General features: G+C 66.1%; 43 protein-coding genes and 1 other RNA gene (1 of these 44 only partly in view). 23 read left to right on the top strand and 21 right to left on the bottom strand.

Annotation, left to right across the window (positions count from 1 at the left end; all coding sequences use genetic code 11):
- The 5 genes from ompA to ssrA all read left to right on the top strand — a co-directional run.
- Window positions 1–335, top strand: the 3' portion of a protein-coding gene (ompA, locus tag MHZ91_RS03430; RefSeq protein ID WP_056322232.1) for an outer membrane protein OmpA. 247 nt of this gene lie to the left of the window's left edge; only the last 335 of its 582 coding nucleotides appear in the window; its start codon lies off the left edge, out of view; it ends in the stop codon at window positions 333–335.
- 148 nt (window positions 336–483) lie between these two features.
- On the top strand, window positions 484–1,212 hold the full coding sequence (gene ubiG / locus MHZ91_RS03435) for a bifunctional 2-polyprenyl-6-hydroxyphenol methylase/3-demethylubiquinol 3-O-methyltransferase UbiG (protein ID WP_105237922.1): 729 nt from the start codon (window positions 484–486) through the stop codon (window positions 1,210–1,212).
- Window positions 1,209–1,883: an HAD-IA family hydrolase gene (locus MHZ91_RS03440; protein ID WP_175122840.1), complete on the top strand. Its 675-nt coding sequence runs from the start codon at window positions 1,209–1,211 to the stop codon at window positions 1,881–1,883. Before ubiG ends, MHZ91_RS03440 begins: the two co-directional genes overlap by 4 nt.
- Window positions 1,884–2,319: 436 nt before the next feature.
- Window positions 2,320–3,498, top strand: a complete 1,179-nt coding sequence (locus MHZ91_RS03445; protein ID WP_175122841.1) for an MFS transporter — start codon at window positions 2,320–2,322, stop codon at window positions 3,496–3,498.
- Between the two features lie 90 nt (window positions 3,499–3,588).
- Window positions 3,589–3,977: a transfer-messenger RNA gene (ssrA, locus tag MHZ91_RS03450) on the top strand.
- A gap of 75 nt (window positions 3,978–4,052) precedes the next feature.
- On the opposite strand, the gene MHZ91_RS03455 is transcribed toward ssrA, so the two are convergent.
- The 4 genes from MHZ91_RS03455 to MHZ91_RS03470 all read right to left on the bottom strand — a co-directional run bounded on the left by MHZ91_RS03455 (window position 4,053) and on the right by MHZ91_RS03470 (window position 8,837).
- A complete protein-coding gene (locus tag MHZ91_RS03455) occupies window positions 4,053–4,307 on the bottom strand; it encodes a hypothetical protein (protein WP_175122842.1) in 255 nt (84 codons plus the stop codon).
- A 171-nt stretch (window positions 4,308–4,478) separates the two neighbouring features.
- The gene (locus MHZ91_RS03460) at window positions 4,479–6,932 is read right to left on the bottom strand and encodes a TonB-dependent siderophore receptor (protein ID WP_239212452.1); all 2,454 of its coding nucleotides are present in this window, start codon (window positions 6,930–6,932) and stop codon (window positions 4,479–4,481) included.
- 269 nt (window positions 6,933–7,201) lie between these two features.
- Entirely contained in the window at window positions 7,202–8,212 is a 1,011-nt protein-coding gene (locus MHZ91_RS03465) for a FecR domain-containing protein (RefSeq protein WP_239212453.1), read from the bottom strand.
- A gap of 31 nt (window positions 8,213–8,243) precedes the next feature.
- The gene (locus MHZ91_RS03470; protein ID WP_239212454.1) at window positions 8,244–8,837 is read right to left on the bottom strand and encodes a sigma-70 family RNA polymerase sigma factor; all 594 of its coding nucleotides are present in this window, start codon (window positions 8,835–8,837) and stop codon (window positions 8,244–8,246) included.
- A gap of 347 nt (window positions 8,838–9,184) precedes the next feature.
- Here MHZ91_RS03470 and wecB point away from each other — a divergent pair, with 347 nt between their 5' ends.
- The 11 genes from wecB to MHZ91_RS03525 all read left to right on the top strand — a co-directional run bounded on the left by wecB (window position 9,185) and on the right by MHZ91_RS03525 (window position 24,419).
- Window positions 9,185–10,342: a non-hydrolyzing UDP-N-acetylglucosamine 2-epimerase gene (gene wecB / locus MHZ91_RS03475; protein ID WP_239212460.1), complete on the top strand. Its 1,158-nt coding sequence runs from the start codon at window positions 9,185–9,187 to the stop codon at window positions 10,340–10,342.
- Between the two features lie 35 nt (window positions 10,343–10,377).
- Window positions 10,378–12,591 carry a cellulose biosynthesis cyclic di-GMP-binding regulatory protein BcsB gene (locus tag MHZ91_RS03480; RefSeq protein ID WP_239212469.1) on the top strand — a complete coding sequence of 738 codons (2,214 nt, stop codon included), beginning with the start codon at window positions 10,378–10,380 and terminating at the stop codon, window positions 12,589–12,591.
- Window positions 12,592–12,603: 12 nt separating this feature from the next.
- The gene (locus MHZ91_RS03485) at window positions 12,604–14,298 is read left to right on the top strand and encodes a glycosyl transferase family protein (protein WP_175122847.1); all 1,695 of its coding nucleotides are present in this window, start codon (window positions 12,604–12,606) and stop codon (window positions 14,296–14,298) included.
- Window positions 14,295–17,039, top strand: coding sequence for a hypothetical protein (locus MHZ91_RS03490; protein ID WP_239212471.1), 2,745 nt, complete (start codon window positions 14,295–14,297; stop codon window positions 17,037–17,039). Before MHZ91_RS03485 ends, MHZ91_RS03490 begins: the two co-directional genes overlap by 4 nt.
- A gap of 34 nt (window positions 17,040–17,073) precedes the next feature.
- Window positions 17,074–18,090, top strand: a complete 1,017-nt coding sequence (locus tag MHZ91_RS03495; protein ID WP_239212473.1) for a twin-arginine translocation pathway signal — start codon at window positions 17,074–17,076, stop codon at window positions 18,088–18,090.
- 88 nt (window positions 18,091–18,178) lie between these two features.
- Window positions 18,179–19,234 carry a cell division protein FtsQ gene (locus MHZ91_RS03500; protein WP_239212493.1) on the top strand — a complete coding sequence of 352 codons (1,056 nt, stop codon included), beginning with the start codon at window positions 18,179–18,181 and terminating at the stop codon, window positions 19,232–19,234.
- 9 nt (window positions 19,235–19,243) lie between these two features.
- The gene (locus MHZ91_RS03505) at window positions 19,244–20,824 is read left to right on the top strand and encodes an MBOAT family protein (protein WP_239212475.1); all 1,581 of its coding nucleotides are present in this window, start codon (window positions 19,244–19,246) and stop codon (window positions 20,822–20,824) included.
- A gap of 24 nt (window positions 20,825–20,848) precedes the next feature.
- Window positions 20,849–21,088, top strand: a complete 240-nt coding sequence (locus tag MHZ91_RS03510) for an acyl carrier protein (protein ID WP_239212476.1) — start codon at window positions 20,849–20,851, stop codon at window positions 21,086–21,088.
- 25 nt (window positions 21,089–21,113) lie between these two features.
- Window positions 21,114–22,607, top strand: coding sequence for an AMP-binding protein (locus MHZ91_RS03515; RefSeq protein ID WP_239212477.1), 1,494 nt, complete (start codon window positions 21,114–21,116; stop codon window positions 22,605–22,607).
- On the top strand, window positions 22,604–23,278 hold the full coding sequence (locus tag MHZ91_RS03520; RefSeq protein WP_175122853.1) for an alginate O-acetyltransferase AlgF: 675 nt from the start codon (window positions 22,604–22,606) through the stop codon (window positions 23,276–23,278). Before MHZ91_RS03515 ends, MHZ91_RS03520 begins: the two co-directional genes overlap by 4 nt.
- Before the next feature lie 10 nt (window positions 23,279–23,288).
- Window positions 23,289–24,419 (top strand): acyl-CoA dehydrogenase family protein, encoded by a 1,131-nt coding sequence (locus tag MHZ91_RS03525; protein WP_239212478.1) that lies wholly within the window; start codon window positions 23,289–23,291, stop codon window positions 24,417–24,419.
- A 64-nt stretch (window positions 24,420–24,483) separates the two neighbouring features.
- Here MHZ91_RS03525 and MHZ91_RS03530 read toward each other — a convergent pair whose 3' ends face one another.
- The 5 genes from MHZ91_RS03530 to MHZ91_RS03550 form a co-directional block, all read right to left on the bottom strand.
- Window positions 24,484–25,485 (bottom strand): DUF4434 domain-containing protein, encoded by a 1,002-nt coding sequence (locus MHZ91_RS03530; protein WP_370647778.1) that lies wholly within the window; start codon window positions 25,483–25,485, stop codon window positions 24,484–24,486.
- 3 nt (window positions 25,486–25,488) lie between these two features.
- On the bottom strand, window positions 25,489–25,902 hold the full coding sequence (locus tag MHZ91_RS03535) for a YidB family protein (protein ID WP_175122855.1): 414 nt from the start codon (window positions 25,900–25,902) through the stop codon (window positions 25,489–25,491).
- Between the two features lie 141 nt (window positions 25,903–26,043).
- Window positions 26,044–27,297, bottom strand: a complete 1,254-nt coding sequence (locus tag MHZ91_RS03540) for a lytic murein transglycosylase (protein WP_239212479.1) — start codon at window positions 27,295–27,297, stop codon at window positions 26,044–26,046.
- Window positions 27,294–28,010 (bottom strand): MOSC domain-containing protein, encoded by a 717-nt coding sequence (locus tag MHZ91_RS03545; protein WP_239212480.1) that lies wholly within the window; start codon window positions 28,008–28,010, stop codon window positions 27,294–27,296. The genes MHZ91_RS03540 and MHZ91_RS03545 overlap by 4 nt, the downstream gene beginning before the upstream one ends.
- Before the next feature lie 15 nt (window positions 28,011–28,025).
- Window positions 28,026–28,850: a ferritin-like domain-containing protein gene (locus MHZ91_RS03550; protein WP_239212481.1), complete on the bottom strand. Its 825-nt coding sequence runs from the start codon at window positions 28,848–28,850 to the stop codon at window positions 28,026–28,028.
- 96 nt (window positions 28,851–28,946) lie between these two features.
- On the opposite strand from MHZ91_RS03550, the gene MHZ91_RS03555 reads away from it, so the two are divergent.
- Entirely contained in the window at window positions 28,947–30,080 is a 1,134-nt protein-coding gene (locus MHZ91_RS03555) for a GNAT family N-acetyltransferase (RefSeq protein ID WP_239212482.1), read from the top strand.
- 27 nt (window positions 30,081–30,107) lie between these two features.
- Here MHZ91_RS03555 and MHZ91_RS03560 read toward each other — a convergent pair whose 3' ends face one another.
- Together MHZ91_RS03560 and MHZ91_RS03565 are read right to left on the bottom strand one after the other, a co-directional pair.
- The gene (locus MHZ91_RS03560) at window positions 30,108–30,578 is read right to left on the bottom strand and encodes a DUF1854 domain-containing protein (RefSeq protein WP_175122860.1); all 471 of its coding nucleotides are present in this window, start codon (window positions 30,576–30,578) and stop codon (window positions 30,108–30,110) included.
- 21 nt (window positions 30,579–30,599) lie between these two features.
- The gene (locus MHZ91_RS03565; RefSeq protein ID WP_175122861.1) at window positions 30,600–32,885 is read right to left on the bottom strand and encodes an ABC transporter ATP-binding protein; all 2,286 of its coding nucleotides are present in this window, start codon (window positions 32,883–32,885) and stop codon (window positions 30,600–30,602) included.
- 259 nt (window positions 32,886–33,144) lie between these two features.
- Between MHZ91_RS03565 and cphA (MHZ91_RS03570) the strand changes: the two genes are divergently transcribed.
- From cphA (MHZ91_RS03570) to MHZ91_RS03590, 5 genes are all read left to right on the top strand, one after another.
- Window positions 33,145–35,760, top strand: a complete 2,616-nt coding sequence (gene cphA / locus MHZ91_RS03570) for a cyanophycin synthetase (RefSeq protein ID WP_218345167.1) — start codon at window positions 33,145–33,147, stop codon at window positions 35,758–35,760.
- Between the two features lie 59 nt (window positions 35,761–35,819).
- Window positions 35,820–38,390: a cyanophycin synthetase gene (gene cphA, locus MHZ91_RS03575; protein WP_239212483.1), complete on the top strand. Its 2,571-nt coding sequence runs from the start codon at window positions 35,820–35,822 to the stop codon at window positions 38,388–38,390.
- A gap of 552 nt (window positions 38,391–38,942) precedes the next feature.
- Window positions 38,943–39,143 (top strand): CsbD family protein, encoded by a 201-nt coding sequence (locus tag MHZ91_RS03580; protein WP_006218180.1) that lies wholly within the window; start codon window positions 38,943–38,945, stop codon window positions 39,141–39,143.
- 27 nt (window positions 39,144–39,170) lie between these two features.
- A complete protein-coding gene (locus MHZ91_RS03585; RefSeq protein ID WP_006389411.1) occupies window positions 39,171–39,335 on the top strand; it encodes a DUF1328 domain-containing protein in 165 nt (54 codons plus the stop codon).
- Window positions 39,336–39,409: 74 nt separating this feature from the next.
- Window positions 39,410–39,748 (top strand): BON domain-containing protein, encoded by a 339-nt coding sequence (locus MHZ91_RS03590; protein WP_056567736.1) that lies wholly within the window; start codon window positions 39,410–39,412, stop codon window positions 39,746–39,748.
- 106 nt (window positions 39,749–39,854) lie between these two features.
- Here the strand turns inward: MHZ91_RS03590 and MHZ91_RS03595 are convergent, their stop codons facing one another.
- From MHZ91_RS03595 to MHZ91_RS03640, 10 genes are all read right to left on the bottom strand, one after another.
- Window positions 39,855–40,727, bottom strand: a complete 873-nt coding sequence (locus MHZ91_RS03595) for a PhzF family phenazine biosynthesis protein (protein WP_218345168.1) — start codon at window positions 40,725–40,727, stop codon at window positions 39,855–39,857.
- Window positions 40,728–40,801: 74 nt separating this feature from the next.
- Window positions 40,802–42,226, bottom strand: a complete 1,425-nt coding sequence (locus tag MHZ91_RS03600; protein WP_239212485.1) for a 4Fe-4S binding protein — start codon at window positions 42,224–42,226, stop codon at window positions 40,802–40,804.
- A 41-nt stretch (window positions 42,227–42,267) separates the two neighbouring features.
- Window positions 42,268–43,116 carry an FTR1 family protein gene (locus MHZ91_RS03605; protein ID WP_175122866.1) on the bottom strand — a complete coding sequence of 283 codons (849 nt, stop codon included), beginning with the start codon at window positions 43,114–43,116 and terminating at the stop codon, window positions 42,268–42,270.
- A 14-nt stretch (window positions 43,117–43,130) separates the two neighbouring features.
- Complete coding sequence (locus MHZ91_RS03610) at window positions 43,131–43,454, bottom strand: cupredoxin domain-containing protein (protein WP_175123344.1); 324 nt, start codon at window positions 43,452–43,454, stop codon at window positions 43,131–43,133.
- A 32-nt stretch (window positions 43,455–43,486) separates the two neighbouring features.
- Window positions 43,487–44,023: an iron transporter gene (locus MHZ91_RS03615; RefSeq protein ID WP_056569437.1), complete on the bottom strand. Its 537-nt coding sequence runs from the start codon at window positions 44,021–44,023 to the stop codon at window positions 43,487–43,489.
- Between the two features lie 222 nt (window positions 44,024–44,245).
- Window positions 44,246–44,812 carry a polyhydroxyalkanoate synthesis repressor PhaR gene (gene phaR, locus MHZ91_RS03620; protein WP_175122867.1) on the bottom strand — a complete coding sequence of 189 codons (567 nt, stop codon included), beginning with the start codon at window positions 44,810–44,812 and terminating at the stop codon, window positions 44,246–44,248.
- Between the two features lie 119 nt (window positions 44,813–44,931).
- Window positions 44,932–45,669, bottom strand: coding sequence for a 3-ketoacyl-ACP reductase (locus tag MHZ91_RS03625; RefSeq protein WP_056567753.1), 738 nt, complete (start codon window positions 45,667–45,669; stop codon window positions 44,932–44,934).
- A gap of 80 nt (window positions 45,670–45,749) precedes the next feature.
- The gene (locus MHZ91_RS03630; protein WP_175122868.1) at window positions 45,750–47,384 is read right to left on the bottom strand and encodes an alpha/beta hydrolase; all 1,635 of its coding nucleotides are present in this window, start codon (window positions 47,382–47,384) and stop codon (window positions 45,750–45,752) included.
- A 124-nt stretch (window positions 47,385–47,508) separates the two neighbouring features.
- Window positions 47,509–48,273, bottom strand: a complete 765-nt coding sequence (gene pgeF / locus MHZ91_RS03635) for a peptidoglycan editing factor PgeF (RefSeq protein WP_175137388.1) — start codon at window positions 48,271–48,273, stop codon at window positions 47,509–47,511.
- Window positions 48,261–49,259, bottom strand: coding sequence for an RluA family pseudouridine synthase (locus MHZ91_RS03640; RefSeq protein WP_175137387.1), 999 nt, complete (start codon window positions 49,257–49,259; stop codon window positions 48,261–48,263). Before MHZ91_RS03640 ends, pgeF begins: the two co-directional genes overlap by 13 nt.
- A 107-nt stretch (window positions 49,260–49,366) precedes the next feature.
- Between MHZ91_RS03640 and MHZ91_RS03645 the strand changes: the two genes are divergently transcribed.
- Window positions 49,367–50,155 (top strand): outer membrane protein assembly factor BamD, encoded by a 789-nt coding sequence (locus MHZ91_RS03645; protein WP_175123345.1) that lies wholly within the window; start codon window positions 49,367–49,369, stop codon window positions 50,153–50,155.
- The last annotated feature ends 149 nt before the right edge of the window (window positions 50,156–50,304 follow it).

Below are 50,304 nucleotides of genomic sequence, written 5' to 3' on the forward strand. Positions count from 1 at the left end.
ATGCTGACACGTTCTTCGACTTCGACAAGTCGACCCTGAAGCCCGAAGGTCGCCAACTGCTGCAGCAAGTCGCTCAGCAAGCCAGCACCATCGATCTGGAAACGATCATCGCCGTCGGCCACACCGACTCGATCGGTACCGAACAGTACAACCAGAAGCTGTCCGAGCGCCGCGCCGCTTCGGTCAAGGCTTACCTGGTCAGCCTGGGCATCGACCCCAACCGTATCTACACGGAAGGCAAGGGCGAACTGCAGCCGATCGCTTCCAACAAGACGAAGGAAGGCCGCGCCCAGAACCGTCGCGTTGAGATCGAAATCGTGGGTAGCCGCAAGTAATTGCCGGACTAGCTACAATAAGGGGGCCTCGCATAGCGAGGCCCTTTTTTTCGCCTGCGATGCACCCCTCTGGTGCATCGGCAAGCCCCTTCCTCGCCTAGCGCGCTGGACCCCTCTATATATAGAGCAGCCTTACGCCGGACCGCCCATGAACACGCAAACTCACGACACCGCGCAAGCCTCCGTCAACGCCGATCAGGCCGAAATCGACAAGTTCAGCGCCTTGGCCAGCCGCTGGTGGGACCCCGAAAGCGAGTTCAAGCCGCTGCACGCCATCAATCCGCTGCGGCTGGAGTGGATTCAGGAATGCGCAGGCAGCCTGGCCGGCCGCAAGGTGCTGGATGTAGGTTGCGGCGGCGGCATTCTGTCGGAAGCGATGGCCCGGAGCGGCGCCGATGTAACCGGCATCGACCTGGCCGACAAGTCCCTGAAGATCGCGCGCCTGCATGGCCTGGAATCGGGCGTGAAGGTGGAATACCGCAAGGTGCCCGTCGAGGAGCTGGCTGCCGAGCAGCCGGGCCAGTACGACGTGGTGACCTGCATGGAAATGCTGGAGCACGTGCCGGATCCGGCCTCGATCGTGCGCGCCTGCTCGACGCTGGTGAAACCCGGCGGCTGGGTGTTCTTTTCGACGTTGAACCGCAACGCCAAGTCGTTCGTGTTCGCGATCATCGGCGCGGAGTACGTCCTGCGCCTCCTGCCCCGCGGCACCCACACCTACGACCAGTTCATCAAGCCCAGCGAGCTGTCGGCGGCGGCGCGCGGCGCGGCCTTGGAACCGGTGAGCATGCGCGGCATGGAATACAACCCGATCACCCAGATCTACTCGCTGACTTCCGACACCTCGGTCAACTATCTGATGGCAACCCGTAAATGAGCGCCCTGATCCTGTTCGATTTCGACGGCACCCTGGCCGACACCGCCCCCGACCTGGCAGCCGCCGCGAACCGTCAGCGCACCCGCCGCGGCCTGGAGCCGATGGCATACGAGGCGCTGCGTCCCGTGGCATCTCAGGGCGCGCGCGGACTGTTGCGCGTCGCGCTGAACCTGCAACCGGGCGACGCGGACTATGAGCCCACCCGCCTGCAGTTTCTGGAAGACTACGCCGCCAGCTCGACGGTGCACAGCAAGCTGTTCCCCGGGATCGAAGACCTGCTGGCCGACATCCGCAACCGTGGCATGTCCTGGGGCATCGTCACCAACAAGGTCACCTACCTGACCTTGCCGATCGTCGAATTCCTGGACCTGACGCGCGATAGCGCCGTACTGGTCTGCGGCGACACCACCGCCCACGCCAAGCCGCATCCCCTGCCCTTGCAGCACGCCGCGCGCGAAGCGGGTTTTGAGACCGACCGCTGCGTCTATGTCGGCGATGACCTGCGCGATATCCAGGCCGCCCACGCGGCGGGCATGCCCGCCGTGGCCGCGGCCTATGGCTACGTCGGCGAAGACGACAACGTCATTGCCTGGCAGGCTGAAACCTGCGCGAATTCGCCAGAGGAACTCTGGTCCGCCATCGAGCCGCTGCTGCCCCGCGACTTGCGCTAAATGTCGGGGATGGGTCGTTTGCCCGTCCGCCCCGCCTTGGTCACGCCCCCGCCTTGGTCACGCCCCGCCTTCGGTGATGACGCACCTTCCAGCGCGGCATCCTCGCTGATGACGCCGCAGCGGCCCGCGATTGTTGGGCCGAATTAGTGCAGCAGGCCGAACAATCTATCCGGATGCCGGGGGTTTATCCGGCCGGCGATCTCCCCTAAAGTGTGAACCGTGCATCGCGATCCGGGGTTGTCCGGATCGCTCCGTTTCCGGCTCATGCCGGCGTTGCAGCCTCCCGCAGGCGGCGACGACATCTCCGTGCTGGCGGACCTCCGCGTCCCGCCGCACCGTGCCCGCTACGTTGACGCGGCGCACGCCCGACCTTTTGACCTTGCCTTCAACTCCCTGCCCGCGCGGCGCCATCCGGCCTCGCGTCCAAGGAATGCCTATGCTTTTGCCCATCCTGCTACTTTCCGCCGCCGGCTTCACCATCCTGACCACCGAGTTCCTGATCGTGGGGCTGCTGCCCGGCCTTGCCCGCGATCTGGACGTGACCGTTTCCCAGGCAGGCTTGCTGGTGACGCTGTTTGCCTTCACGGTCGCGGCGACCGGCCCCCTGCTCACCGCCCTGATGGCCAACATGGAACGCAAGCGCCTGTTCATCGGGGTGCTGGTGCTGTTTGGCCTGTCCAACGCGCTGGCCGCCGTGGCGCCCAACATCTGGATCATGGCGATCGCCCGCTTTGTGCCGGCGCTGGCCCTGCCGGTGTTCTGGTCGCTGGCCAGCGCCACCGCCGTCGAACTGGTGGGCCCCGCGCGCGCCGGACGCGCCATTTCGACGGTGGCGTTCGGCATCGTGGCCGCCACGGTGTTCGGCATTCCGATCGGTGTGCTGATCTCGGACGCGTTCGGGTGGCGCGCCGCGTTCTGGGTGCTGTCCGTGGTGGCGTTTGCCAAGGCCCTGCTGCTATTACTGACCTTCCCCAGCACGCGCATCCGCGCCGACAGCGTGCGCCTCGTCACGCAGCTGCGGATCCTGCGCAAACCCATCGTTGTGAGCCATGTGGTGCTGTCGCTGCTGGTTTTCACCGGCATGTTTACGGCCTATACCTATCTTGCCGACATGCTGGAGCGGCTGGGCGGCTTTGACGGCGAGACCGTCGGCTGGACGATGATGGCGTTTGGCGCCGTCGGGCTGGTGGGCAACACGCTGGGCGGACGCCTGGTGGACCGCAGCCCGCTCGGCGCCACGGCGCTGTTCTCGTCGCTGATGGCGGTTGGCTTGGCGTTCGTCGCGCCGGTCATGCAATCGCACGGCCTGCTGGCCGTCGCGCTGGGCATCTGGGGAATCGCGCAGGCCGCACTTTTCATCGTCTGCCACGTACGGCTGATGAAGTCCGCCCCCGAGGCGCCCGCGTTTGCCGCGTCGCTGAACATCTCCGGCGCGAACATCGGCATCGGCCTGGGCGCGGTGGTTGGCGGACATGTGATCGACCACTACGGCCTGGCGACGCTGGGTGGCGCCGCGGCCGTCATCGTGGCGGTTTCCGTCGGGCTGGCCGCACTGATGATGGCGGCGTCCCGGGGCCGGCGGCAATCCAAGGCGGCGTGCGCCAACGCGGCCTGACGCCAAGCTTGTCTCGCCCCCGCCACGCTTGACACCGCTTGGGTTTACAGGATGGCAGGCGCTTGCATTTGCAGTACAATGGAACGTCTTGGGGCCGATCCGGATTCGACGTGGGTCGCGAAACAACTCAGGGCATGCCGAGCACCAGTACGCTCGTTAAACCACTGGAACACTACAAACGCCAACGACGAGCGTTTCGCTCTCGCCGCTTAAGCGGTGAGCCGCTGCACTGATCTGTCCTTGGGTCAGGCGGAGGAAGGCAACTTCCTAGGGGGGTAACCCTCGAACCGCAGCAGCGACATTCACAAGGAATCGGTCTGCGCTGGGGTCACACGGCTCAGATTTAAATTACGTGAATCGCTTTGGTCCGGCCTGTCGGTTGGCTAAGTCCAAAGTTAAAACCAAATAAATCGACTACGCATGTAGAACTGGTTGCGGAGGGCTTGCGGACGGGGGTTCAATTCCCCCCGGCTCCACCAAATTCCGTTCAGCAACGTCAGCTGAAACCAAAAATCCTCAAGGGTGCAGACCCTTGAGGATTTTTTTCGTCTGGGTCACTGCCGGTTCACCCAGTCCTGGGCTCCTTCGATGAACCAGGGGAGATTCAGGCGTTCGCCCTCGCCCGATTGAATCGTCAGGCGCTGGCCGGACGGGTTGGCGTTGTTGTTGGAACCCGCCGGCGAATCCAGCGGCCGGCTGCGGTAGTCCACGTTGTTTCGCGGTTGCTGCGGGGTCTCTGCGCAGGCGGCGAGGGCTGCGATGGCCGCCCCGGCGAGCAGCAGGCGCAGCGCTGCGTGATGAATCTTCATGGTGTTCGGTTCCTGCTGGCGGCACAGGCCGGCGTGCCAGGCGAAACGGCCTTTCCCGTACCTTACTCGCATTAGGGTGGCCGCGTCAGGCAGCTCCGGTCGCCTGGCCGCCCACGTCAGCCTTCCCCCCTCCCACCGAAGCAGGTCGGGCGCGGGCGCGGGCCTCCCAGGTCAGAACTGATACTTCAGCGTCAGCATGGCGTGGCGGGTAGGCGCGTAAATCCCGGTGTAGAAGGTGGTGTCCAGCCCCTGCAGGTATTTCTTGTCGAACACGTTGTTCAGGTTCAGCGTGGCCGAGAGCTGGCGGTTGAAGTCGTAGCGCGCCATCAGGTTGGCGACGGCGTAGGCGGGCTGCTCGCCCTTGAGGGTGACGCCCGGCAGGGACCAGGTGGTGGCGATGTAGTAGATGCGGCTTTGCCAGTTGACGCCGCCGCCCACGGTCAGGCGGTGCCAGTCGCCGGGCAGGCGGTAGGTGGTCCACAGCTTGGCCATGTGGCGCGGGAAGATGGTTCGGATGGTCCCGCCCTCGCCGTCTTTGGTGATGCTGTAGCTGTAGCTGAGCGCGGCTTGCCAGCCGGGGACCAATTCGCCGTTGAACTCGATATCCAGGCCCGACGTTTTGGCGCCGCTGACGGCGCGGTACGCCGGTTCCCGCACGGTGCCGGGCACGAATTGGCCTTCGTCGACTTCGGCAAGGTTGTCCTGGCGGATCTGATAGAGCGCGATGGCGCTGGTGAGACGGCCGCCAAAGTAGTCGCTCTTCAAGCCGATTTCGTAGTTGTCGCCGGTGCGCGGGTCCAGCACGTTGCCGTTGCGGTCGCGGGCGCTTTGCGGCTTGAAGATGCTGGTGTAGCTGGCGTAGACGGAATGCCGGTCGTTCAGGTCATAGACGATGCCGGCGTAGGGCGTGACAACGCCGCTTTCGCTCATTTCCGTGATCTTGTTGTTTCGCGCCAGCGCGGGCGACGTGTAGATCTGCGAGAGCTTGTAGCGATAGTTGCTGACGCGCGCGCCCACGATGACGGCGAGGTTATCCGTGGGTTTCAGGCGCAGGGCGGAATAGACGCCCTGCTGCTTTTGCCAGCCGTCGTAGTCCATGAGCTTCTGGCCTGACGCGGTAGGCCCTGCAGTGTCGTTGCCCCAGGTGTAAATGTTGACGTCACGGCCTTCGATGTCGTCGTCGGCCGGCTCGTGATAGTTATTGAACTCCGCCCAATTCATTCCCACGACGAACTCGTGCTGCCTTCCCCACAATTCGAATGGTCCGGCCGCCTGCACGTCGAAGCCGGTCTGGCGCTGGCGGGCGCTGCCCAGGCCGCCATAGAACTGCACGCCGTCGCCCGTATTGCGCTCGACGAAACCCCAACTGGCGTCGGCCGACGAAAATTCGCGCTTGCCGTGAAGGTAGTTGCCCGAAAACTTGAGCTTCCAGTCGTTGGCGAACTTGTGCTCGAGGTTGAGGAAGGCGTTGTAGACCTTGAGCTCGTCGGTGTTCCAGCGTGCCCCGGCGTTGTCGGACGCTTTGAAATCGGTCTGCTGACCGTCAGCGTAAAAGAGCGGCAGTCCGGTCGACGACTGTCCGCGCGGATCGTTGTTCTGGTAGTCGATGCCCGCCGTGAGCATTGTGTTCGGCGTAAGGTCGGCCTCCAGCACGCCGTAGAAAACCGTCTTGTTTTCCTTGTAGTAGTCGATATGCGTGTTGCCCTGCTCGTGCGCAGCGACGAAGCGGCCGCGCAAGGTGCCGGCGTCGTTGATCGGCCCGCCCACGTCCAGTTCGCCGCGGCCGCGGCCCCAGGTGCCTGCGCCCACGCTGGCATATCCCAGGAATTCGCGCGTGGGCTTCTTGCGGATGAGGTTGACGGTGCCCGAGGGATCGCCCGCCCCCGTCATCAGCCCCGTTGCGCCGCGCAGGACCTCGACGCGGTCATAGATTGCCAGGTCCGTCTGGCTCTGCGGGATGTTCTGCGACACGATGTCGGTCGCGGTCAGGACGCCATCAAACTGATAGTTATCGATGTTGTAGCCGCGCGAAAGAATCGAGAACCGTCCTGTGCCGATGTTCTGCACCGAGATGCCAGGCGTGCGGTCCAGCAGCGCCTCGATGCTGTCGACGCCCTCGTCCTCGATGCGCTGGCGCGTCATGACGCTGATGGTCTGCGGCGTCTCGCGCTGGGTGAGCGGCAGGCCGGTGGCGAAGGACAAGGGGCCGGTCATGGCGTAGCTGTTCGAACCCTCCGTGGCGCCAAAGCCGTCGGCTTGGACGGTGACGGGCGCCAGCGTGGCCACACCGCCAGCGGGCGCCGCGCGGTGCAGCACATAACTGCCGCCCTCTGCCGGCGATGCGGCCAGGCCGGTGCCCGCCAGCAAGGCATTCAACGCGGCGCTCGGGTCCAGGTCGCCCGACACGCCCGGGCTTTGCTTGCCCTGCGCGAGTTCGCCGGCGCCGGCGACCAGCACGCCTGACTCGCTGGCAAAGCGGGCGAGCACCGTGCTCAACGAGCCAGCGGGAATGTCGTAATGCCGCGTCGCGGTCGCGGCGGGTTGTTGAGCTGCCGCGGACTGCGCGGCAGCGTCCGGCGCGTTGACCGCCAGGACCGCCACGCCACCCGCGATCGCCAATTGCACGACACGCGCCGAGCAGGTCAGGCGGGAACTGCCCGCGAGGCGGCGGAATGAGTGGGGCGGCCGCTTAGCGGCAAGGACTGAATGACGGGGCATGACGAACTGGGTTCCGATGAGGTTTATCGACGAGCCGTGCGATTGAATTCGCTCTCATTAGGGGGATCGAACGAGAACCTCAAAAGCGGAACCGGGCGGGAGAAAAATTGTTGCGATGCCGTGCGAATCGCGATGAATCGCGGACGGGCGGGCGGCGGGAAAGGGTGAGGATCGCGTCAGCGGCTGCCGACCGGACCGCCTCGCGGCTGGATGCTGACCCACCACGGCAAGGTCCGCTGGATGCGGATGGGCAGAACGCCTTCCAGCATGGCCAGCGCCCGATCGGGGTCGGTGGCCGGATAGCTGCCGATGACCGGCAGGTTGGCGATCTCGGGCGCCACGCGCAGCACGCCGCCGCGATAGCGCTGCAGCTCGCTGGCGACATCCGCCAGCGGCGTGTTGTTGGTGACCAGGATGCCGCGCGACCAGGCCTCGCGCGCGGGGTCGGCAGATTGCGTGGCGGCCAGCGCTGCATCCGTGAAGCGCGTCTGCTCGCCCGTCTGGATAACGCGCGTGCTGCCCGTGACGGCGGTGCGCGCTTCGACGGCGCCCTTGTAGACCGCCACCAGCGTCTCGTCGCCGTCGAGCCGCACAGTGAATCGCGTGCCGAGGGCGCGCACCCTGCCCTGCGGGGTATCGACGACAAACGGGCGAGCGGGATCGGCCGCGGTCTGTATCAGTATTTCGCCTGCTAAGAGGCGAAGCCGGCGCAGGCCGCCGCTGTAATCCTCGTCGAAGGCGCTGCCGGTGCCGAGCCAGACGACGGAACCGTCAGCCAGTTCGTTCTGCCGGACCTCGCCGGTGGCGCTGCGGTGATCGGCCGCCCAGGCCAGCACCACGCCGGGCAGCGGCGTGAGGCGCCACGCCGCCAGTCCGGACAGGCCCGTGCCGGCCAGCGCCGCCAGGCCGAACAACATCTGACGCCGCCGCGCCATGCGGCTATTGGCCATGCAATAGCCCTTGGCGGCGGCGTCGCGGCCGGGGCTGGACTGGACGGGTTGGAACTGGCTGCTGATGCGCTCGACGTAGCCCCAGGCGGTCCGGTTTTCCTGCGCGCGTTCAAGCCAGGACTGCCAGCGCCGGCGCTCGTCGGGCGTGGCCTCGCCGGAGCGCAGCAGCGCAAACCATTCGGCAGCCTGCTCAAGCGCCTGGTGCGTGGGCTCGACGGCGGATTGCACCGAGGTCATGTTGCGCCTCGAACACGGAAATCCCAGCCTGTCATGCCGAACCGGTCCCCACGGGCGCGGCCGAATTCACATGGATCGGCGGTTCGATGGCCACCGACCGCGCCTCCAGCATCAGGCAGTGCAGCATGGCCTGGGCGACGTACTTGCGAACCATTCGGGTGGACACACCCAGCTCCTGCGCCACTTCCTTGTCGGACATCTCGCACGCGACCGCCATGACGAAAGCATTGGCGGCTTTGACCGGCATGCTGCGCAGCATGCCGTCGATTTCCAGCAGCGCCTGGATGACGATGACCTGATGTTCAGCCGACGGGGCCACGGCCTCGGGCCGCGCGGCCAGCTCTTCCAGCCACATCTGCTCGATCTGGCGGCGCCGCCACAGGTCCACGCACATGCCGTTGGCCATGGCGCGCAAATACGCCCGAGCCTCGGGAGCGCTGTCGAAGCGGCGCGGCTTCTGGATAAGGCGCACGAAAGCGTCGTGCGCCAGGTCGGCCGCGTCACACGAATTGCCCAGGCGTCGGCGCAACCACCCATGAAGCCATCCGTGATGGTGGGTGTACAGGGATTCGATTTGTGAGGACGGCGCGTCGCTGGCCACGGCGGTAGAAGGACCTCGGGCCATCCTGGGACGCCCGGAAATCTAAATAAGAATTACTCGTGATTATCCGCACAACGGCCCCGTTTTGCAACGCGGCATTTCCGTTGGCGCGAATCGGCGCGTTTAAAGCCCGGCGTTCATAACGGAAATTTATTGTTTCGTGCTTTATCTTGGCAGTTGTAACGGCCACAGGTGAATTGACCCCAAATTCCGGATGAAACCTGCATTTCCCTGTGATGCGATCGCGCGAAGCGAGGCTTTACGACGCACCGGATGCCAGGAAAGCTCGACATATTTCGACACATATTACGAATGCTTTCAAGACAAAATAGCCGCACGAAAATGCCACTGGCGCTGGGGGCCACACCGCCATGAAAGTCCTGTCGATTTTCGGCACGCGTCCCGAAGCCATCAAGATGGCTCCGCTGGTTACCGCGTTGCAAAACGAGCCGCAGATCCAGAGCGTGGTCTGCGTAACCGGGCAGCATCGGGAAATGCTGGATCAAGTGCTGGCGCTCTTCGATTTGAAGGCGCAGCACGACCTGGACATCATGGTGCCCAACCAGACGTTGAATGGTCTGTACGCCCGGTTGATCAGCCGCGTGGATGGCGTGCTGGAAGCGGAGAAGCCGGACTGCGTGCTGGTGCATGGCGACACGAGTACCGCGTCGGCGTGTGCGCTGGCCTCGTTCCATCGCCGCGTGCGCATCGGGCACGTCGAGGCCGGGCTGCGCACCGGCAACCTCGCAATGCCGTTTCCCGAGGAAATGAACCGCCGCGTCGTCGACGCAATTGGCGACCTGCTGTTCGCTCCCACCGCGGAGTCGCGCGGCAATCTGTTGCGCGAAAACCTGGCGGGCCGCATCACGGTGACCGGCAACACGGTGATCGACGCCCTGGCGATGACCTGCGCCAAGCTGACCGCCGGCAGCGCGCTGAGCCGCATGCTGCAGACCCGCTACGCATGGCTGGACCCGAACCGCCGGCTGCTGCTGGTGACGGGTCACCGGCGTGAGAGCTTTGGCGAGGGCTTTCGCAACATTTGCGCGGCGCTGGCGGATCTGGCGCGGCGCGCCGACCTGCAGATCGTGTACCCCGTCCACCTGAACCCCCAGGTGCGTGGCGTGGTGATGGCAGAGCTGTCCGGGCTGGCCAACGTGCATTTGATCGACCCGCTGGATTACCTGGATTTCGTGTGGTTCATGCAGCGCGCGCACCTGATCCTGACTGACTCGGGCGGGGTCCAGGAAGAGGCGCCCTATCTGGGCAAGCCGGTGCTGGTGATGCGCGACGTCACCGAGCGGCCCGAAGCGGTGCGGGCTGGCACGGTGGCGCTGGTGGGCACCGATACGCGCCGCATCGTCACCGAAGTGCACCGCCTGCTTGATGACCCCGCGCTGCACAGCGCCTTCTCGCGGCGAATCAATCCGTACGGCGACGGCAAGGCCAGCCAGCGCATTGTCGATGCGCTCTGCGGCCGCGCCGTTTCGGAATTCGCTCCCCACGCTGCCGCCCACTCCTCCCTCTGACTTCTGCCGCGATGCCTATCTTGCCTGGAGCTTTCATGCCCTCCTCCTTACAAGCCACCGATGTCCGTACGTTGTGCCGCGCCCTGCTCGCGGCGGGGCTGCTGGCGCCGCTGGCCGCGCTGGCCAGTCCGGCCGGCGACGCGCTGCGCCGGCTGCAGAGCGACGACATGGTGACGCGCAGCACCACGCTGGAAGACCTGGGCATCAACGAGCCCGTCGTCCTGTCCAACAGCGATGCGCGGCAGGAGTTCTATCTGCCGGTGCCGCGTGGTGTGCCGGTCACGGACGCGCGGCTGGATTTCGACGCGCGCTACACCAAGGGCGAGCCGGGCCGGACCAGCATGGTGCTGTGGCTGGACGGCGTGCCGCAAACGGCGCAGCGCGTCGCCGATGGCGAAGGCTCGGCCAGCCGGACGCTCGCCGTCGAACGCCGCACGCGAGAGTCGGGTTTCTTGCGCTTGGGCGTGGACTGGCAGTCCGACATCGCGCTGCGCCACTGCGAAAGCAACCGCGCCACGGGCAATGCCCTGACGATCTCGCCGCAGACGCGGCTGAGCTACCGCTATGACGCGTCGGCAATCAACAGCCTGGACGACGCCTGGGGCTCGCTGCCGGGCAAGCCCGTGTTGATGGTCGCCAGCCGCAAGCTGGACCAGCAGGCCTTCGACAGCGCCTGGCGCCTGGGCGTGGCAATGGAGCGCAGCGGCAAGCGCGTGGCGGTCCGGGCCTTCCCGGCGGTGGGCGAAGCGGTCGACACGCGCGGTCTGCAGGCCCCGGCCGGACTGGGACAGGTGCCGGCGTTTGCCGCGCTGACCGGCAAGGAAACGCACAAGCTCGCCAACCCCGCCGAGATCGGCGCCCTGCTGGTGATGGGCGCGCCGGCCGTCGCCGGAGACGTGGTGATTGCCGATGCCGCGCTCAGCACTAAATACAACGAAGCGCTGGACGCGCTGCAGGCGCAGCTTGCGTCCGATCCCGATGCAGCGGACGCCTTCAAGGCGTGGCGCCAGCAGCGCATGCCGCTGGCGGGCGCCGGCCTGGCGTCCAAGGAGATCCGCCTGGTGTCGCTGGGCCGCCAGGCGGTGATCGCCGTCGCGGCCGACGCGGGCGCGCAAGGCGCCGGCGTTTTCGACACGGCCTGGCGCCGCATCCTGGCAAGCCGCCAGGTGCAGGTGCAGACCGCCCTCCCCCCGCAGTCCATGCAGGATGGCGGCGTGCGCCTGTCGACGCTGGGCGGCTCGTCGGCGAGCTTTGACGTGGTGGCGCGCGGGGACTGGAACGCGTCGTTTCCGCTGGCCGCCGTGACTACCGACGGCCGCGTGCCGGATGAACTGATCATGGACGTGGCGGCCGCGCCCGGGGCCTCATCCACGCGCCCGGTGGCATCCGTCTTCTGGAACGGCATCCTGTTGGGCGCCAAGCAGTTGGAAGCCGACGGCCGGCCCGAACGGCTGACGGCGCGGGTGCCCGGCTATGCACTGGGCGTGACGAACGCGGTGCGCGTGACCTTCCAGCGCCAGCCCGTGTCGGTGGACTGCAACGAGATTCCGCAGGGCTATCCCGTGAACGTGCTGCCGACCAGCTACGTGAAGCCCGGCAAGGCGCAGCCCGACGGCACGTTCGTGGGACTCTTGCCGCTGATGGCGGGGTCGCCGCAGGTGCTGATTCCGGACAGCTATCTGGCCGACGCGCCCGACAACATCAAGCGCGTCATCGGCATCGCCGCGGCCAGCGGCGTGTCGGCCACGCGTGCGGAGCTGTCGGTGTCGCCCGCCGGCCAGGCCGTCAAGCCGGCCCGCGCGTTCCTGGCGATGGAGTTGCCGGTCGACGGCGCCAAGCCCGCCGTTCAGGTCAATGAACGCAAGCAGCTCAAGGTGGCCGGCAAGGACACGACGTTGCTGGACATCTCGGGGCTGACGCAATTGAGCACCGCGGAAGTCGTCAGCGCGGGCGGCCAGGAGGGCGTGCTGTGGCACACGCTGGGCGAGCAGCCCGGCATGACCGATGCGCCGTTTGTGCTGAATCGCGGCAACATCGCGATCATCGGCGCGGCGGGGCCTGTGGCGTGGATCGACAGCGCCAACCCCGACGCGAGCCACCCGCCGGGCGCGGGGGAAAGCGCCTTCTTCGAATGGCGGCGCTACATCTCGTGGAGCGTGCCGGCCATCAGCATCAGCCTGCTGGTGCTGCTTCTGTTCCTGATCTTCGCCATGCGCGTCGCCCGCAGGAAGCGCAAGGATCCCCATTAAGGCCACGGCGTCATGTCCTCGCTCTACTGGCCCTACCTGATCGCGGATTACTACCGCGGACTGGAGGTTGTGACCGCCGTCGTCGGCGTGATCATCCTCCTGTCCAGCCTGGATGACCTGTTCATCGACGGCTGGTATTGGGTGCGCGAGCTGTGGCGGTCGCTGACCATCAAGCGCCGCTACACGCCGCTGACCGCCGCGCAGCTTCGCGCCAAGGAAGAGCAGCCGCTTGCGATCATGGTGCCGGCCTGGCTGGAGTACGACGTGATCGCGTCCATGCTCGAGACGATGGTGTCGACGCTGGAATACAAGAACTACATGATCTTTGCCGGCACCTACCAGAACGACGAGCGCACGATCAACGAAGTCGAACGGATGCGGCGGCGCTACCGGCAGCTGGTCCGTGTGGAGGTGCCGCATGATGGTCCGACCTGCAAGGCCGATTGCCTGAACTGGATCGTGCAGGCGATCTTCGCGCAGGACGCCAAGCAGCCCGTGCCCTTTGCCGGCGTGATCCTGCATGACAGCGAAGACGTGCTGCATCCGCTGGAGCTGAAGTACTACAACTATCTGCTGCCGCGCATCGACTTCATCCAGCTGCCGGTGACCTCGTTGGAGCGCCATTGGTACGAGCTGGTGGCCGGCACCTACATGGACGAGTTTGCCGAATGGCACACCAAGGACCTGGTGGTGCGCGAGAGCCTGTCGAAGATGGTGCCGTCGGCGGGCGTGGGCACGTGCTTTTCGCGCCGCGCCTTGGTGGAGCTGGCGGCCGAGACGAACAATCAGCCGTTCAACACCGACACGCTGACCGAGGACTACGACATCGGCGCGCGTCTGGCCCAGCGCGGCATGCGCCAGATCTTCGGCAAGTTCCCGGTCGAGTACGTGACGCGGCGCCAATCGTGGTTCGGCCTGGGCAAGGAACAGGTCGCACATCTGCGCATGCCGCTGGGCGTGCGAGAGTACTTTCCCAACACCTTCCGCACCGCGTACCGGCAAAAGGCGCGCTGGACGCTGGGCATCGGATTGCAGGGCTGGCAGCAGGTGGGTTGGACGGGGTCACTCGCGACCAAGTACCTGCTCTTTCGCGATCGCAAGGGACTGGTGACGTCCTTCATCGCCATCCTGGCCTATGTGCTGCTGGCCAATTTCTTCGTCTTCTATCTGGCCGACCTGTTTGGCTGGTGGACGGTGTACTACCCGTCGTACTTCCGGCCCGGCGGCTGGCTGGTGACGCTGATGTGGGCCAACGCCGTCGCCCTGCTGCTGCGCGTGGTGCAGCGCGCGTACTTCGTCGGCCGCATGTACGGCTGGGAGCACGCGCTGCTGTCGATTCCGCGCATGATCGTCGGCAATTTCATCAACGCCATGGCGGCGGCCCGGGCGTGGCGTCTGTTCATCGGCCATCTGATCACGGGCAAGCGGCTGGCGTGGGACAAGACCATGCACGACTTCCCGTCCACGGATCAGTTGGCGCAGCAGCGCCAGCGCCTGGGCGAGCTGCTGCTGTCGTGGCAGGCCATCGACCAGACCACGCTGGAGCAGGCCCTGGAAATCCAGGCGCGCGAGAAAAAGCCGCTGGGCCAGATCCTGACGGAACAGGGCTGGCTGGACGAAGGCACGCTGACCGAAGCCATCCAATTCCAACAGGCCGGACAAGGCGAGCCCCCGGCCGCGCCCGCCACCAAACCTTCACCCCCATGATGTCCTTCCCTCGCTCGCTCGTTCTGTCCGCGGCCCTCGCCTGCGCCTGGGCCGCAGCGCCTGTTGGGGCGCAACCGCAGCCTGGGGCCGAAGCGCCGCTGGAAGGCGCGGCCTGGCAGTTTGCCGACGAGGGCTACAAGAACTACGACGCCGGCAACTACGCGCTGGCGCAGCAGCAGGCGGAATCGGCCATCGTGCTGCGCCCGGACGTGGAGCGCCTGCGCCTCTTGCTGATCTACGCGCTGCAAAGGCAGGGCAAGCTTGCCGAAGCCGACAAGGCCGCAGCCGACGCCATCGCCAGCGGGCTGGACACGCCGGCCCTGCGCCAGGCGCGCGCCAACCTGCGCCCTGCCGCCGCCACCCGGCCTGGCACCCAGCCCGCCGCCTCGCCGGCCGCGCCCCGGACCAGCAGTGCCTACCAGCGCGGCTTTCCCATCGCCACCCGCGCCTATGCCGATTACAACCGCGCGGACTATCCCGCAGCCGAGCGCGGCGCCGAACGCGCGTTCCGGATCGATCCCAAACAGGGCGCATGGGCCATGCTGTGGCTCGATGCGCTGGAAGCGCAGGGCAAGTACGCCGAGGCCGAAGCGGCCGCGGCCAAGGCCGTGTCGCTGGGCGCGCCAAACGGCAACGACCTGGCCGCGCGGCAGCAGACGCTCAAGCGCCGGATGGCAGTCAAGCCGGCCGAGGAAGGCTATCAGGCGCTGATCGCCAACCGCCCCGGCGACGCCGTGCCTCTGGCGCGGCAGGCCGTCGCGCTGGCGCCCGAAAGTCCCAGCCATCGCCTGCTCCTCATCACGGCCCTCATGCTGGACAACCAGCTTGCCGCCGCCGAGGAAGCGGCCTCGGACGCCATGCGGCAGGACGATGAGAACACCGTTGCGCTACTGATGCGCGGCTACCTGCGCCAGCGTCAAGGCATGACGCAGGAGGCGGACGCGGATTTCGATGCAGCGCTCAAGCAGGACTGGCTGGACGACGAACAGCGCCGCAACGTGCGCCTGATCGCGGCCGACGCCGCCCTGGCCGCGGGCGAAAACGCGCGCGCGCTGGCGCTGGTCGAACCGCTGGGCGGCAAGGATGAGGCGGCCGCGCAGCGCATCAAGCGCGCGGGCGCGCGCCCGGCCATCCCCGCCACGCTGACGCTGGCGAACTATCCCGCGCCGGTGCAGGACTGCCGCGACACGCCCTACGGCACCTCGTGCGAACTGCTGCCGTCGGATGCCGCAGGCAGCGGCGGCCCAGCCTCGCTGGCCTATGCCGCCTACGCGCGCGAGGATTACCAGGAAGCCATCAGCCAGGCGCGCAAGGCGGCCGAGCAGGATCCCGCCAATAAGGAGTACCAGCGCCTGCTGACCACCACGCTGGCGGCCGGGAACGCCGCGCAACTGGCCGAGGCCAACACGCGCATGAGCGCCGCGCTGGCCGCGCAGCCCGACGACCCCACGCTGCTGATGCAGCGCGGCTACCTGCACCAGCGCATGCGTCAGCCCAAGCTGGCGCTGCAGGACTTCCAGGCGGCGCGCGCCACCGGCAAGGCGCCGCCGACCGTGATCCTGGATGAAGGCTATGCGCTGGCCGGCGTCGGGGACAAGCGCGGCGCGGTGGATCGCCTGAAGGAGGCGATCGACGAGAACGACGCCGGCAAACTCGAGCTCACGCCGCAGCAGCGCTTTGACACGCGCAACGCCGTCGGCGGGCTGTCGCGCGAATGGGGCGGGTACTTTTCCGCGGGCTACCGCGGGGCACGGCCTGCATCCTCGGGATTGGGCGGCGCGGCCATCACCGTGCCAGGCGACGCCGTGTTCAGCACCGCCGAGATCTTCTGGCGGCCGTCGGACTTCCTGAATTCCTCGACGCGGACCTTTGAACTGTACGGACGCCTGTCGAACACGCTGTACGACAAGGGCGGCCGGACCGCGAGCCAGACGGTGTCCGACCCGTGCGGCGGAACCGTCGACATCGACAGCGCCACCAACCAGGGCATATCCGGCATCCCCACCACGATCGGCTCGCTGGGCATGCGCTTCACGCCGTCCACCGAAGTGGGCGTGACGTTCGGGCTGGAACGCCAGTTCAATCTGGGCAGCGCCACGCGCCGGGGCACGTTCAGTCCGGACCCGGCGGCCCTGCGCTGCGCCCTGAACCGCGACAACCAGACCGCGCATTACCAGACGGACGCCGGCAGCGGCGGCTGGCTCGCGTATGTGACCTACGGCCTGTACGAAGGCACGACGCTGCGCATCGACCGCCCCGACTGGTTCACGATGGAAGGCTATGTGCAGGCCGGCTATTCCTGGCAGGACATGCCGGCCAAGTTCTGGCTGCGCGACAACGCGACGGGCGTCGACGGCGAGAAGTCGTCGGGCCGGCTGAAGCGCGACCAGGCGTTCGGCGCCGGCGAACTACGCGTGGGCCGCAGCTATCGCGTGGACGCCATCAGCGAACGGCTAGTGTTCTTTCCCTATGCGGTCATCGGCGCGGACTGGCTGTGGAACAAGAACCGTGTCACCGGCTTTGACATCGATGGTTCGGATTCCTACCGGCTGCTGGGCGACACCACCTCGTGGTCCATGGGCGCCGGCCCCGGCTTCAACCTGCGCTACTGGTTCCGCGAAGGCCACTACACCGCACCCATGTCCTACCTGGATCTGACGACGCAATACCGCTTCAATATCGGCGGCGGGCAGGCCGATCGGGCCAAGGGCCTGTTCATCAACCTGACCCTGTCGTACTGACGGCACGCCGATCCGCAATACAAGGAGTTCACCCATGCACACCGCAACCCGTCTTCCGAAACGCACCCCGCCGGGCATTTCCGGCCCGCTGGCCCGCGCGCTGGCATCGGCCGCCCTGATGGCGGCGTGCGCCACCGCGGCGCAGGCGCAACAGGCCTCGTCCATCGTGATTCAGGGCAAGGACAACTGGCTCTTTCCTGGCTGGGGCAGCCTGACGCAGGTGGATATGCGCGGCATCGACGCATCCACGCAGTTGGTGCGCGAAACGCGTGACGCGCTGGCGGCCAAGGGCATCCAGCTTGAGGTGCTGGTGCTGCCCGACAAGACGCTTTTCTATCAGGACAAGCTGCCGGACGGCAAAGCGCTCAGCGCCGACGTTAAGAAGCGTTATCAGACCATCCAGGACAAGCTAAAGCAGGCCGGCGTCGCGACCATCGACGACGAGGCCGTGCTGCAGCGGGTCAAGAGCAGCGGCCAGGAGGTCTTCTATCGCACCGACCAGCACTGGACGCAGGCCGCCGCAGACGCCACCGCCGATGCGCTGGCGCAGCGCATCAAGCAGGACGTAAAGACGCTGGCCGGCAAGCCCGGCACCGGCATGGCACTGGGCAGCGTGGTCAACGAGCGCCGCTATGGCGACCTGGCCGAGCTTTTCCTCACGCCGGACCAGCGCAAGCAGGCGGGCCGCGAGACCTTCACGGTGCGGCGCCAATCCGACAGCCAGAGCCTCGTGGACGACACGCCGGCGCCCGTGCACGTCACCGGCCACAGCATGGTGCAGCCCTACTTCGGGTTTCCGCAGAAGCTGTCCAACGCGCTGGACCGTCCGGTTTCCGTCAACTGGAAACCCGGCAACGTGGGTCACTGGGTGATGCTGCTGGAGTATCTGGAATCGCCCGCCTTCAAGCAGAACAAGCCGCAGGTGCTGGTCTGGCAGATGTTCGAACCCACCTACGCGCAGGGACCGGAGGCCCGCGGCCTGTGGGACAACGCGTCCATCATGAGCGCCGACACCTGGCGTTCGCGCATGAAAGCGGCTATCGGGAAGTAGGCACGTGAGTACGCCGGACAAGTCGCACGCCGCCGGAGGCCGGGTCACCGGAAGTCCCGGCGCCGGCCGCCCGGACGCCAACCATCGGCTGACCGCCTGGGTGGTCGCCGTGCTGCTGGCCGTCGGCCTGGGCTGGGGTGGGTGGCGGTTGGTGCAGGCGCGCGTCGGCGCCGTCGCGATGTCGCCGTCAGCGTGGCTGGATGGCTCGGCGGGCGCCGCGCTGAACCAGGCGCTGGCGTTGCCGCGCCAGGCCGACGTCGACACCTGGAATGCCGCGCTGCGCTATCGATTGTTCGGCGACCTGGGCGAGCAGGTCGCGATGGGCTGCCCTGGCTGGCTGTTCTACCGCGACGGATTGCGGCCGCCGCCCGGCGTGCACGTCTTCGACGAACGCCTGCGCCTGATGCGGCATTGGGTGCGCGAACTGCGCGCCAAGCAGGTGCAGGTGCTGGTGGTCGCGGTGCCGGACAAATCGCGCATCGAGTCCGCCCAGCTTTGCGGCCTGCCCGTGTCGCAACCGATGCGCCAGACGCTGGACACCTGGCAGGCGGCGCTGCGCGCGGACGGCGTGCCCTTCGTCGACCTGCGCGACGCGCTGATGGCGGCCCCCGCGCCCCGCTTTTTCCGTACGGACGTGCACATGAATGCGCAAGGTGCGCAGGCGGCAGCCGCGCGCGTGGCCGAAGCGGCGTTGCCGCTTTTGAACGGCAAGGGGACGCAGGCGTTCAAGACGGAACCGGCCTCTGCGCCCCAGCCGCGCATGGGCGACCTGATCGTGCTGGCAGGCCTGGAGCAGGCGCCGGCCGGATGGCGGCCGGATCTGGAGCAGGTGTCGGAGGCGAAGATCGAACCCGTGCGCAGCGGCGGCCTCCTGGACGAGCCGCCCCCGGTAGAGGTGCTGCTGGCGGGCACCTCCAACGGCCGCCGCAGCCAGTTCGGGGAGCGCCTGGGCATGGGCCTGGGCCGAGAGGTCTGGAACATGAGCGTGGACGGCGGACAGTTCTCGGGCGCGCTGACGATGGCGCTGGGACAGCGCGCGCAATGGCCCGCCAGCCTGAAGCTCGTGATCTGGGAGTTCTCGGAAAACGCCCTGTCGCTGCCGCTGACTGCGGACGAACAAGCCCTGCTGGCGCGCATCCCGTAGCGAACCAAGATGCTATTCAACTCCTACCTGTTCCTGTTCATCTTCCTGCCCGTGACGCTGGCGGTGTACTACGCGCTGGGACCGCTGAACGTGCGGCTGGCGGCGCTGTGGCTGTGCCTGACCTCGCTGGTGTTCTATGGCTGGTGGAATCCGCAGTTCGTCGTGCTGCTGGCCGGCTCCATCGCCTTCAACTACCTGGTCAGCCAGTTGATCCTGCACAACGCCGCACGCCCCCGGCTGCAGGGCCTGATCGTGGGACTGGGTGTGGGCGCCGATCTGGCGCTGCTGTTTCACTACAAGTATTTCGTGACGCTGCTGAACTTCCTGAATGACTTGGGCATGACGGCGGCAACCGTGGACGACATCATCCTGCCGCTGGGCATTTCGTTCTTCACGTTCACACAGATCGGTTATCTGCTGGACTGCAAGGCGGGCGTCGTGAAAGAGCGCAGCCTGCTGAGCTACGTGCTGTTCGTGACGTTCTTTCCGCACCTGATCGCCGGCCCGATCCTGCATCACAAGGAAATGATGCCGCAGTTCGCGCAGCCGGAGAATTACCGCTTCAAGGCCGAGAACCTGTCGGTGGGCGCTATCCTGTTCGTGATCGGCCTGGCCAAGAAGGTGCTGCTGGCCGATGGCATCGCGCCGTACGCCGACGCGGGGTTCGCAGCGCCGGGCGAGCTGCAGTTCTTTGGATCGTGGGGCGCCAGCCTTTGCTATGCGCTCCAGCTTTACTTTGATTTCTCGGGCTATTCGGACATGGCGCTGGGCCTGGCGAAGATGTTCGGCATCCGCTTCCCGCTGAATTTCAACTCGCCCTACAAGGCAGGCAACATCATCGAATTCTGGGCGCGCTGGCACATGACGCTGACGCGCTACATCACCGCATATCTGTATTACCCGGTGGCGGTGGCGGTGAACAAGTGGCGCACGAACCGCAACCTGCCGGTGGGCTCGGCCGGGCTGAAGACGCTGGGCGGCTTTGCCGGCAGCATTGCGCTGCCCACGCTGTTCACGATGACGCTGGCGGGCGTGTGGCACGGCGCGGGCTTTCAGTTCGTGGTGTTCGGGCTGCTGCACGCCATGTATTTGTCGGTGAACCATGCCTGGCGCATCTTCGTCGTGGGCCGCAAGCCCGCCGCCGCGCGCAACACGCATGCCGCCACGCGCGCGCTGTGCGTGCTGATCACGTTTGTCGCGGTGCTGGTGGCGCAGGCGTTCTTCCGCGCCCACGGCGTGGGCGACGCGATGCTGCTGGTGCAGGGCATGACGGGAGCGCGCGGCATCGAGCCGCTGGATATGTCCGCGCACGTCGCCGGTCTGGCCTTTGGCGACGCCTGGCGCGTCATCGCCGGCCACCACATGCAGCTCATCTATGCCGTCGTGCTGCTGGGCATCGCGTGGTTCGCGCCCAATTCGCACCAGATCCTGGGCCGCTGGTCGCCCGCCCTGTTCAAGCCGAGCGAGGCCCCGCAGACGTTCATGCGCTGGCGTCCCAACGTCGCGTGGCTGGCGGTCATGCTCGTGCTGCTGGCTTTCTGCCTGGTGAACCTGCACAAGGAAGCCCGGTTTCTCTATTTCCAATTCTGATCCCACGGGGTCGCGGAGCAAGACATGGACATCAACGCTATCGAAGCCAAAGTGGCGCAACTCGTCGAAGACGTCATCCTCACGCAGGTGGATCCCGATACGCTGCTGATCGAATCGGGGCTGGTCGACTCGCTGGCCGCTGTCGACGTGGCGCTGGCGGTCGAGCGCGAATTCGGCTGCAAGATCCCGCCCACCGAAATCGACGTGCATCTGGAATCGGTCCACACGCTGGCGGCATTCATCGCGGAACGCCGCGGCGCCTGACGCGCAGCCACGGGAGGGCAGGACCATGCGCTTCGACTTCACCACATTCGATTTCGCGGACACGCAGACTGACGCCGACGCGATCGCGGTCGTGGACGCGCGCGAGGCCACGTCGTGGCGCGCGCTGCGCGCCGCCACCGAGGCCTGGGTACAGGAAGCGCGGGACGCGGGCGCGCGATCCGATACGCCGCTGGTTGTTTCCGGCCACAAGGAGACGGCGTTTCTGGTGGCGATACTGGGCTGCCTGCGGCTGGGCGTGCCCTTCGTGCCGGTGGATGTCATCAACCCGCCCGAGCGCATTGCACGCATCGGCGAACTGGTGCGCGCGGACCTGCGCTACGACGCGCAGGCCGCGCAATTCGTTTCCACGGGCGGTGAGGCCGTGCCGCTGGAAGAAAAAAGTCTGGCCTACATCATGTTCACGTCGGGCAGCACCGGCGATCCGAAAGGCGTGCAGATCGGCCGCGAAAGCGTCGGCCTCTTTGCCGGATGGATCCGCGACTGCCTCGCGCTGGGCGCGGCGCCGGTCTTCATGGACCAGATGCTGTTCAGCTTCGACTTTTCGCTGTTCAACTGGGTGGGCGCGCTGACGCTGGGCGGCACCTGCGTGCTGTGCCCGCGCGAGACCATCGCGCAGCGTGATGCCTTTGTGCAGTATCTGGCCGGCAGCCGCATCAGCGTCTGGGCCTCCACGCCCTCGTTCGTGCGGCAGCAATTGTTCAACCCCGAGTTCAACCACGCCCACCTGCCCGATCTGCGCGTCTTCGTATTCGGCGCCGAATCGCTGACGCCCGCACTGGCCGAGGAACTGTGGCAGCGCTTTCCGCAGGTGCGCATTGTCAACTCCTACGGCCCGACCGAAGCGACGTGCTCGACCACCTGGGTTGAGATCGACCCGGCGTTGCGCGCGGCGGCGCCCAATCCATTTCCCATTGGCCGCGCCAAGCCCTATGCCGAGGTCTTCATCGAAAACGGCGAGATCAGCATCGCGGGCGACCACGTCATGCGCGGCTACCTGAACCGCCCCGACCTGAACGCCACGCGCATGTTCACGCGCCACGGCAAGCGCGGGTATCGCAGCGGCGACCTGGGCGAGATCGACGCGCAGGGACTCGTCACCTTCCGCGGCCGCATCGACGATCAGATCAAGCTGCATGGGTATCGCATCGAACTGGCGGAGATCGACGCGGCCATCGCCGCCCTGCCTGGCGTGCGTGCCGGCGCCACGGTGGCGCTGCGGCGGCCCGATGGCGCTATCGTCAGGCTGATCGGCTTTGTCGAACCCGCCGCAAACGGCCAGCGTACGCACTCCCCTGCCGTCGGCTTGCAGCCGCTGCCCGCTGATCTGACAGACTGGAAGGTCACGCTGGGCCGGCGTTTGCCGCCGTACATGATTCCGTCAGAACTGGTGGCCTGCCCGCACTTTCCCACCACCAGCACGGACAAGGCGGACCGCAAGCAGCTCGAACGCCTGTATCTTGAAACGCGCCTCAGCAAGAAACCGGAGCCGCAAACATGACTCGCACAACCTTTCGTCTTGCCCTCGCCCTGACGCTGGCGGCCTGCTCCGCCAGCGCCGCCGCCGAAGGCGTGCTGGCGCAACTGTATGCCGCCCGCCCGCCAGCGGGTTCCTCGTTCGTGCGGGTGGTCAATCCGCACGTGAACCCGCTGCAGGCGCAGGTCGCTCAAGGGCCGGTCCAGGAGATCGGACCGGACCGGCAGGCAACCACCTACGCCATCGTGAAGGGCAATCAGCCCTTCGACGTGCGCATCGACGGCAAGCTTGCCGGCACGCTGCAGGTGGCGCCCGATACGTTCAGCACGCTGGTGCCGCGGCGTGACGGCGGCAGGCTGTCGTTCAGCGTCATCGACGACAACGCCGGCGCGCAGGACGCGCTGAAGGCCGAGCTGCGCTTCTACAACCTGGCGACGGATTGCCCCGCCGGGCAGTTGTCCGTCAGTCCGTCCGGCCCGGTCCTGTTCAAGGACGTCGAGCCCGGCGCGTCCGCCGCGCGCGCGATCAATCCGGTCAGCGCGACGCTGGCCGCCGGCTGCGGCACGGCCGCGTCGCAGGCGCTGCCGCTGCCTGCCTTGCAGCCGGGCGACCACTACAGCCTGTTCCTGACCGGGACGCCCGAGGCCCCCGTGCTGCGTGGCCAGACCAGCGGCACGGACGCGTACAAGAAATAGGGAGGCCATCATGCGCCGCGTTTTCCAGGACGACCACGAACTCTTCCGCGACCAAGTCAAGCGCTTCATCGAGAGCGAGATCGCGCCCCGCTATGCCGAATGGGAAGACGCCGGCGTGACCCCGCGCGCGCTGTGGCGGCGGGCCGGCGACGAGGGGCTGCTCAATTGCGCGCTGCCGGATCCGTATGGCGCGGGCGGCGACTTCGGGCATTCGGCCGTGGTGATCGAGGAGCTGGCCCGCGCCAATTACCTGGGCATCGGCTTTTCGATCCACTCCGACATGGTCGCGCCGTATCTGCTGAACGTCGGCACCGACGCGCAGAAACAGCGCTGGCTGCCCGCCATGGCGCGCGGCGAGACCATCGGCGCCATCGCGCTGACCGAGCCGGACGCGGGCAGTGACCTGAAGGCCGTGCGCACACGCGCGCGGCGCGATGGCGAACACTTCGTGCTCAATGGTCAGAAGACCTTCATCACCAACGGCGTGAACGCGGGCCTGGCCATCGTACTGGCCAGCACCGATCCCGATCTGGGTGCGCGCGGGCTGTCGCTGTTCTGCGTCGAGGAAAACCTGCCGGGTTACACAAAGGGCGCGCCCCTGCACAAGATCGGCCAGCACAGCCAGGACACTTGCGAACTGTTTTTCAACGACGTGCGCCTGCCTGCCGACTGCCTGCTGGGTCCGCTGAACAATGCGTTCGAGATCATGACGCGCGAGCTGGCGCGCGAACGCCTGGCGATCGCGCTGCGCGCGGCGGCGTCGCAGGAAGGCATGCTGGAGCAGGCGGCGCAGTACACGCGCGATCGCAAGGTGTTCGGGCGCCGCGTCATCGACTATCAGAACACGCGCTTCAAGCTGGCGAATGCGCGCGCGCAGAGCACCATGCTGCGCGTCTTCCTGGACGATTGCCTGGCGCGCATGATGGAAGGCGAGCTGGATGCAACGACGGCGGCCATCGCCAAGCTCAATGCGACGGAGATGCAGGGCCGCATTCTGGACGATCTGCTGCAGCTTTATGGCGGCTATGGCTACATGGCGGAATACGGCATCGGCCGCGCGTGGGCCGACGCGCGCGCATTGCGCATCTTCGGCGGCACCAACGAGGTCATGCTGGAAATCATCGGCCGCAGCTTCAACTGACGCGGCGCGCCTGACGCCGCGCATTCCAGAGGCGCACGGCAGGGCCGCGCAGCCAAAGCAACCTTCAGATCCGGGCGTCCATCCAGGCCTGCATCAGCGCGCGCGCCTCCGGCGTGTCGTCGATGACCCACGGGTCCAGCGCAAAGGCCACGATGCGCTTGGCGCCGTAGCCGCGCGCCACCTCCCACTGCTCACGCACCCGCTCAAAATCGGCGGACCGCGCCTTGAAGGTCGAGCCATCGGTGGCGCCCGACGGCAGTTCCTCGAACAGTTCCAGGATCAGGTCGAAAGACGCGTGGCGCGCCAGCAGCATGTCGTGCAGCGGTTCCAGCGCCCGCAGGTTCTCCAACCCGGCCACGCCGACGCCGTCCTGGATCATGGGGTGTATGCCCACGTGGTCCAGAACATGGCTCCACAACTTCGCCAATGACCCGTCGCCCGGCAGGCGGCTGTGATACGTCGAGACGCACGGCACCCTGCTGCTGGTCTCTTGCGCCGCGCGCGACAACGCGTCCAGCCATGGCACCAGCAGCGCCTGCCGTTCGGCGGACGCCCAGTTGTACTGTTCCAGTTCGTACGGCAGATACCATCCGCGGAACGCGCGGCGCTGATTCCAGCCGGACTCCCGCATGTACGCGGCGCCGCGTTCGCGCGTCTGGTCCAGAAAGGCGGCCAGCGCGGGCGTGTCGGCGCGGGCCAGCACGTCCCACCAGCGCTGGTCGTACGGCAGGCCCACGTGGATGCCAATGCCCTGGTGCGCGGCTTCGTCGAACAGGGTCGCAAGAAGCGCCCCGGGGGCCATCCAGTCGTCCGGCCGCCCGCCTTCCAGTCCGGTCCATTGCAGGAATATCTCGCGGCAGCCCAGCCGCCGGAAGCTGCGCAGCCGCAGCCGCCAGTCTTCGGGCGTTAGGTCCGCGTGGCTGCGCCAGAGCTGCAGGAAGGTGGCGTTCAGGGAAAACGGCGGCGAACATGCCGCCAGTGGCGCCAGGGCGCTTAACGCCAGCGCCTGAAAGAGGCGCCGGCGCAGGGGGGATTTGAGCTGCGGGGGTATCAGGGGACTGCCCAGCCTTTATCCGCGGTTGCCGAACATGCCGGACAGCGAGCCCAGCAGATCGGCAGGGTTGAATGGCTGGCCGGGCTGCACCGCGCCTTCCGGCGTGGCCTTGTCGACCAGTTGCGGCAGCAGGGCCGACAGCGAATCCAGCACGGAAGTGGTGTCCTGCCCCGTCTTGGCCGCCAGTTCGTTCACGACGCCGGGATCCAGCACGGAACCGAGCTGGTCAGGGCTGACGGGCAGATTCTGCCCCGTGCCCACCCAGGACGCCACCACTTCGCCCAGCCCGCCCTTCTGAAAGCTGGCGATCAGACCGGTCAGACCGCCCGGATATTTGTTCAGTTGCTCGATCAGCGCGGGCAGCAGCGAGGCCGAACCGCCTTGCTGACCACCGCCGGCCATCGAGGCCAAAGTGTCCAATAGACTCATTGCCGCGCTCCTGAAAAAGTCGGGAAATCAGTATAGGCCGATGAAAAGCGCGGTGCGCGGCAATGCTGTTGCCGCCCGCGACGACTTTGCAAAAGTTGTAAATCGCGCGGGCGGCTCATGCTTTTGGATAGGGCTTTCGGTTCATCCCTTCGGCGTGGCCGTCGACGTCCTGAGCGCCTTAAGGGCCTTCTGGCCGGCGCGTCCGTCTGGCGGCAGGCCGAGTTCGCGCTGGGCGGCCTGCAAGGCCTGGCGCGTGCGAGCGCCGATCATGCCGTCGGGCTCGCCCAGCTCATAGCCCCGCGCGATCAGCAGGCGCTGCAGTTCGCGCCTTTCGGCGCGCGACAGCCCGGGATCGTCCGTGGGCCAGGCCTGGGTCAACGGGCCCCCGCCGCGCAGGCGGTCGGACAGATGCGCAATGGCCAGCGCATAACTTTCGGCGGCGTTGTAGGAATACAGGGCATCGAAATTGCGCGTCACCAGAAACGCCGGACCGTTGCGGCCCGCCGGCAGCAGCAGACCGGCCGGCGTATCGCCGCCTGGCAGCGCCTGTCCATCGGCGCGCGTCACGCCCTGTTTCACCCACGACGACATGGGCCGCTTGTTCTTGCGGCCCGCGCCGGACGTGTCCAGCTTCGCGGGCAACCTGACCTCGTAGCCCCACGCCAACGCCGGGTTCCAGCCCGCGCGCTTCAGGAAATTCGCCGTGGACGCCAGCGCGTCCGGCACGCTGTCGACCAGATCGCGCCTGCCATCGCCGTCAAAGTCCACCGCCAGCCGCAGATAGGTCGACGGCATGAACTGCGTCTGGCCAAACGCGCCGGCCCACGAGCCAACCAGGCGCTCTGGTGCGATGTGTTCGTCCTGGATGATCTTAAGGGTGGAGAAGAATTCGCCCCGGAAATACGCCTGGCGCCGGCCATAGCACGACAGCGTCGACAAGGACGTCAGCAGCGGCCGTCCGCCCAGCGTGCGGCCGAAGTTGCTTTCCACGCCCCACACCGCGGCAATCGTGGCCGGGTCCACGCCATAACGCTGCGACGCCCGGTCCAGTTCCGCCTGCCACCGCGCCATGCCGGCCTTTCCATCTGCCACGCGCTCGTCGTCCACCAGGCCCGCCATGTAGTCCCAGATGGGCGTCTTGAACTCCGGCTGCGCGTCCAGCAGGTCGATCACCGCCATGTCGGGTGAGAGGTTTGCTGTGTGCGTATCGAACGTCGCCGCCGACACGCCGGCCTTCAAGGCGGGCGCGCGCAACTGCGACAGGCAGGCGGCAAAGTCGCCGGCGGCCAGCGCCGGCGGCACCGGCACAATCAGCGCGGCGGTCGTGATCGCGGCGGCGGTCAACGAGCGATTTACAGCAGTGTTTGACCGCGAGCGGCGCAACAGGGATTTCATGCTTGGGATTCCTTGGGAGGTGCGATGGCGGCATCGCCTTGCAGGCGCCGCGTCCAGTCTTCGACTTCGCCGGCGCGCGCGCGCTTTTCAAAGAGCGCGCGCCAGTTCGGCGACAGCTCGGGCAGCGCGGCCAGCGCGTGCAGCACGTCCGGGTCCAGCACGCGGCGGTTCAGGATGTCCTGCACCCGCGCCAGCGACCACTGCGGATGCAGCCGCTTTTGCAGCGTCAGCGAGTCGCCGGGCGCCAGCCAGCCGGTTTGCAGCACGCGGTAATACCAGCCCGTCATGCCGCTGGCCTGCACCTGCGCGGCCATGCCCTTGTGCTGGAACCGGTGATCCAGCTTCCAGCACGGCTGGCGCGCCTGCGATACCTGGATCAACGCGGTGCCCGCGCGATAGACGTCGCCCACGCACACGTCGCTTTCGGTCAGGCCGGTGGTGGAAAGGTTTTCGCCGAACGCGCCGGGCGCGCGCAGCACCGCGCGTTCGCCCAGCGTCTGCAGCCAGGCGGGATAGTGGTCGCGCGCGTAGTGGTGCAGCGCCTTCTCCGGCCCGCCGTGAAAGCGCCGGTCCGCCTGCGCGTCGCCGTCCAGTCCTTCCAGACCGAGCCAGCGCCGCTCGGCGACCGGGTGCTTGTCGATGCCGCTGTCGCGCCCCGAATCGCCCAGCGGCCGCACGGCGCCCGTCAGCAGCGCGTCGACTGTGATGTCCATTTTCCCGTCGTCCCTTCAGCCGGCCTGCAGCGCGGCAAGCTCGTCGTCGTCGAATCCGGCGGCGCGCCGCGCCTCCAGGTTGAAAGGGCCGCGCAGGCGCGGCGCCTGATAGCGCGCCGCCAGTTCGGCATAGCAGGCCACCGGCTCCTTGCCCGCCTGCGCGCACTGCTGCTTGTACCAATAGTTGCCGATGGCGACGTGGCCGATCTCGTCGCGCAGGATGATGTCGACGATGGCGGCGCTTTGCGCGTCGCCCGCGCCCGCCAGCTTGTTGCGGATCATCGGCGACGCATCCAGGCCGCGCGCTTCCAGCGTGCGCGGCACGAGGGCCAGGCGCGCCAGCAGGTCGTCCTGCGTGCGCTCGGCCATATCCCACAATCCGTTGTGCGCGGGGAAGTCGCCGTAGGCATAGCCCAACGTGTCCAGGCGCTGACGCAGCAGGTCGAAATGCAGCGCTTCTTCGCGCGCCACGCGCAGCCAGTCGCGGTAGAACGCCTCGGGCATGCCTGCAAACCGCCACATGATGTCCAGCGCAAGGTTCACGGCGTTGAATTCGATGTGGGCCAGCGCGTGCAGGAGCGCTGCCCTGCCTTCCGGCGTGGCCATGGACCGCTGTCTGACCTCGCCCGGCGCGACCAGTTCGGGCCTTGCCGGGCGGCCGGGCAGTCCCGCGACGGGCGCAAGAACGCGCTCGCAATCCAGCCGGGCGTCGTCGGCGATGGCGCGCACGCGCGCCAGCTTGTCGGGCCATGCCGTGGCGGCAAGCGCCGCCAGCGCCTGCTCGCGCATGCCGTGCGCATCGTCATCCTGCCCGCCGGGGGCAGTCTTGCTGCTGTCCATATTGCCGTCGTTCCCGGGCGCCGCGTGGACGCCTCAAATCCCTGTCGTTGCCATGGCTTGCACGCCATGCACTGCCGAAGACTTTATCATTCGCGGATGGATCCCCTGCGCCTTACCTTGGAAACAGATCTGTCCCGCATCGACGCCCGGCAATGGGACGCGCTGGCCGGAGACCAACCCTTTCTTCGGCACGCCTTTCTGCTTGCCCTGCACGACACGGGCTGCGCGTCGCGACAGACGGGTTGGGCGCCGCATTTCATGGCGCTGTGGCGCGACGACGTGCTGGCAGGCGCGGTGCCGCTCTACCTGAAGTCGCATTCGCGCGGCGAGTACGTGTTCGATTACGCGTGGGCCGACGCCTTCCAGCGGCACGGCATGCGCTACTACCCCAAGCTGTTGTCGGCCATTCCGTTCACGCCGGTCACCGGCCCGCGGCTGCTGGCCGCCAACGACGAAGACCGCGCAACGCTGGTGCGCGGCCTGGTGGCGTTTGCCGAAGAGGTCAACGTGTCGTCGTTGCACGTGCTGTTTCCGGCCGACGCCGACGTGCGCGCGCTGCGCGAGGCGGGCTTCATGATCCGCGAGAGCGTGCAGTTCCACTGGACCAACGCGGGCTACGCCGACTTCGACGCATTCCTGGCCACCATGAGCCATGACAAGCGCAAGAAGATCCGCCAGGACCGCAAGAAGGTCGCCGCCGCGGGCCTCACCTTCCGCTGGCTACGCGGCGCCGAGATTGGCGCGGAGGAACTGGAATTCTTCTACGGCTGCTATTGCCGCACTTACTTCGACCACGGCAACCCGCCCTATCTGAGCCGCGAGTTCTTCGAACAGGCATACCGCGACCAGCCCGATGCCTTCGTGCTGATCCTGGCCGAACGCGACGGCGTGCCGGTCGCGTCGGCGCTCAACCTGGCGGGCGGCGACGCGTTATATGGCCGGTATTGGGGCGCGACGGAATACGTACCGGGGCTGCACTTCGAGACCTGCTACATGCAGTCCATCGCCTATTGCATCGCGCATGGCATTGCGCGCTTCGAGGGCGGCGCGCAGGGCGAACACAAGATGGCGCGCGGCCTGCTGCCCACGCCGACGTGGTCAGCGCACTGGGTGGCGCATCCGGGGTTCGCCGAGGCAATCCAGAATTTCCTGGATGAGGAAACCGCCGCGGTGACGGATTATCTGGGGGAACTGGAATCGCACACGCCGTTCAAGGGGCGGGGTGTCTGACACCGGCGTTGTACGATCGCCTTGCCGTCAGAGAAAGCGGTCCAGCAGCTTGCGGCTGTGCTTATCCAGCGACTGGATGTCGCGCACCAGATAGAAGATGCCGTGGTTGTCGGCAATAAGCAGCGTCTGGGCGGACAGGCGGCGGATGTCTTCTTCGCCGCGTAGCGTGAACGACGTTGGACCGCGGTCGGTATCCACCTTCCAGACGCTGGGCGTGGCGTAGGTGGACACGCTGGACAGCTTGCGGATTTCGGGCATGAACTCGCGGCTGGCGAGTTCTTCTTCGATCAGCGCACGCGGCTCGGCGGGGACGTCGGACAGATGTTCGATCCACAGCAGCTCGTGCCCGTCGCTGGTCACCAGCGACAGTCCGCGTCCGGCCTCGCTGATCGGGAAGGCGCGCACCGGGATGACACCTTCATGCGATTCGCCGTCGGCGGACTGGAACTCCAGGCGTCCGAAGGCGTTGCGGCGCAATTGAAAGAACGGCAAGGTCATGGCGAGAGTTCCGTTTCCGCGTCAGGCCACGGCGGCCATGTCTTCGCTGCCCGACGCCTGGGCGTCGGCTTCCGCCTGGCGCGCCTGCGCCTGATACAGGCGATAGTAGGCGCCCTCGCGGGCCATCAGTTCTTCGTGCGGTCCCTGCTCCACGATCTGGCCGCGGTCCAGGACCACCAGCCGGTCGGCCTTGCGCAGCGTGCTCAGGCGGTGCGCAATCGCGATGGTGGTGCGGCCACGAACCAGGTTGTCCAGCGCTTTCTGAATCTCTTTCTCGGTCGTGGTGTCCACCGACGACGTGGCTTCGTCCAGGATCAGGATGCGCGGGTCGATCAGCAAGGCGCGCGCGATCGAGATGCGCTGGCGCTCGCCGCCGGACAGGGCCTGGCCGCGCTCGCCCACCAGCGAGTCATAGCCGTGCGGCAGGCGCAGGATGAACTCGTGCGCATGCGCGGCGCGCGCCGCGGCCACGATCTCGTCGCGCGTGGCGTCCGGGCGGCCGTAGGCGATGTTCTCGGCGATGGTGCCAAAGAACAGGAACGGCTCCTGCAGCACCAGCCCGATATTGCGACGGTAATCGGCCACGCGCACCGAACGGATGTCGGCGCCATCCACCATCACGGCGCCTTCGGATACGTCGTAGAAACGGCAGATCAGGTTGATCAGCGTGCTCTTGCCCGAACCGCTGTGGCCCACGAGCCCGATCATTTCGCCCGGGGCGATCGTCAGATTCAACCCGCGGATGACCTGGCGGTTGCCGTAGCGAAAGCCCACGTCGCGCAGTTCGATGCGGCCGTTGATATGCGGCAGCTTGGCGGGGTTTTGGGGTTCCGGCACGCTGGACACGTGGTCCAGGATGTCGAAGATACGCTTGGCGCCAGCGGCAGCCTTCTGCGTGACCGACACGATGCGGCTCATGGAATCCAGGCGCATGTAGAAGCGCCCGATATACGCCAGGAACGCAGCCAGCACACCCACGGTGATCTGCTTTTGCGACACCTGCCAGATGCCGAAGATCCACACCACCAACAGGCCAACTTCGGTCAGCAGCGTGACCGTCGGCGAGAACAGCGACCACGTCGTGTTGACGCGATCGTTCACTTCCAGGTTGCGGTTGTTCGCTTCGCGGAAACGCGCGACCTCGCGCTTTTCTTGCGCAAATGCCTTGACCACGCGGATGCCGGGAATGGTGTCGGCCAGCACGTTCGTGATCTCGGACCAGATGCGGTCGACCTTTTCGAAGCCGTGCCGCAAGCGGTCGCGCACCGCGTGGATCATCCAGATGATGAACGGCAGCGGCACCAGCGTGACCAGCGCAAGCCACGGATTGATGCTGATCAGAATGACCGCCGTCATGGCGATCATGAGAATGTCGGTGGCGAAGTCCAGCAGGTGCAGCGACAGGAATACGCAGATGCGGTCGGTTTCGCTACCAATGCGCGAAATCAGATCGCCGGTGCGCTTGCCGCCGAAATACTCAAGCGACAGTTGCTGCAGGTGCGCGTAAGTGGTGGTGCGCAGATCCGCGCCGATGCGTTCGCTGACCCACGCCAGAATATACGTGCGCGCCCAACCCAGCCCCCACGCCAGAATGGCCGATCCCAACAGGCCACCCAGATAAAGCCGCACGAGGCTGTAATCAATGGGCGCACCGTTCTGGAACGGAATCAGCACGTCGTCCATCAGCGGCATCGTCAGGTACGGCGGCACCAGCGTGGCCGCGGTGCCGAGCAGCGTCAGCAGAAACCCGGCAAACAACGGACCGCGGTAAGGCCGCGCAAAACGCCACAGCCGCAAGAGCGCCCAGGTGGTCGACGGCGCGGCCTGTTCCTGATTGCACGTCGGGCATTCTTCCTCGCCCGCGGGAATGACGTTATTACAGATCGTGCAGGTGCGTTCTTCCAGCGCTTCGGCCGGCTTGCCCGACAGACGAATCGACTGCTGCGTTTCAAACTGGGCCAACAGCCGCAGCGCCGCGGGATTGCAAGCCAGCGTGAATCGCCAGACGCCCAGACGGCCGGTGTCGTCGTGCAGCTCCAGCACGGCGGCGCCGGCATGATCGCTGAGGGATAGCTTCAATTGAGGGCCATATGGCCAGGATTCCCAACCGGAATCGTCGGGAAGGCGGGCGATCAGCCGTTTATCAGTCACGGCGACCAGACCCGGCTGGAATTTCAAACGCTGATCGAGGTCTATTTCGACCCAGGCCAGAAGGGTTTCGTCATCCGCCACTTCGGTGCGGATTTCATCCCGCCAGCGGGCAGGAAATGCGTCGGCAAGGCCGGAAAGCAGGTGTGGTTTTTTCATTGGAACGCATACCGGGCCAGGACTCTGCCCTACTAGGCGGCAACCGGTTTGACGCCATCGGCGGCAAACGTGTCCCTTCCTTACAACACAACGAGTTCACGCCATGAAGGCGTCGTATAGTATCAGCCGATTTTTCTAATTAGGAACATCTGGGATCCCCCACTCGTTGGCATTATTCTTAAGGCGCAACCCCAATAAAATCGCGGTCTTGCATAGGGGCGTCCGCGCGTGCCAACCTGCTTCTCGAGCGAATTAAAACATGAAAAAGAAAGACATTGAATTTATCGATGTCGTGGCTTTGCGCGGCCCGAACATTTGGACGTATCGTCCGGTCCTTGAAGCATGGGTGGATATCGGTGAACTGGAGGATTACCCCTCCAACACGATTCCCGGATTTTATGAGCGCCTGACGGAATGGCTGCCGACGCTGATCGAACATCGATGCAGCCCCGGCGTGCGGGGCGGTTTTCTTGCCCGCCTTAAAGAAGGCACGTGGCCCGGCCACATTCTTGAACACGTCACCCTTGAATTGCAGAACCTGGCCGGCTTGCGCGGCGGCTTCGGCAAGGCCCGCGAAACCTCCAAGCGCGGCGTCTACAAGGTCGTCGTGCGCGCCTGGCAGGAACAGGTCACCCGCACTGCATTGAACGAAGCGCGCGACCTCGTCATGGCCGCCATCGAGGACCGGCCGTTCGACGTGCCCGCCACCGTGGCCAAGCTGCGCAGCCTGGTCGACCGCCACTGCCTCGGCCCCAGCACGGCCTGCATCGTCGATGCGGCCGATGATCGCGATATTCCGTATATCCGTCTTTTTGAGGGCAACCTCGTCCAATTCGGCTACGGCTCGGCGCAGCGCCGCATCTGGACGGCCGAAACCGATCGCACCAGCGCCATCGCCGAAGGCATTTCGCGCGACAAGGACCTGACCAAGGAACTGCTGTCGACCTGCGGCGTGCCGGTGCCCGAAGGGCGCCTCGTTGAAAGCGAGGAAGACGCGTGGGACGCCGCCGAGGACATAGGCCTGCCCGTGGTGGTCAAGCCCTACGACGGCAACCATGGCCGCGGCGTCTTCACCAATCTGACGACGCGCGAGGAAGTGGTCTCGGCCTACCGCGTCGCCGTGGACGAAGGTAGCGGCGTCATCGTCGAACGCTTCGTGCTGGGCAACGAACACCGCCTGCTGGTGGTGGGCAACCGCATGGTCGCGGCGGCCGCTGGCGAACCGGCGTGGGTGACGGGCGACGGCAAGTCGACCATCACCGAACTCATCGACAGCCAGATCAATACCGACCCGCGCCGCGGCCGGACCGAGAACCATCCGCTCAATCCCGTGCGCCTGGATTCCGCCGCCCGGCTGGAGATCGCGCGCCAGGGCCTGTCGGAAGACAGCGTGCCGCCCGAAGGCCAGCGCGTGCTGGTGCAGCGCAGCGGCAACGTCGCGTTCGACGTGACCGACCGCGTCCACCCCAGCGTGGCCGCCACCGTGACGCTGGCCGCACGCATCGTCGGCCTGGACATCGCCGGCGTGGACCTCGTGGCCGAAGACATCACGCGCCCGCTGGATGAACAGCGCGGCGCCATCGTCGAAGTCAACGCCGGACCGGGCCTGCTGATGCACCTGAAGCCGGCCGATGGCACGCCGCGTCCCGTGGGCCGCGCGATCGTCGACCACCTCTTCCCCGAGGGCGACGCGGGCCGAATTCCCATCGTCGGCGTGACCGGCACCAACGGCAAGACCGTCGTCGCCCGTCTCGTCGCGCGCCTCTTGCACCTGTCCGGCAAGCGCACCGGCCTCGCGTGCAGCGAAGGCCTTTACCTGGACCGCCGCCTCGTTCAAAAGGGCGACCGCGCCGACTTCGCGTCGGGCACGCGCCTGCTCATGAACCGCAACGTGGACGCCGCCGTCATCGAGAACGACAGCGGCGTGATCCTTGGCCAGGGCCTGGCCTACGACCGCTGCCAGGTCGGCGTGGTCACCAACATCGACGACGGCGATCATCTCGGCGACTTCGACATCAACGAAACGGAACGCCTGTTCAATGTGTTCCGCACGCAGGTGGACGTGGTCCTGCCCGATGGCGTGGCCGTGCTGAACGCGCGCGATCCGCGCGTGGTCGAAATGGCCGAGCTCTGCGACGGCGGCGTGATCTTCTTCGGCATCGATCCCGCCCTGCCCGCCATCGTCCAGCACCTCGCCCAGGACGGACGCGCCGTGTTCGTGCGCGACGGCAGCATCGTGCTGGCGCAGGGCAGCCAGGAAGAACGCCTGGCCGACGTCGCCGCCATCCCGCTGACACATGGCGGCCGCGTGGCCTTCCAGGTTGAAAACGTGCTGGCAGCCGTGGGTTCGGCGTGGGCGCTGGATATTCCGGTGGAACTGATCCGCGCCGGCATCGAGACCTTCGACATCGACCAGGCCGACGCGCCGTGGCAGTTCACGCTGTTCGAGCGCAATGGCGCCACGGTCGTGGTGGACGACGTGCACAACGCCTCGGGGCTGCGTCCGCTGCTCACGGCCATCGACCAGTTCCCGTCCGCCCGGCGCGCTGCCGTCTACTCGGCCGGCGCAGACCGCCGCGACGCGGACCTGATCGAACAGGGCAAGCTCCTTGGCGACGCCTTCGACCGCGTGGTTCTGTATGACGACGCGACCGTGCGCAGCAAGCGCCCCGACGGCGAAGCGCGCGCGCTGCTCCGCCAGGGCCTGGCGCAAGGCAGCCGCGTCAAGGACATCCAGGACGAGCCCGACCACGGCAAGGCCATTGCCAGCGTGCTGGACGGCATCGGCGCCGGCGACTTCGCCCTGCTGCAGTCCGACGAGGCGTTCTCCGGACCGACCATCGATCTGGTCCGCCGCTGGATCCAACAAAACTGACCTTATTAGGCGCGCGGCCGCCCCCGGCGGACGCGCGTCAGACGACAGGAAACCCTGCCATGGAAGTCTCCCGAATCCGAGCATTGCGCGGCCCCAATCTGTGGAGCAAGAACACCGCCATCGAGGCCATCGTGTCCTGCGGCGATGCCGAATGCTCCATCGACAACCTGCCCGAGTTCGAAGCCCGCCTGCGCGCGCGGCTGCCGCAAACCGGCCTGCTGCGCCCCGAAGGTCACCAGGGCGCGGTGTCCATCGCCCACGTGCTGCAGATCGTCGCGCTGACGATGCAGGCGCACGCCGGCTGCCCCGTCACGTTCGGCCGCACCGCCTCCACCATCGAACCGGGCGTGTTCCAGGTCGTGGTCGAGTACAGCGAAGAAGAAGTCGGCAAGCTGGCGATGGAACTGGCGCAGGACCTCGTGCGCGCCGCGCTCGATGACACGCCGTTCGACATTGCCGACGCCCTGAAGCGTCTGCGCGAGCTGGACGAAGACGTGCGCCTGGGGCCCAGCACCGGCTCCATCGTGAACGCCGCTACCGCGCGCAACATCCCCTACCGCCGCCTCACGCAAGGCAGCATGGTCCAGTTTGGCTGGGGCAGCAAGCAGCGCCGCATCCAGGCCGCCGAAACCGACCTGACCAGCGCCATCTCCGAATCCATCGCGCAGGACAAAGACCTGACCAAGATGCTGCTGGACGCCGCGGGCGTGCCGGTGCCGATGGGCCGTTCCGTGACCACCGCCGAAGAGGCCTGGGAAGCGGCGCAGGAACTGGGCGGCCCGGTCGTGGTCAAGCCGCGCGACGGCAGCCAGGGCCGTGGCGTCGCGGTCAACATCGAAACCCGCGAGCGCGTGATCCAGGCCTTTGAAGTGGCCGAGGAGATCAGCTCCGAGGTCATCGTCGAACGCTACATTCCGGGCCACGATTTCCGCCTGCTGGTGGTGGGCGGCGCGCTGGTCGCGGCGTCGCGCCGCGATCCGCCGCAAGTCACGGGCGACGGGCAGCAGACCATCCGCCAACTGGTGGACCAGGTCAACGCCGACCCGTTGCGCGGCGACGGCCATGCCACCTCGCTGACCAAGATCCGTTTCGACGACATCGCCCTGGCGACGCTGAAAAAACAAGGCTTTGACGCCGATTCCGTACCGCCCTCCGGCACGCTGATCTTCCTGCGCAACAACGCCAACCTGAGCACCGGGGGCTCGGCCACCGACGTGACCGACGAGGTCCACCCTGAAATGGCGGCGCGCGCGGTGTCCGCGGCCCGCATGATCGGCCTGGACATCTGCGGCGTGGACGTGGTGGCCGAAACGGTGCAATACCCGCTTGAAGAGCAGCACGGTGGCGTCGTGGAAGTCAACGCCGCGCCTGGCCTGCGCATGCACCTGAACCCCTCGTTCGGCAAGGGCCGCGCGGTGGGCGAAGCCATCATCGCCAACATGTTCGCGGACGGCGACGACGGCCGCATTCCAGTCGTGGCCGTCGCGGGCACCAACGGCAAGACCACCACGGTCCGCCTGACCGCGCACCTGCTGGGCGCGGCCGGCAACCGCGTGGGCATGACGAACTCCGACGGCGTGTACGTCGACAACCTGCGCATCGACACCGGCGACTGCAGCGGTCCGCGCAGCGCGCGCAGCGTGCTGATGCACCCGGACGTGGACGCCGCGGTGTTTGAAACCGCGCGCGGCGGCATCCTGCGCGAAGGCCTGGCGTTCGACCGCTGCAACGTCGCCATCGTCACCAACATCGGCATGGGCGACCACCTGGGGCTCGGCTACATCAGCACGGTCGAGGACCTGGCCGTGGTCAAGCGCGTCATCGTGCAGCACGTGCATCCGTCGGGCATGGCAGTGCTGAACGCGGCCGATCCCATCGTGGCCGAGATGGCCGCAAGCTGCCCGGGCTCGATCACCTACTTTGCCGAAGACCGCAACCATCCCGTGCTGGCCACGCATCGCGCGCAGGGCCTGCGTTCGGTCTACCGCGATGGCGATGCCATCGTGGCGGCGCAAGGCGCCGACGAGGTGCGTTTCCCGCTGGCCGAGATCCCGCTCACGCGCAACGGCACGATCACCTTCCAGGTCGAGAACGCGATGGCTTCCATTGCGGCGGCGTGGGCGCTGGACCTGGGCTGGGATGTCGTGCGCCGTGGCCTGGCCACGTTCGTCAACGACGCGCAGACGGCTCCGGGCCGCTTCAACGTGTTCGACTACCGCGGCGCCACGGTGATCGCCGACTATGGCCACAACCCCGACGCCATCCAGGCGCTGGTGCGTGCCGTGGACGCCATGCCGGCCAAGCGCCGCTCGGTCGTCATCAGTGGCGCGGGCGACCGCCGCGACGAAGACATCCGCATGCAGACCGAGATACTGGGCGCCGCCTTCGACGACGTGCTGCTTTACCAGGACCAGTGCCAACGCGGCCGCGCGGACGGCGAAGTGCTGGCCCTGCTGCAGCAGGGTCTGGTGGGCGCCAGCCGCACCACGCAGATCGACGAGATCCATGGTGAGTTCGTGGCGATCGACACGGCGCTGGCGCGCCTGAATTCGGGCGATCTGTGCCTGATCCTGGTCGATCAGGTGGAAGAAGCGCTGGACCACATCGCCAAGCGCATCGCCCAGCCCTGAACGGCTCGGCGCAAATGCGGACGGGGCGCTCAGGCGCCCCGTTTTTTTTCGTCTTACGATGCCATCAGCCGCGCGGGGATGCGATGGGCGCCGAGGCCTGATACCGGTCCGTCACGTGCGTGCACCCCACGGCCGCCATGGCGCCAAGCGCCAGCAAGATGGCGCTGCAAAGTCGTTTCGTCATGCGAGCTTTTCTCCCTTTACGTGGCGAACCGCCAGCCGGTTCCGTGTGGACTATACCGGCATGCGCCCTGCCCGGCCAGCCGCGCCAGCAGTGGGTTTCGAGAGCGGATCGGTTACTAGCCACGCACAAAAGGGGTCAAATGGTTGCTCAAATGTAACTCGGCCTTCGTGCGCCCGGAACGCGTTTTCTCGTCTCAAACCCGGGGCATTTTCAGAGGCGGCGCAGTTACATTTCTCCACAGCGTGGTTTGACAGCCCCAGGGGGCGACTCGTAGCTTAGAACCTAGCTGATCAGTTCCCAACACACCGCGTTCCGGCAGCTTCATAGGCCATGAACCTGCCGCCGCACGAAACCAGAGAGAGGTCACCATGAACAACGACATCATCGCCGGAAAGTGGAAGCAACTGACGGGCAAGGCCAAGGCGGCTTGGGGTGAACTCACCGACGACGAACTGACCCGCACCGAAGGCAACGCCGAGCGTCTGGCTGGTCTGATCCAGGAACGCTACGGCAAGACCAAGGATGAGGCGCAAAAGGAAGTCCGCGACTTCTTCGACCGCAATCCCTGATTCCCATAACCACCAGGAGAAGCTGACATGTTGCATTACGCCGTAGTTTTCTTCGTTATCGCGATCATCGCGGCTGTCCTGGGGTTCGGCGGCATCGCCGCCGGCGCCGCGGGGATTGCCAAGATCCTGTTCTTCGTCTTTCTGGTCCTGGCTCTCCTGTCCATTCTGGGCGGCGCCTTCCGCAAGAAATAGAACCCGCATCTGAGCTTTAGTAGATCGTCATAGCGTCACGAACGCGCTGAACACCAATAAAAAGGAGCATTACTATGGAAATTCGCAAGCTGATCGCCGCCGCCGCACTGGGTACTGGCGCTGTCTTCACTTCCATGGCTTTTGCCGCCGATGACGGCAAGCCGAAACAGTCCGTGGGTGAATACGCGTCCGACGCCACCGTGACCACCAAGGTCAAGGCCGCCTTTGTCGCCGACAAGCAGCTGAGCGCCCTGGAAATCGCCGTCGAAACCAACAACGGCGAAGCCACGCTGACCGGCACCGTCGGCACCGCTGCCGAAGCGGATCACGCCGCCAAGGTCGCCCGTGGCGTTGAAGGCGTGAAGCAGGTCAAGAACAACATCAAGGTTGATCCGGCCAAGAACCGCAAGTAATCAAGGCATCGATCTGATCGACGCCTGATTTGAAAACGGCGCCTGTGCAAACAGGCGCCGCTTTCACGTTTGGCTTTTACATGCTCGCTTTGGGATTTGCGCTCTGCTACAGCGTGACGGCGCCGCGGCCGATTTCCAGCGCGCGTCCGCCCACCTGGATGCGGCCATCGGTCGAGACATCCAACTGCAGGCGGCAGGGGCGGCCGGTCTGGTCGCCTTGCTCCACCAGCACGCTGGCGGGCAGCGCGGCCTTGCGATGCAGGAGCCAGCCGCCGAGATTGGCGCAAGCCGAACCGGTGCCGGGATCTTCGTTGATCGCACCGCCCGGCGTGGCGTAAAAGTAGCGGGCCACGACGACCTGTCGGCCCGCCTGGACATTGCCTTCGTCAAACGCAAACAGATATAGCGACTTGCGTTCGAGGCTGCTGGTCTGCCAGCGGCTGAGCAGCGACGCGTCCGGCTTGGCCCGGCGCACTGCGTCCACGCTGGCAAGCGGCACGAGCAACTGGTCCGCACCGGTATCCACCCAGATCGGGTCGGCCAGCAGGTCGTTTTCGCCCAGGCCCACCAGTCCGGCGATGCCGGCGGGATCCAACTTGGGCGCGGCGGTGCGCACCCCGCCCGGACACGGCGCGGTGAAGGTCCACGCGTCGCCAATGGCAGTAAGCGGCACGACACCCGCCTGAAATTCCAGCGTCAACGCGTCGCCGGTCTGCCGCAGGTCGCGCACGACCTGCGCGGTGCCAATGGCCGGATGTCCGGCGAACTTCATTTCAAAGCCCGGTGTAAAGACGCGCACCCGCGCGTCGGCCTGATCCGAAGGCAGGATGAACGTGGTCTCGGACAGATTGAATTGCGCCGCAAGATTGAGCATGGTGGCATCATCCATGCCGCGCGCGTCTTCAAACACACAGAGCTGATTGCCGCTGAATGTGGAAGCGGCGAAAACGTTGAGTAGACGAAATGCGTAGGAAGCCATGGCGGATAGCAGTGAGGAAAATGCCGGCGACGCCGGATAAGCCCCCACTGTATCGCAGCGGCCCCGTCAAACGCTTACCAAACGGCGAAGAACAGCACCCACGCCATGCAGAACGGCACGAGGCCCGCGGCCAGCACAAAACCCGCGCCAACCTTGCGCGCCATGCCGACCGGACGCGCATTCAGGAGGCGCGCGTAAAGACGCAGCGTCCACAGCACCGCCAGGGTCAGCAGCGTGAACCGGACCGGCGTCGCCCATGCCGCATGCACGCCTTCATGCTTGAGCAGCGTGATCGTCGTGGCGGACAGGCCCAAAAACACGCCAATGCCAGCCGACGGAATCAGCGCCTGCGCCAGCTTGTGCAGGCCGGCCCGCCCCCAGCGCGATACGGGCGCATGGGCAGCATGGGAATTGACGGGCGCCGGCGGCACGGGTGCGGCGGGCGCAATGCGGTCGGCGAGCCACAACGACAGGAAGGCCGCGCCGCCCACGCATATCGTGGCGCCGACGACAAAGAGCAGAATGCCGGCGCCGTCCAGCCACGAGAAGCTGTCGTTCACGTCCGGGTAGTGCGTCAGGATGAACCACGGCGCGTTGTCCATCAGCGGCCACAGGATGTCGTGCTCGACCAGCCAGGTCGCGGCCCATTGCTTGGCCGTCACGAACCACGGGCTGGCGCTCCAGAGAAACGCGCCGATCGCAATGCCCATCAAGCCGAAACACAGCAATGCCGTCTGCCACGGATCGCCATCGGCCACGTGCACGATCTCTTCCTCAGGCGAGCGGGGTGTCAGTGCAATGGCGCCGCGATAGCCACTGCACCGTCCACAGACGTGGCAATCGCCCGCGCCCTTCATGTGGCGCAGCGGCACCAGCGGCGCACAGTTGATGGGCTCGATGCGGATGACGGGATGGCGCCACTTTTCCTCGTCGACCTTGAAGTGCCAGGGCGCCAGCTTGGCCAGCAGGTTGAACACGCCATTGACCGGGCACAGATACTTGCACCACACCCGCTTGCTGCGCCCGTAGCGCCAGCCGACGATCATGGCTGCCACGGTGGACCCGCCCAGGACGGCCAGCACCGCCAAGGGGTACTGATAGACACTGACCAGCTGACCGTAGATGGTCGTCAGCGCGAAGGCCACGAACGGCCAGCCGCCCCAGCGCATCCACTTCGGGATGGCCCGGCCCTGTCCGCGCTCGCTGGCCCATTCGGTCAGCATCCCTTCGGGACACAGCCAGCCGCACCATGCGCGCCCCAGGATTGGCATCGAGATCAGGACGAACGGCCACCACACGCCCCAGAACGCAAACTGCGCCACGACGGTCAGGTTGTTGAACACCGAGGCCGCGTTGTCGGGCAGCGGCAGCAACGCCGGCACGATGAGAAGAAACGCGTACAACGCGACAATGCCCCACTGCAGCTTGCGCAACAGCGGGGCATGGTCACGGAGGAAGTCGGCGATGCGGGAGGTTGCCCTCCCGAGTGCAGCAGCCATGGTCAAACCTTAAGAAAATCAGTCCGGAGAAAACACCGGAATCAGGATGCTCCGCGGGCAGCGGCCACGGGCGCGGGCCGTCCGCCCGCCCAGCGCAGCAGCGCCCAGACGATGATCCAGTAAGCCACCCACAACAGCAGCGAGGACAACGCAGGCAATGCGCGGTATCCCGCGAAGTCGGCCAGCACCTTGCCAATGCCCGTGCTGTCGCTCAACAGCCAGGAGCTGTCCCAGACCGGGTCCACGATGGTCGGCAGGACATCCAGCGAAATCAGGTGGTCCAGGCCGCCCACCAGCAACGAGCCGGCCAGGAGCAGCAACAGGATTTCGGTCACGAAGAAGAAGCGGCGCCACGTGATGAGCTTGCCGCCCAGTTGCAGCAGCCAGAACGTCAGCAGCGCCACCGCGAAACCGGCCACGCCAGCGACGGCCAGCATCAGCATGTCGCTGCCGCCCTCGCCCGCCGACACCGTGCCGTACAGGAACACGACGGTCTCGCTGCCTTCGCGGGCGACGGCGATGGCGACCAGCACAAGCAGGCCCCACCAGTTGTCGCTTGCCACGGAGGCGCGCGCCCCGCTTTCGAGTTCGCCCTTGAGCGTGCGGCCGTGCTTCTTCATCCACACGACCATCTGCACGACCAGCGCGCAAGCGGCCAGCGACATGATGGCCTGGAACCATTCCTGGCCTTCATCGCTGAGCCAGGACGACACGCCCAGCAGCACCAGCGCCAGCGCCACGGCCAACGCCAGGCCCGCCGCCACGCCGCCCCACAGGTACGGCAGCCCGCGCTTGCCTTCCGGCGTGGCGCGCAACCACGTATACAGAATGCCCACCACGAGCAGGGCTTCGACGCTTTCGCGCCAGACGATGAAAAGTACCTGTTCCATGCTTTGGTGCCGCGTTATTCCTTGGGCTTGACGACCAAGGTGCCTTTCACGCTCTGGTGAAAGTCGTCAAAAAAGGGATACTCGCCGGGACGCGAAATGGTGATGACCACGAAGGACTTCACCCCCGGTCCCAGGACTTTTTCCTTGCGCAGCGGAATGCTTTCGAATTCCACCGGCTCGTTGCTCTCGTTGATGAGTTCAATCTTGAAACGGCCCGCGGGCACTTCCAGCGTGGCCGGCTCAAACGTGCCGTCCGGCTTGAACCGCAAGGTGAACGTGGGCAGTTCGTCCGCCTGCGCAGGCGCCATGCCGGCTACGCCGGACAGGCCGATGAGCATTGCGGCAAGTACGCGAAGCAGGCGGCGCACGATCAGTAACCGCCCTTCTTGCCGGTGCCGGCGTAGACGAATTCATATTCCAGGTCGAACGGCTCGAACCATTCGCCCACACCCGTTTCCTTGTCGACGTGACGGCCGAAGTGGCTCATCTTGTTCGCCGTCGGCGGCAGGATGGTGTACTTGAGTTTGTATTTGCCCGGGCCCTCGAGCTTCACGTTTTCGCCATAGTGCGGGCCATCGTTGGCGACCATGGGCATGAACGTGCCCTTCTGCACGTTCTGGCTGCCGACCTTCTGGATCTCGTAATTCACGACCAGATACGGCACCCACTCGCCTTCAGGAAAACCAGTCTTGTTGCCGGCCGTGGCGTGGATGTCGGCCTCCAGGTGCACGTCGGAATCCTTGGCCGGACGCATCATGCCGGGCGGGTCCATTTCGATCGGCTGCAGATACACCGCGCCGATTTCCATGCCGCCCTTTTCGACAGGCTTGCCGATGGGGTATTCGGCCGCATGGGCGGCGGACACGCTCAACGCGACAATGGCCAGCGCCAAGGCTTTCTTGATCATGTGCATAATCCTTGAGACACAAATGAAAATAGCGGCTCTCAAAACACAAACAAGAACCGTTTTCATTAATTTAGTGGATTTTGCTGACACAACCCTGAACCTGGCCGCACTAAAAGTGTCGGATCATTGCGTTGGCTCAATCAGCAAAAAGCCGCCTTGGCATGCGCCAAGACGGCTTTTTTGCATTGACGCGGACCGGTCAGGCCCTGCGTCCGGCGGTGGTTACTTGCGGCCCGCGCCCGGGGTGCTGCCCGGCGTGAACGGGAAGGTCGAGAACATCGCGCGCGTCTGATCCTGCATCTGGTCCTGCATCTGCACGAACAGGTTTTTGCTCTGGTCGATGTAGTTGTTCATCATGTTCTGCAGCATCGGCGTCTGCACGTTCATGAATTGCGTCCAGGCTTCCGGCCCGAACTGGCTGCCGTACAGGCCCTTGGACTGCTCGGCCATGCGCTGCTGGATCTCCATGAAGGCCTGGATGTTCTTTTCCAGGTACGAGCCCATGATGCCTTGCATGGCGTGGCCGTAGAAACGGATGATCTGCGACAGCATGTTCGAGGAGAACATGGGCATGCCGCCGCTCTCCTCTTCAAGAATGATCTGCAGGAGGATGCTGCGCGTCAGGTCTTCGCTGCTCTTGGCATCGACAACCTGGAATTCCTCGTTCGCCAGGACCAGTTGCTTGACATCTGCCAGGGTGATGTAGGTGCTGGTCCGGGTGTCGTATAAGCGACGGTTGGGGTATTTTTTAATCAGGCGCAGGCTGGCGCCGGTTTGTGCTTGCGTCATGGTTGTCCCCGGATCGGGCGATCTCTTTAGGCTTCGAATAATGTGAGTGTAATGCCGTACGGCCCTCTGCCCGAAGCCGTACAGCGCCAGTGGGCCGCCGCGGGGCGGCCCATGTCACGTCAACCCATGTGCAGGCCGCCGTTCAGCGAGAAGTCCGCGCCGGTCGAAAAGCCGGATTCATCCGAGGCCAGCCACGACGTCATGGACGCGATTTCCTCGGGCGTGCCAAGGCGGCGCACCGGAATCGTGGCGACGATTTTTTCCAGCACGTCCGGCCGGATGGCGCGGACCATGTCGGTGCCGATGTATCCCGGCGAGATCGTGTTGACGGTCACGCCCTTGCTGGCCACTTCCTGAGCCAGCGCCATCGTGAAACCGTGGATGCCGGCCTTTGCCGTGGAGTAGTTGGTCTGGCCGAACTGACCCTTCTGACCATTGACCGAACTGATGTTGATGATGCGCCCCCACTGGCGCTCGACCATGCCGTCGATGACCTGCTTGGTCACGTTGAACAGGCTGTTCAGGTTCGTGTCGATGACCGCGCGCCAATCGTCGGCCGTCATCTTGCGGAACAGCCCGTCGCGGGTGATGCCCGCATTGTTGACCAGCACGTCCACCGGCCCGAGGTCAGCCGTGACCCTTTCGAAGGCGGCTACGGTGGAGTCCCAATCGGACACGTTGCCCACCGACGCGTAGAACGTGAAACCCTGCGCGGCTTGCTCATCCAGCCATTGCTGGTAATTGCGGCTGGGGCCGCAACCTGCCACGACGCGAAAGCCATCCTTGGCCAAGCGCTGGCAAATAGAGGTGCCGATCCCGCCCATCCCGCCTGTTACGTAAGCCAGTTTTCCGCTCATTGGACTTCCTCCTGTGTGCGACGGACGCCTCGTTGATTAAACATCTTCCTGCCCGGGGGATCGGACCGCGATACGCGGTATCAGGCCGCCCGGACCTTTACATATCTGCCAGGGGCCGGCTCGATCGGCCGGTACTTGGCATTGCCTGCCTTTGTCCTTGCTTTGACCTGTTTGCCGGAATGCTCGGCCAGCCAGCCCGACCAGTCCGGCCACCAGCTTCCGGGTTGCTCCACGGCCTGCGAAAACCACGTGTTGGGGTCGCCGGGAAGCGGTTGGCTTTCCTGTTCCAGCGCATCGGCCACCCAGTAGCTGCGGCGCTTCTTGGCGGGCGGATTCACCACGCCCGCGATGTGGCCGGATGCGCCCAGCACGAAACGCTGCGGTCCGCGCAGGACCTGCGTGGATGCATAAGCCGAAACCCACGGCACGATGTGGTCTTCGCGCGAACCGAAGATATAGACCGGCATGCGCAACCGCGTCAGGTCCAGCGGCAGGCCAGCGGCCTGCGCGCGGCCCGGCACCTTGAGGTTGTTCTCAAGGTAGGTATTGCGGAAATACCAGGAAAAGAAAGGCCCCGGCAGGTTCGTGCTGTCGCCGTTCCAGAACAGCAGATCGAAGGCCGGGGGCTTCTGACCCTTCAGGTAATTGCCGACCACGTAGTTCCAGACCAGCTCATTGGGGCGCAGGAACGAGAAGGTGGTGGCGAGGTCGCGGCCCGCCATCAGGCCGCCGTTGCCCAGTTGATGGTCGCGCATGAGCGCGTGGGTTTCGTCGACAAAGACGTTCAGGACGCCGGTGTCGTGAAAATCGAGCATCGAGGTGAGCAGCGTCAGCGCAGCCACGGGATGCTCGCCGCGCGCTTCGGCCAGCGCCAGCGCCGCACCCAGCATCGTGCCGCCCACGCAGAAGCCCAGCGCATTGACCTGCGGCTGCTTCGTGATGTCGCTGGCCACGCGCAGCGCCTGCAGCACCGCGTCGTCAAGGTAGTCGGACCAGGTGGCGCGGTCCACGCCGTCGGTATCGGCCGCCACCGGATTGCGCCAGGAAATCAGGAAGACCGTGTAGCCCTCCCCGACCGCGTGACGCACGAACGAGTTCTCGGGCTGCAGATCCAGGATGTAGAACTTGTTGATGTTCGGCGGCACGATGACCAGTGGCCGTTCGTGCACGGTGCCGGTCGACGGCGCGTACTGGATGAGCTGGAACAGCTTGTTCTCGAACACCACGTCGCCGGGGGTCGTGGCCACGTTGCGGCCGATCTCGAATTGGGACTCGTCGGTCTGTGTGATGCGGCCTTTCTGGACGTCGCCCAGCAGGTTCGCAAGACCTTCGTTCAACGCGCGTCCCGCGCTTTCGACGATGGATTGCTGCGCGTCGGGATTCAATGCCAGGAAGTTGCTGGGCGACAGCGCGTCGACCCACTGCATGATGGAGAATCGAAGGCGGTCGCGCATGGGCTCGCTGACCTGCGCGGCATCGACCATGCGCTGCATGGCGCGGGCGGACAGCAGATAGGTATGCGCCAGCAACAGATGCGACGCGTTCGCCGCCCAGGCATCGCCCGAGAACCGGCGATCGGACGGCGGCGCCAGCGTGCCGCGCTGGGCATCGTCGCAAAGGCGTTGCCATTCGCGCGCGAACTCTGCCTGGATGTCAGCCAGGACTTCCGGTGCCACGCTCACCGGAATGGGACCTGCGGAGAGATTGGCATTCACTTCGACACCTTGTTATCGAGACTTCGCGATTGATGTTGCATTCCGGGTCCAGGACTGTCAATGCGGGTATACAAGGAGGCTTACTACGGTAAAACGCAAGCCCGGGCCCGGCCTTTGCGCGGCGTCAAACCGGATGCAACCAGGCCAGCATTGCCATGCGTCCCGTCACCCCGTCGCGGCGGTAGGAAAAGTACCGGTCCTTGCGCGTCACCGTGCATTCGCCGCTGAGGGACACCTCTTGTACCCCGGCGCGCCGCAGCCGGAAATCCGCCAATCCGGCGAGGTCGGCCAGCCACTTGCCCGCCGCGCCGGCACGTGGCGCGAAAAAGCGCGCCGTGGCCGGGTCGTCCGCGGTGAAGGCGTCCAGCACGTCCTGCCCCACTTCGAAATGCTGCGGGCCGATGCCGGGCCCGACCCAGGCGCGCCAACCGGCCGCCTGCGGCGCCTTGGCGCGCATGGCGTCCAGCGTATGTTCCAGGACCCCGCCCGCCAGGCCGCGCCAGCCGGCATGCGCCGCGCCCAGCACCTTGCCTTCCGTGTCGGTGATGAGCACCGGCAGGCAATCGGCCACCATGATGGCCAGGACGCGCCCGGGCTGCGCGGTGACGCTGGCGTCCACGGCAGGCTCGGCCGGCACGTCGATCGCGTCCGCATCCACGACCTCGCTGCCATGCACCTGACGCAGCCACAGCGGGTCGGCCGGAACTGCCGCGCGCACGCGGCGGCGATTCTCGGCCACGGCCTCCGGGTTGTCTTCGGCCCGCAGGCCAAGATTGAGGGTGCCATGGGGCGCCACGCCGACGCCACCGGCGCGGGTCGTGCAGAAGTAGCTGACGCCACTCCAGTCGGGTCCCGTCACGACGGGCAGGTCTGCAATCAGGCGTTCCATGCAATGCTCTCCTGGACCTGCGCCATGTCGGCAGGCACCAGCGCGTCGAAGTGGACGTCGCCCTTGCCGCCGGGATCGTCGAAATGGAGTGCGCGGGCGTGCAGCATCTGTCGCTCTGCCCCGGCAATGTTCTTGCCGCCGTAGATCGTGTCGGCCAGCAGCGGATGCCCCAGGCTGGCCATGTGCACTCGGATCTGGTGGGTTCGGCCCGTCTCCAGGCGGCATACCACTTCGGTGACACGGCCGCCGGGTTCCACCGAGCCGCGCCGGGCCGGCGCGTAATTGGTGATGGCCGGCTTGGGCGCGACGGGCCGTTCGACGCTCATGCGCACCGGCACACGCGGATCGCGGCCGATGGCGCGGTCGACCTTGCCCGCAGCGGCAACCCAGCCGTGCGCCAGGGCCACGTATTCGCGGCCCATGCTGCGCGCTTGAAGCTGGCGCACGAGATGGGTCTGGGCGATGTCGTTGCGGGCCACGACCATCAGGCCGGAGGTGTCCTTGTCCAGGCGGTGCACGATGCCCGCGCGGGCAACCTGCGCAAGCTCCGGGTAGCGATGCAGCAGGCCGTTGAGCAGCGTGCCGCTCCAGTTGCCGGCCCCGGGGTGGGTGACCAGGCCCGCCGGCTTGTTGACGACAATCCAGTCGGGGCTTTCGGCGACCACGCCGAACTCGACGGGTTCGGGCGTGAAGGCCAGCGCGTCGGGCGCGGGTTGGGCCCAGATGGTGAGTTCGTCGCCGGGGCCGACCGTCTGGCGGATCTTGCCTGGCGCCCCGTTGACCAGGACGTTGCCGGATTCGATCCAGCCTTGCAGGCGGTTGCGGGAATGGTCGGGCAGGAGGCCGGCCAGAATCTTGTCGAGCCGGTCGGCGCGCGTGGCGGACGGCACGGTTACAAGTTGCGGCTCCCCGCGGCCGGATTCGTCGAGATTTTCGTCGGCGCTATCGTCGGAAACAAGATCTGCGCGGGCGGCTGTATCAGACATGGAGACAAATCATATAATCAGCCTGCCATGCTAACACCAAGGATACGATTCTCGTGATTCACCACCCTGCAGCTCCCTCGAACCCCGCATCCCGCAGCGGGTCGGTTTTGCGCGTGGTCATCGCGCTTTTTGCCGTCATCGTCATCGCCGGTTGCAGCGGGGCGGACAGCAAATACGACAAGACCACCAACTGGAGCGCAGAACAACTCTACGCGGACGCCAAGGCCGAAATGGCGTCGGGCGGCTGGAAGGAAGCGCGCGAGCGCCTGACCGCCATCGAAAGCCGCTACCCGTTCGGCGTCTACGCGCAGCAGGCGCTGCTTGAACTGGCCTACGTCAACTGGAAAGACGGCGAAAACGAGCAGGCGCTCGCCGCCATCGACCGCTTCCAGCAGCTTTATCCCAATCACCCCGGCACCGATTACGCGCTCTACCTGAAGGGCCTGGTCAACTTCACGCCGGCCAGCGCCTTCATGAGCAACATCACCGGCCAGGATCCGGCCGAGCGCGATCCCAAGGGTCTGCGCGCGTCCTATGACGCCTTCACCGAGCTGATCAAGCGCTACCCCGAAAGCAAGTACAGCGTCGACGCCGAAAAGCGCGTGGCGTGGCTGGTCAACACCATCGCCATGAACGAAGTCCACGTCGCCCGCTATTACTACGAACGCGGCGCCTACGTGGCCGCCGCCAATCGCGCGCAGACCGTCATCACCGACTTCGAAGGCGCCCCCGCCACCGAAGAGGCCCTCTACCTGATGGTTCAGTCGTACGACAAACTGAACATGACCGACCTGAAGAACGATGCCCAGCGCGTCTACGACAAGAACTTTCCGAACAGCGCGTTCCGGACCCAGGGCCTGAAGGCCGACAGGAGCTGGTGGAATCCCTTCAACTGATTCCGCCTGCATGGGAAGCAAAAAGCCCTTCAGATTTCTGAAGGGCTTTTTTTCGCCTGCTGGGCGCGGGGGGGGGGGGGGGGGCCGGGGGGGGGGGGGGCGGGCCCGGGGTAACCCCGGTTAACGCCCCCAACCGATACCTGTAGCGG

It is taken from the genome of Achromobacter sp. ACRQX (assembly GCF_022346505.1).
Lineage (GTDB): Bacteria > Pseudomonadota > Gammaproteobacteria > Burkholderiales > Burkholderiaceae_B > Achromobacter > Achromobacter animicus.

Bases quoted from the DNA above. Each gene is read 5' to 3' on its own strand.
- cphA (WP_218345167.1), top strand. From the start codon at position 33,145: ATGAAAAAGAAAGACATTGAATTTATCGATGTCGTGGCTTTGCGCGGC.
- pgeF (WP_175137388.1), bottom strand. From the start codon at position 48,273: ATGGAACGCCTGATTGCAGACCTGCCCGTCGTGACGGGACCCGACTGG.
- MHZ91_RS03465 (WP_239212453.1), bottom strand. From the start codon at position 8,212: ATGACCTCGGTGCAATCCGCCGTCGAGCCCACGCACCAGGCGCTTGAG.
- MHZ91_RS03580 (WP_006218180.1), top strand. From the start codon at position 38,943: ATGAACAACGACATCATCGCCGGAAAGTGGAAGCAACTGACGGGCAAG.
- MHZ91_RS03480 (WP_239212469.1), top strand. From the start codon at position 10,378: ATGCCCTCCTCCTTACAAGCCACCGATGTCCGTACGTTGTGCCGCGCC.
- MHZ91_RS03585 (WP_006389411.1), top strand. From the start codon at position 39,171: ATGTTGCATTACGCCGTAGTTTTCTTCGTTATCGCGATCATCGCGGCT.
- MHZ91_RS03540 (WP_239212479.1), bottom strand. From the start codon at position 27,297: ATGAAATCCCTGTTGCGCCGCTCGCGGTCAAACACTGCTGTAAATCGC.
- MHZ91_RS03440 (WP_175122840.1), top strand. From the start codon at position 1,209: ATGAGCGCCCTGATCCTGTTCGATTTCGACGGCACCCTGGCCGACACC.
- MHZ91_RS03560 (WP_175122860.1), bottom strand. From the start codon at position 30,578: ATGACCTTGCCGTTCTTTCAATTGCGCCGCAACGCCTTCGGACGCCTG.
- MHZ91_RS03505 (WP_239212475.1), top strand. From the start codon at position 19,244: ATGCTATTCAACTCCTACCTGTTCCTGTTCATCTTCCTGCCCGTGACG.
- MHZ91_RS03490 (WP_239212471.1), top strand. From the start codon at position 14,295: ATGATGTCCTTCCCTCGCTCGCTCGTTCTGTCCGCGGCCCTCGCCTGC.
- ubiG (WP_105237922.1), top strand. From the start codon at position 484: ATGAACACGCAAACTCACGACACCGCGCAAGCCTCCGTCAACGCCGAT.
- MHZ91_RS03565 (WP_175122861.1), bottom strand. From the start codon at position 32,885: ATGAAAAAACCACACCTGCTTTCCGGCCTTGCCGACGCATTTCCTGCC.
- MHZ91_RS03515 (WP_239212477.1), top strand. From the start codon at position 21,114: ATGCGCTTCGACTTCACCACATTCGATTTCGCGGACACGCAGACTGAC.
- MHZ91_RS03470 (WP_239212454.1), bottom strand. From the start codon at position 8,837: ATGGCCCGAGGTCCTTCTACCGCCGTGGCCAGCGACGCGCCGTCCTCA.
- MHZ91_RS03625 (WP_056567753.1), bottom strand. From the start codon at position 45,669: ATGAGCGGAAAACTGGCTTACGTAACAGGCGGGATGGGCGGGATCGGC.
- MHZ91_RS03550 (WP_239212481.1), bottom strand. From the start codon at position 28,850: ATGGACAGCAGCAAGACTGCCCCCGGCGGGCAGGATGACGATGCGCAC.
- MHZ91_RS03545 (WP_239212480.1), bottom strand. From the start codon at position 28,010: ATGGACATCACAGTCGACGCGCTGCTGACGGGCGCCGTGCGGCCGCTG.
- MHZ91_RS03555 (WP_239212482.1), top strand. From the start codon at position 28,947: ATGGATCCCCTGCGCCTTACCTTGGAAACAGATCTGTCCCGCATCGAC.
- phaR (WP_175122867.1), bottom strand. From the start codon at position 44,812: ATGACGCAAGCACAAACCGGCGCCAGCCTGCGCCTGATTAAAAAATAC.
- MHZ91_RS03615 (WP_056569437.1), bottom strand. From the start codon at position 44,023: ATGATCAAGAAAGCCTTGGCGCTGGCCATTGTCGCGTTGAGCGTGTCC.
- MHZ91_RS03640 (WP_175137387.1), bottom strand. From the start codon at position 49,259: ATGTCTGATACAGCCGCCCGCGCAGATCTTGTTTCCGACGATAGCGCC.
- MHZ91_RS03600 (WP_239212485.1), bottom strand. From the start codon at position 42,226: ATGGCTGCTGCACTCGGGAGGGCAACCTCCCGCATCGCCGACTTCCTC.
- MHZ91_RS03535 (WP_175122855.1), bottom strand. From the start codon at position 25,902: ATGAGTCTATTGGACACTTTGGCCTCGATGGCCGGCGGTGGTCAGCAA.
- MHZ91_RS03510 (WP_239212476.1), top strand. From the start codon at position 20,849: ATGGACATCAACGCTATCGAAGCCAAAGTGGCGCAACTCGTCGAAGAC.
- MHZ91_RS03595 (WP_218345168.1), bottom strand. From the start codon at position 40,727: ATGGCTTCCTACGCATTTCGTCTACTCAACGTTTTCGCCGCTTCCACA.
- MHZ91_RS03455 (WP_175122842.1), bottom strand. From the start codon at position 4,307: ATGAAGATTCATCACGCAGCGCTGCGCCTGCTGCTCGCCGGGGCGGCC.
- MHZ91_RS03520 (WP_175122853.1), top strand. From the start codon at position 22,604: ATGACTCGCACAACCTTTCGTCTTGCCCTCGCCCTGACGCTGGCGGCC.
- MHZ91_RS03525 (WP_239212478.1), top strand. From the start codon at position 23,289: ATGCGCCGCGTTTTCCAGGACGACCACGAACTCTTCCGCGACCAAGTC.
- MHZ91_RS03590 (WP_056567736.1), top strand. From the start codon at position 39,410: ATGGAAATTCGCAAGCTGATCGCCGCCGCCGCACTGGGTACTGGCGCT.
- wecB (WP_239212460.1), top strand. From the start codon at position 9,185: ATGAAAGTCCTGTCGATTTTCGGCACGCGTCCCGAAGCCATCAAGATG.
- MHZ91_RS03495 (WP_239212473.1), top strand. From the start codon at position 17,074: ATGCACACCGCAACCCGTCTTCCGAAACGCACCCCGCCGGGCATTTCC.
- MHZ91_RS03605 (WP_175122866.1), bottom strand. From the start codon at position 43,116: ATGGAACAGGTACTTTTCATCGTCTGGCGCGAAAGCGTCGAAGCCCTG.
- MHZ91_RS03445 (WP_175122841.1), top strand. From the start codon at position 2,320: ATGCTTTTGCCCATCCTGCTACTTTCCGCCGCCGGCTTCACCATCCTG.
- cphA (WP_239212483.1), top strand. From the start codon at position 35,820: ATGGAAGTCTCCCGAATCCGAGCATTGCGCGGCCCCAATCTGTGGAGC.
- MHZ91_RS03485 (WP_175122847.1), top strand. From the start codon at position 12,604: ATGTCCTCGCTCTACTGGCCCTACCTGATCGCGGATTACTACCGCGGA.
- MHZ91_RS03610 (WP_175123344.1), bottom strand. From the start codon at position 43,454: ATGCTCATCGGCCTGTCCGGCGTAGCCGGCATGGCGCCTGCGCAGGCG.